This window comes from Algoriphagus sp. NBT04N3 (genome assembly GCF_019443765.1).
In the GTDB taxonomy this organism is placed as follows: Bacteria; Bacteroidota; Bacteroidia; order Cytophagales; family Cyclobacteriaceae; genus Algoriphagus; species Algoriphagus ornithinivorans.
Genome location: NZ_CP048415.1, coordinates 838187 through 895857, shown reverse-complemented (window position 1 = coordinate 895857; position 57671 = coordinate 838187). Strand labels below are relative to the sequence as shown.

Annotated in this window: 42 protein-coding genes and 1 pseudogene (2 of these 43 running past the window's edge); 3 read left to right on the top strand and 40 right to left on the bottom strand. The window is 36.3% G+C overall.

The window, feature by feature from the left end:
* On the bottom strand, window positions 1–6237 hold the 5' portion of the coding sequence (locus tag GYM62_RS03895) for a PKD domain-containing protein (protein WP_219958388.1). 2805 nt of this gene lie to the left of the window's left edge; 6237 of the gene's 9042 nt are visible here — the first part of the coding sequence; it begins with the start codon at window positions 6235–6237; its stop codon lies off the left edge, out of view.
* Between the two features lie 372 nt (window positions 6238–6609).
* On the opposite strand from GYM62_RS03895, the gene GYM62_RS03890 reads away from it, so the two are divergent.
* Both GYM62_RS03890 and GYM62_RS03885 read left to right on the top strand, forming a co-directional pair.
* A complete protein-coding gene (locus GYM62_RS03890) occupies window positions 6610–8052 on the top strand; it encodes an MBOAT family protein (RefSeq protein WP_219958387.1) in 1443 nt (480 codons plus the stop codon).
* Between the two features lies 1 nt (window position 8053).
* Window positions 8054–8965 (top strand): hypothetical protein, encoded by a 912-nt coding sequence (locus GYM62_RS03885; protein WP_219958386.1) that lies wholly within the window; start codon window positions 8054–8056, stop codon window positions 8963–8965.
* 102 nt (window positions 8966–9067) lie between these two features.
* Here the strand turns inward: GYM62_RS03885 and GYM62_RS03880 are convergent.
* From GYM62_RS03880 to GYM62_RS03735, 30 genes and pseudogenes are all read right to left on the bottom strand, one after another.
* Window positions 9068–10568 (bottom strand): annotated as a pseudogene (locus tag GYM62_RS03880) (IS66 family transposase).
* A gap of 191 nt (window positions 10569–10759) precedes the next feature.
* Complete coding sequence (tnpB, locus tag GYM62_RS03875) at window positions 10760–11104, bottom strand: IS66 family insertion sequence element accessory protein TnpB (protein ID WP_219958385.1); 345 nt, start codon at window positions 11102–11104, stop codon at window positions 10760–10762.
* Between the two features lies 1 nt (window position 11105).
* A complete protein-coding gene (locus GYM62_RS03870) occupies window positions 11106–11384 on the bottom strand; it encodes an IS66 family insertion sequence element accessory protein TnpB (protein WP_219958384.1) in 279 nt (92 codons plus the stop codon).
* Window positions 11385–11705: 321 nt separating this feature from the next.
* Window positions 11706–12890, bottom strand: a complete 1185-nt coding sequence (locus tag GYM62_RS03865) for an aminotransferase class I/II-fold pyridoxal phosphate-dependent enzyme (protein ID WP_219958383.1) — start codon at window positions 12888–12890, stop codon at window positions 11706–11708.
* Between the two features lies 1 nt (window position 12891).
* Window positions 12892–13497 (bottom strand): sugar transferase, encoded by a 606-nt coding sequence (locus tag GYM62_RS03860; RefSeq protein WP_304504260.1) that lies wholly within the window; start codon window positions 13495–13497, stop codon window positions 12892–12894.
* Window positions 13494–14738, bottom strand: coding sequence for a glycosyltransferase family 4 protein (locus GYM62_RS03855; protein WP_219958382.1), 1245 nt, complete (start codon window positions 14736–14738; stop codon window positions 13494–13496). The genes GYM62_RS03860 and GYM62_RS03855 overlap by 4 nt, the downstream gene beginning before the upstream one ends.
* On the bottom strand, window positions 14735–16642 hold the full coding sequence (locus tag GYM62_RS03850; protein ID WP_255590538.1) for an alginate lyase family protein: 1908 nt from the start codon (window positions 16640–16642) through the stop codon (window positions 14735–14737). The genes GYM62_RS03855 and GYM62_RS03850 overlap by 4 nt, the downstream gene beginning before the upstream one ends.
* Before the next feature lie 4 nt (window positions 16643–16646).
* Complete coding sequence (locus GYM62_RS03845) at window positions 16647–18788, bottom strand: bi-domain-containing oxidoreductase (RefSeq protein ID WP_219958381.1); 2142 nt, start codon at window positions 18786–18788, stop codon at window positions 16647–16649.
* Window positions 18785–20311, bottom strand: coding sequence for a Gfo/Idh/MocA family oxidoreductase (locus tag GYM62_RS03840; RefSeq protein ID WP_219958380.1), 1527 nt, complete (start codon window positions 20309–20311; stop codon window positions 18785–18787). Before GYM62_RS03840 ends, GYM62_RS03845 begins: the two co-directional genes overlap by 4 nt.
* Window positions 20311–21321: a glycosyltransferase gene (locus GYM62_RS03835; protein WP_219958379.1), complete on the bottom strand. Its 1011-nt coding sequence runs from the start codon at window positions 21319–21321 to the stop codon at window positions 20311–20313. The genes GYM62_RS03840 and GYM62_RS03835 overlap by 1 nt, the downstream gene beginning before the upstream one ends.
* Window positions 21321–22166, bottom strand: coding sequence for a glycosyltransferase (locus tag GYM62_RS03830; protein ID WP_219958378.1), 846 nt, complete (start codon window positions 22164–22166; stop codon window positions 21321–21323). The genes GYM62_RS03835 and GYM62_RS03830 overlap by 1 nt, the downstream gene beginning before the upstream one ends.
* A 193-nt stretch (window positions 22167–22359) precedes the next feature.
* Window positions 22360–23331 (bottom strand): glycosyltransferase family 1 protein, encoded by a 972-nt coding sequence (locus GYM62_RS03825; protein ID WP_219958377.1) that lies wholly within the window; start codon window positions 23329–23331, stop codon window positions 22360–22362.
* Window positions 23331–24368, bottom strand: a complete 1038-nt coding sequence (locus GYM62_RS03820) for a glycosyltransferase (protein ID WP_219958376.1) — start codon at window positions 24366–24368, stop codon at window positions 23331–23333. The genes GYM62_RS03825 and GYM62_RS03820 overlap by 1 nt, the downstream gene beginning before the upstream one ends.
* A complete protein-coding gene (locus GYM62_RS03815; protein WP_219958375.1) occupies window positions 24328–25425 on the bottom strand; it encodes a hypothetical protein in 1098 nt (365 codons plus the stop codon). The genes GYM62_RS03820 and GYM62_RS03815 overlap by 41 nt, the downstream gene beginning before the upstream one ends.
* 269 nt (window positions 25426–25694) lie before the next feature.
* Window positions 25695–27539, bottom strand: a complete 1845-nt coding sequence (asnB, locus tag GYM62_RS03810; RefSeq protein ID WP_219958374.1) for an asparagine synthase (glutamine-hydrolyzing) — start codon at window positions 27537–27539, stop codon at window positions 25695–25697.
* Window positions 27539–28714: a glycosyltransferase family 4 protein gene (locus tag GYM62_RS03805; protein ID WP_219958373.1), complete on the bottom strand. Its 1176-nt coding sequence runs from the start codon at window positions 28712–28714 to the stop codon at window positions 27539–27541. The genes asnB (GYM62_RS03810) and GYM62_RS03805 overlap by 1 nt, the downstream gene beginning before the upstream one ends.
* On the bottom strand, window positions 28711–29883 hold the full coding sequence (locus GYM62_RS03800) for a glycosyltransferase (RefSeq protein ID WP_219958372.1): 1173 nt from the start codon (window positions 29881–29883) through the stop codon (window positions 28711–28713). The genes GYM62_RS03805 and GYM62_RS03800 overlap by 4 nt, the downstream gene beginning before the upstream one ends.
* On the bottom strand, window positions 29884–30615 hold the full coding sequence (locus GYM62_RS03795) for a DUF563 domain-containing protein (RefSeq protein ID WP_219958371.1): 732 nt from the start codon (window positions 30613–30615) through the stop codon (window positions 29884–29886).
* A gap of 372 nt (window positions 30616–30987) precedes the next feature.
* Entirely contained in the window at window positions 30988–32952 is a 1965-nt protein-coding gene (gene asnB, locus GYM62_RS03790) for an asparagine synthase (glutamine-hydrolyzing) (protein ID WP_219958370.1), read from the bottom strand.
* Between the two features lie 2 nt (window positions 32953–32954).
* Entirely contained in the window at window positions 32955–34193 is a 1239-nt protein-coding gene (locus tag GYM62_RS03785; protein WP_219958369.1) for a hypothetical protein, read from the bottom strand.
* Window positions 34190–35359, bottom strand: coding sequence for a glycosyltransferase (locus tag GYM62_RS03780; protein WP_219958368.1), 1170 nt, complete (start codon window positions 35357–35359; stop codon window positions 34190–34192). The genes GYM62_RS03785 and GYM62_RS03780 overlap by 4 nt, the downstream gene beginning before the upstream one ends.
* A gap of 44 nt (window positions 35360–35403) precedes the next feature.
* Window positions 35404–37266, bottom strand: a complete 1863-nt coding sequence (gene asnB, locus GYM62_RS03775) for an asparagine synthase (glutamine-hydrolyzing) (RefSeq protein ID WP_219958367.1) — start codon at window positions 37264–37266, stop codon at window positions 35404–35406.
* A gap of 6 nt (window positions 37267–37272) precedes the next feature.
* On the bottom strand, window positions 37273–38220 hold the full coding sequence (locus GYM62_RS03770) for a glycosyltransferase family A protein (RefSeq protein WP_219958366.1): 948 nt from the start codon (window positions 38218–38220) through the stop codon (window positions 37273–37275).
* Window positions 38207–39472, bottom strand: a complete 1266-nt coding sequence (locus GYM62_RS03765) for an ABC transporter ATP-binding protein (protein ID WP_219958365.1) — start codon at window positions 39470–39472, stop codon at window positions 38207–38209. The genes GYM62_RS03770 and GYM62_RS03765 overlap by 14 nt, the downstream gene beginning before the upstream one ends.
* Window positions 39473–39503: 31 nt before the next feature.
* The gene (locus tag GYM62_RS03760; protein ID WP_219958364.1) at window positions 39504–40364 is read right to left on the bottom strand and encodes an ABC transporter permease; all 861 of its coding nucleotides are present in this window, start codon (window positions 40362–40364) and stop codon (window positions 39504–39506) included.
* Between the two features lie 41 nt (window positions 40365–40405).
* Window positions 40406–41350 carry a bifunctional 2-polyprenyl-6-hydroxyphenol methylase/3-demethylubiquinol 3-O-methyltransferase UbiG gene (locus GYM62_RS03755; RefSeq protein ID WP_219958363.1) on the bottom strand — a complete coding sequence of 315 codons (945 nt, stop codon included), beginning with the start codon at window positions 41348–41350 and terminating at the stop codon, window positions 40406–40408.
* Window positions 41351–41374: 24 nt separating this feature from the next.
* Window positions 41375–43723 (bottom strand): polysaccharide biosynthesis tyrosine autokinase, encoded by a 2349-nt coding sequence (locus GYM62_RS03750; protein WP_219958362.1) that lies wholly within the window; start codon window positions 43721–43723, stop codon window positions 41375–41377.
* 1 nt (window position 43724) lies between these two features.
* Window positions 43725–44552, bottom strand: coding sequence for a polysaccharide biosynthesis/export family protein (locus GYM62_RS03745; protein WP_219958361.1), 828 nt, complete (start codon window positions 44550–44552; stop codon window positions 43725–43727).
* A gap of 47 nt (window positions 44553–44599) precedes the next feature.
* Complete coding sequence (locus GYM62_RS03740; RefSeq protein WP_219958360.1) at window positions 44600–45895, bottom strand: nucleotide sugar dehydrogenase; 1296 nt, start codon at window positions 45893–45895, stop codon at window positions 44600–44602.
* Window positions 45896–46058: 163 nt separating this feature from the next.
* Window positions 46059–47777 (bottom strand): capsule assembly Wzi family protein, encoded by a 1719-nt coding sequence (locus tag GYM62_RS03735; protein WP_219958359.1) that lies wholly within the window; start codon window positions 47775–47777, stop codon window positions 46059–46061.
* Here GYM62_RS03735 and GYM62_RS03730 point away from each other — a divergent pair.
* Window positions 47776–49101, top strand: coding sequence for a right-handed parallel beta-helix repeat-containing protein (locus GYM62_RS03730; protein ID WP_219958358.1), 1326 nt, complete (start codon window positions 47776–47778; stop codon window positions 49099–49101). The genes GYM62_RS03735 and GYM62_RS03730 overlap by 2 nt on opposite strands.
* 61 nt (window positions 49102–49162) lie before the next feature.
* On the opposite strand, the gene GYM62_RS03725 is transcribed toward GYM62_RS03730, so the two are convergent.
* The 9 genes from GYM62_RS03725 to GYM62_RS03685 all read right to left on the bottom strand — a co-directional run.
* The gene (locus tag GYM62_RS03725; protein ID WP_219958357.1) at window positions 49163–49861 is read right to left on the bottom strand and encodes a WecB/TagA/CpsF family glycosyltransferase; all 699 of its coding nucleotides are present in this window, start codon (window positions 49859–49861) and stop codon (window positions 49163–49165) included.
* Entirely contained in the window at window positions 49854–50915 is a 1062-nt protein-coding gene (locus GYM62_RS03720) for a glycosyltransferase family 4 protein (RefSeq protein ID WP_219958356.1), read from the bottom strand. Before GYM62_RS03720 ends, GYM62_RS03725 begins: the two co-directional genes overlap by 8 nt.
* The gene (locus GYM62_RS03715) at window positions 50912–51919 is read right to left on the bottom strand and encodes an O-antigen ligase family protein (RefSeq protein WP_219958355.1); all 1008 of its coding nucleotides are present in this window, start codon (window positions 51917–51919) and stop codon (window positions 50912–50914) included. The genes GYM62_RS03720 and GYM62_RS03715 overlap by 4 nt, the downstream gene beginning before the upstream one ends.
* Window positions 51920–52148: 229 nt before the next feature.
* A complete protein-coding gene (locus tag GYM62_RS03710) occupies window positions 52149–53210 on the bottom strand; it encodes a hypothetical protein (protein WP_219958354.1) in 1062 nt (353 codons plus the stop codon).
* Entirely contained in the window at window positions 53203–54141 is a 939-nt protein-coding gene (locus GYM62_RS03705) for a glycosyltransferase (RefSeq protein ID WP_219958353.1), read from the bottom strand. Before GYM62_RS03705 ends, GYM62_RS03710 begins: the two co-directional genes overlap by 8 nt.
* Complete coding sequence (locus tag GYM62_RS03700) at window positions 54142–55005, bottom strand: glycosyltransferase family 2 protein (protein WP_219958352.1); 864 nt, start codon at window positions 55003–55005, stop codon at window positions 54142–54144.
* 4 nt (window positions 55006–55009) lie between these two features.
* Window positions 55010–56155, bottom strand: a complete 1146-nt coding sequence (locus GYM62_RS03695) for a TDP-N-acetylfucosamine:lipid II N-acetylfucosaminyltransferase (RefSeq protein ID WP_219958351.1) — start codon at window positions 56153–56155, stop codon at window positions 55010–55012.
* A gap of 6 nt (window positions 56156–56161) precedes the next feature.
* Entirely contained in the window at window positions 56162–56764 is a 603-nt protein-coding gene (locus GYM62_RS03690; RefSeq protein WP_219958350.1) for an acetyltransferase, read from the bottom strand.
* Window positions 56764–57671, bottom strand: partial view of a DegT/DnrJ/EryC1/StrS aminotransferase family protein gene (locus GYM62_RS03685; RefSeq protein ID WP_219958349.1) — the 3' portion only. 172 nt of this gene lie beyond the right edge of the window; 908 of the gene's 1080 nt are visible here — the last part of the coding sequence; its start codon lies off the right edge, out of view; the stop codon is at window positions 56764–56766. The genes GYM62_RS03690 and GYM62_RS03685 overlap by 1 nt, the downstream gene beginning before the upstream one ends.

Here is a 57671-nt window from a genome sequence, read left to right as displayed (position 1 = left end):
TTCATTACCAGAATTCAAAATAGCTCCAGTAGGTGAGTCCTTCCTCCACTCAATTTGATAATTACCCCAGCCACCAGAAATTTCTATATTAGAAATGCTACCATTAGATAAACCACAAGATGCACGCTGAACGATTACATCAGGACCTATCGAAATTGGACCATCAGGCCCCTCGACAATTATGTCCTCTAAGATAAATTCACATTCAAAATCTCCCGTTTTGTCTCTAACTGATACTGAATAATTGCCAGGAGATAGATTTTCAAAAAGTGGGTTATCCTGCCATGCCCCGCCATTAATAGAAAATTCCAGAGGAGGATTACCACCTTGGATATTTGTAATTAATATCTTTCCGTTGGCCTCTCCAAAACAAGTGACATCTGTTATTTCTGCTTCTGCGCTTATCGCCGGAGATACTTCTATAATGGCCTCTTCTGATATGGTACAGAATTCAGCGCCTGATAATTGGATATAATATTTATGTTCTCCTGCAGGTAGGTTAAAGACAGTCAGAGCTCCGCTCTGAGCATCGATTTGGTACATTACCCCTGAGCCGTTTGGATCGAAATTAGAGGATATTTGCTGGGTCAATGAAGAATTTGAATACCATCTAATTTCTGGAAGGTTTCCTGAAGCGGTAGTAATTTGAGGACTTAATACTGCAGAATTCCCCTCACAGATGAAATCTTCCAGTGATTCTAACTGTATCTCAGTACCCTCATTGTTAATCAGGGTAAACTCATCAGGAAGATCAATCAAACAGTTGTTGGAGTCCCTAATAGCTATGGAATAAGAACCAGGACTTAGGTTTGCCAAAGAAAACAAACCTTGGTTTTCACTAAAGGTAAATTCATTTATTGGCTTATTATTTATCTCCACAGAATATGGACCCACACCACCCTCAACAGTGAAAGTTAATGTACCATTGGAATCTCCACATGTTGGATCTTGGAAAGATCCCTTGGTGTAAATCAATTCCTCAGGTTGAGTAATTTCCAATTCTTGCTCGGAAAAACATCCAGTCTGTGAATTAGAAATCATGATAGTATAATTTCCGGCAGGAAAGGACTGAGATTCTAATTGACCTTGTGTAAGAGGGCTACCCCCATTTACCACATAGGTGAAATTAGGATCAGAGCCTGCGCTAACTTGAAATTTTCCTGTAGTCTCTCCAAAGCACAACACATTTGTAATTTCAAATTCAGGTGCAGGAAGACTGTTTACCTTGGCTTTAGCTTCTACCAATTCACCGGTACATTCAATTTTTAGGAAAAATGAATAATCCCCTATCGGTAAGCCACTGACAGTAAGCTCTAATGAATCACCAATAGAGTAATTTATATTTGAGTCATTTGGATCAGGCCCATCATTAATAAGAATTGTCCCTGCTGCATCCAAATACCAAGTTAAACCAGTAGGAGCCGCTCCGCTAACGGTCTGTACAGGAATTAATATCACATCCTCTCCTATACAAACTTCCTCTTCAGTAATAGCTATTTTTGGGTCAGGAAGTTCACTTAATTCAAAAGACTCCGACAGATTACAGCCTCCCTCATCGGTAATTGATAAATAATAAGTACCGGGAGCTAAATCAGTCAAGGATAAAACATTCGAAGCTATTGGAGCTGAATTAGGATCATTAAATCTCCATTCTATTGTATAGTTGCCATAGCCACCTATAATTTGAATGTTAGATATTTCTCCATTTTCTAAGTCACAACTAGAAGAAATAACTACAGGATCATCATTGATTTCTAAAGGAGAAGAAGGTCCTATAACTGTAAATGTTTCAGAAATAGAACAACCTTGGTTTGTTCTTACTTCCAAGGTATGTTCTCCAGCACTTACATTTTCAAAAATATTATTTGTTTGGAAGGCTCCTCCATCCAAACTGAACTCAAACTGGCCATTTCCACCAGTTGCATTAGCAGTGACTGATACTCCTTCTCCAAAGCAAATTTCTTGATCATAAACTAAATCAATCTCAAGAGGTGGGGTTACAACGATGGAAACAGGTTCAGGATCTATTGGACAAAAATCATCTCCTGTCACATCTACATAATAAGTGACGTTCGATCCGGATTTCAGTCCTGTTATAATTAAATTTTCTCCAACCAAAGAATAGGAAACTGTCGGATCATCACTGTCCGGACCATTGCTGATAAGTTGGTTTTTTTGCTCATCCTTATACCAGCTTACTGTTCTAGGCAATCCCTGAGAATTGATTTGGGGAATAATTTCTACCGTTTCACCTTCACAAGTTTCAATGTCTGATAAATTGATTTCCAGTGCAGCTTTATCATCATTGGCAATAACCGCATCAAATATATCGCTCAAACAGCCTGCTGTATCCATTGCCTGAATGACATAGCTTCCTGCTGCCAATCCAGTAAATTGGAAAGAGTCTGAAGTATTTAGCGTATCGATTTTATTTCCACCAACTATTAGAAAAACATCAAATGGGCCTTTACCACCTCTCACTGAACCACTTATTTCACCATTATCAGTCCCACAAGTGGATTCAGTCAAAACAACATTCTCAAACTCAACTTTTTCAGGTTGTAAAAGCTCAGCAGTTACATATTCAAAACATTGGGTAGCGGTATTTCGGACAAGAATAGTATAGGGGTTAGTTTGAAATGAAAGACCTGAAAAAGTACCCGTAGAATTAATTTCACCAGTTTCAGTTAAGGTATATTCATAGACCTCAGAAGCATCTGCAGCAGAAGATTTAGTAACCTGAATCACTCCGTCATCACCACCAAAACATGTGATATCAGTGGTAGATATATCAACTTTTGGAGTAGGGTTAACTATGATTATAAAAGGAGAATCTGGCTGGTCACATGCATTTTCAACCCTAACTGCAAATTCATGTCCTGCTGTGTTAGGGCTTAACCCCTTAAATGTAGCTGTTAAACCATCGTTGGAAATTTCAATTATTCCACCAGCAACAGACTGTCCATTAGTTAATGGGGTGAAATTCCCACCTGTATTTGTACCCCAAATGTAAGTAGGGTTAGCTACTGGGACTCCAGGATTAATAATTGAAATTTGTGCAATATGATCATCACCCTCACAAATAGTAGCATCTGACGGGAATCCAAATTCTGGATCTTGCTGCACTAATAGTGAAAAAGTCTGTGTGATCTCACAGCCTTGATTATCAGTAGCCTTTAATGAATATTGACCTCCCTCTAAGTTTGAAATCCCTACTTGTCCTCCTCCAAAATCGGAAATTGTCGGATTGGTATTTACAGTTCCGGCCGAAATATTGGTAAGCTCATAATTATAAAACGGGAAGGCAGTCAAAGGTGTTCCCCCTGTAATAACCCAGGAAATGCTGCCATTTGAAGGTTCACATTCAGGGTCATTTTCTTGAATTGAAGAAATGGAAATGGCTGTTGGTTGATTAATCAAAACATCAGTTATAGTCTGACAATTTGTTCCATTTTCATTTACTGTTCTGATGGTATATTCTCCCGCCTTGAACCCAAAATTTTCCAGTGAAGATTCAGAGTCAAATCGTGTTGTTCCAAAACTACTTCCATCATAAAGAGTACCATCTACATAATACACGTAGCCTGAAAGATGGTTTTCCACAAGTATAGAGCCTGTATTGGCATCAAAGCAATTTGCATCTGTAGTAGAGAAGGTCGCGGCTGGCAAAGGATAAACCTCGATATCTGTACTTGTAGTTAGACCAGTACACTCATCAACTAAATAAAAGGTATAGGTCCCTGGATCAAGTCCCGTAATGGAGAGACTAAAATCGATAGGATCGATTGTGTAAACCCCGTTATTAGTCAAAGGAGTGCCGTTTGGATCATTCAGGAACCATTGTAGTTGGGTACTTTCAACTGAACCTGTAACGGTGTTAGTAGGAATAATAAGGAAAGAATTGATTAAACCAGCGTTATCTTCATAGCAAAGGGGAGATGGGCTATTTACGGAGTAGATTGGCCTGGAAATTAAAGGAAGATCAGCAGTATTATCATATATACATTCCTCATAAAGAACATCTTGTGAGGCATGATCCCAGTTGATTATGGCTTGTAAACTTTGGGATGAGGAAACTAAAGCATCTGCGACTGAACTCGGTATGGTTGTAGTAAAAGTAACTTGATCACCTGGCATAATTGAAGCCAAACCAAAATCTGAGAGCGTATATTGACCAATAAAAACTCCATCCACATAAAAGGAGATAGGTGTATCAACAGGAATGGCGGCTGTTGCATCGCCAATCGCATCACTGGCGTTGGTGATCGTTACTTCAAATTCTATAGTTTGATCCGGAGAAGGACAGATATATCTACTGGATAGAATTTCAATCTCTGCATCCATTAAATTCACCCCAGTCGTCTGGCAACCCGCATCATTATAAAGTGTGGTTTGAACCAAGAAGTTATTAAATGGTAATTCATCCGCTTCCAAACAGCCAAATGCATTGAATTTTGGAAAATAGAATCCAGAAGCTTTTCCATGATTAGGTTGAGGAGTAGGGATCGTTAAGTCCTGATTCACATTGAAGCTAAAATAAGCGTACTGGTTCCACACCTTTCGGGCCGGAGCCCAAGGCTTGCTTAAGGACTTGTATACTACCATAGCGGCAGTTCTATCCAATGGATCAACTCCAAGTGCACGTTCCCTGTCTGTAACAATAATTTCTGCTTCCCCATCCAAATCCACATCAGCTACTATGGCACCTTCATTAGCTGTCGCAGAATAAGAAATGAAAGTTGATTGATTAGCTCCTGTTATTCCATCAATAATTCTAAGATTCGTTTCATCTCGGTATACAAGATCTTGTCTCCCATTTTGGTCAAAGTCAAACATGGTGATGTAAGTATGACCAGATTGATCATTTGTAGGGATAAATCCAGAAGCATTCCAAGTTCCTACAAAAGAATTACTTGCCGCATTATAGCTTAACATCCACAATCTCTGAGGAGTATTGAATCCTATATTTGGATTTTTATCGCCATTCACATCACCGATGAAAGCAAGACTGATCGCTATATCATTTGATGCTCCAGTCCCGTCCTGAATTACTCTCAAGGCTCCATTATTTGCCCTAATAGGCCCAGAACCTGTGGGTAAAGTCCAAACATACAGCTGCCTAGAATTGGGCATAAGACCATCTCTTGCTGTAGTCACCACTATGTCTAACTGTCCGTCTTTATCAATATCTGCAATGGATGTAAACCCATCTCTCATAAACTGCCCATTAATATTGGGGGCAAATACAGGAGTCATAGATTTTCCTGCGATATCTACATAATAGACAGTATTACCAGCAGCTAATTCGAGATTTCCACTATTATTCAAATCAGCAGCAACACTGACTGCTGTTGTTCCCGCATACAATTGATCGATTGGCCCTGGGCTTATTTGAGAAATACCTTGCCCCATATATTGTGTGGTATCAGAGGGATTTCTCAGCATACCACCATCTACTATGAACTCGCCTGTTCTGGCATTAAAAATTTCATTGTAGACATAAACTTCCGGTGTACCGTCCGCATTAAAATCCGCAACAGCAGGCGCCGCTCCCGACGGAAATTTATAACGCTGCAAAACTCCTGGATTTAATGCATCAATCACTAATTCTTTGGAGCTCCATGGGACATTTCTTCCATAGCTTTCATTAGAGGTCCAAGCCCTTGTAAAGCCGGCTCCATTATACCTAAAAGCCACTAATTTACTGGCATCAGAACCATTATCCGGATCCCATGAAGCAGCTACTATAATTAATGGACGTCCTCCATCTACTTTTGCAAGTACAAATTGCGAAGGTGCCTCAATGGAATAGTAGGGTGTTATGATTCTTCCGATTTGATTCAACACTTCATTTCCTGAAGCATCAGTCGCCATTTGATAAACTAATATATCTTTTGTTCTAGAGGTGATATATGGTCTTCCGTATCCGTCATCATCACCTCCAATGTTTTCTTGTTTTGCCGGAATTAATATTTCAGGATATCCATCACCAGTCACATCTCCTACCAGGGGCATCACCAAATCAATAGTTTCCGCTCCGGTCCTGGCAGCTTCTCTGATTGAGAAATTATTGACAAAGTCCGGGACAAAAACACATTCAAAAGCTGGGGGAAAATCTACTGGCGAGTTGGGAATCGTTTGGGTAGCTTGAGCAAACAGATTCTGAGTATTGACCAGAAATAGCCATACCACAGAAAAAAATCTTAAAAATATAGTGAACTGTACAGATTTTCTCATGAAACGCCCTTGAAACTCCTTTTCATAATCTTTTACCGATCTTTTCAATCATCATCCAAAAGACTATATCCTATTTTCCACCGTCAGGATTTTAATTACGAATGCAATTACGTAACCCGAACCGATTTCAATTATCAAATATAATACCATTAAAGCCATTAGTCTAAAAAACAAAGGGTAAATCCCGGATCAAATCAACTTTAGAAGTTTCTACTAAAACATTTGGAATAGATTCAAATGCTTGTTTGGAAAAATTTAGAAAAGAGGTATTTTTGCCCCTGATCTAGAAATCTCGTAGGATTACCGAACTTTCAAATTAACCAATATTCTTTGGCTTGATTCACTCTAAAGCCTCTGTATTCTCTACCCCTTATGCTTTTCAATTCTCTTGAATTTGCCGTCTTTTTACCCTTAGTTTTTTTCGTTTATTGGATCATTCTCAAAGACAAAACAAGAGCTCAAAATCTATTCATCGTTGCCGCTAGTTATTTTTTTTATGGATGGTGGGACTATAGGTTTTTATATTTAATCATTTTTAGCAGTTTGTGTGACTTTTACCTCAGTAAAATCATATATCAAGCCTCTTCTCAAAAACAGAAAAAAGCAGCTCTTTTAGTCAGTATTTTATTGAATCTTGGACTGTTATTCTTTTTTAAGTATTTCAATTTCTTTCTAGATTCTTTTGAGGATGCCTTTTCATTTTTTGGGAATCCTATCTCTGTAGATAGAATGACGATCATATTGCCCGTGGGAATCAGCTTCTATACTTTTCAAACATTGAGCTATACTATCGATGTCTATAGAAAAAAACTGGAGCCAACGAATAATCTGGTTTCATTCTTGGCCTTTGTGAGCTTTTTCCCACAATTAGTTGCAGGTCCCATTGAAAGAGCTAAGAACTTACTTCCTCAATTTGAAGTTAAAAGGGATTTTAATAGATATGAAGCCATTCTGGGTATTAGACAAATACTTTGGGGCTTGGTAAAAAAAATTGTCATAGCTGATACAAGTGCAGTTTTCGTAAATGAAATCTTTTCAAATCCAGGGTCTCACAATTCTTCAGCTTTAATTATAGGAGCAATATTATTTGCTTTTCAAATTTATGGAGACTTCTCAGGTTATTCTGACATCGCAATTGGAACAGCAAGGCTTTTTGGGTTTTCCTTGATGAAAAACTTTGCCTATCCATACTTTTCCAGAGATATCGCTGAATTTTGGAGGAGATGGCATATTTCTTTGTCTACTTGGTTTAGGGACTATTTATATATACCACTGGGAGGTAGTCAGGTAGGTCTTACTAAAAAGATAAGAAACATCTTGATCATCTTTATTGTCAGTGGTTTTTGGCACGGTGCAAATTGGACTTTTATATTTTGGGGATTATTGAATGCCCTCTATTTTATCCCCTTGGCACTAACTGAAAAAAACAGGAAACACTTAGAGATAATTGCAGAAAATAAACTATTTCCAAAACTATCTGATTTGGCAAAAATGATCTTTACCTTTTGCCTGACAACAGTGGCATGGATATTTTTTAGATCAGAATCAATTTCAGAAGCATTTGATTATTTATCAGGTATATTTCAGGGAGATATATTTTCAAGACCTTCTATCGCCGACTTTAACAGTGTGGTTAAATTACTGGGATGGATAGTTATCATCACTGCATTTGAATGGGTACATAAGTCCAAAGATTTCCCTCTTGAAAAACTTAGACTTCCCCGTTTGATCAGATGGAGTCTTTATTCTTTATTAATTTTGATGATAATCTCCTATTCAGGTCAACCACAGGAGTTTATTTATTTCCAATTCTAAAATGAGTCATTTCACTAAATATATCGGATTTTTCCTCCTGTTTTTCCTAGCTTTCTCGTTGATTGGTTTTACCTCCATCAATTTTCTAATTAATAAAAGGGGAAACTTTGATGCCAAAGAAAGCTACTCTACATACATTATGGGACATTCCCATGCTGAGTTTGCTTACAATGATACCTTAATCACTAACACCAAAAATTTTGCAAACTCAGCTGAACCTTACTTTTACACCTACTCTAAACTTAAAAAACTAGCCAGCCAAAATCAGGAATTGAAATATGTGCTTTTAGAGTTTTCAAACAACTCAGTGAGCAAAGCAATGGACGATTGGATTTGGGAGCAGCGATATCTCGATCACAGATTTACCTTTTATGCTCCTTTTTTAAATTTAGATCAAATTGCGATATTAATTTCCAATAACCCAATCATCAGTTTGGAGAATTTTTTCAAAAGCTTAGCTAATAATCTGTGGAAAATAATCAGAGATGATATTGACTATATCAAATACTTTGGGCAATACTCGGCATTAACCAGAGAGATGCCAGAAGAACCAAAGGTGGATTACATTTTAGAAGATCAAAGCGAGATTTCAGAAAAAAATCTGAAATATTTAGACAAGATTATTTCACTGTGCAAAACCCATAACATCAAATTAATTTTGATCAGAACTCCTCAACATGAGAGTTGCAGTGAGTTGGCAAATGAAAAGACTTTTCAAAATATTTATGAAACTGAGTATTCAAGCATTCCTTTTTTAGATCTTCAAAACTTCCCACTAGAAATCAAAGATTTTGCTGATGTCGAGCACCTGAATAAGAATGGAGCCATGAAAATTTCAACTTGGTTAAATGGCAAAATTCAAAATGGAGCAATTTATGCCCTTAATCCAGGGATTACGTCATATTTTCCTTAGTAAAGGGTAGAAATAAAAAAAGCTGACTCCAATAAAAAGTCAGCCTTAAGCCTTAAAGATTTTTTTGAAGCAAATATCGTATCCATCCGAGAAAATGCGTCTTTACTCTGTCTGATTTTTCACTAGTGACAGTTTGTAATTTTTCGGCAGGAGTTTTTCAATTTTTTGAATGTTGGTGTCCATGATATGGTCGAAGACGTACTTGAGCCACTGTTGTGGGTTGACTTCTTCGGTTTTACACATGGCAAAAAACGAGTAGATCATTGCTGATCGCTGTGCGGCGTCATGTGAGCCTGCGAACAGGTAGTTTTTCCGGCCCAAGGCTATCGGCCTGATTTTATTTTCTATGGCGTTGTTGTCGATTTCCAGCATTCCGTCCATCAGGTAGTTAGTCAGCTCTTCCCACCGCCTCATGGTATACGCCATGGCATTTCCGATGGCGCTTTTTGGAAGTGTCTGGGCATAGTTTTCGGTAAGCCATTTGGAGAAGGCATCCAATACGGGCAGTGCCTTATCCAGCCGGTAAGCCTTCCTGTCCTGTGGGCTTAGCCGGTTTTCCCTGCAGTGGGCCTCTACTTCATAGAGCTTTTTGATGAAGGTGAGTGCCAGCTCTGCCTTTAACTTGTCGTTTTGCTGTGCATCGAAAAATTCACGGCGCGCATGTGCCCAGCAGCAAAGCTGGGTCACTCCGTCCTGTCTTCCATATTGGCCATAGACGGCATAGCCATCGCTTTGGAGATAGCCTTTGAAGCCTTCCAACAGCTTTTTGGGTGCCTCCTTGCCACGTCCTTTTTGGTAATCAAACAAGACACTCCCGTCCATAGGGTTATGGTACACCCAATAATAGCCTAGGTGCGTTTCTTTCTTTTTGGTATGATCCAGCACTTTGATAGTGGTTTCGTCCGCCTGGAGGTATCCTTTCCCGCGGGTGTCTTTTACCAGCCAGTCGTAGAGGATTTCCAGCCGTTCGAGCCCCTGTCTCACCCAGCCGTCCAGTGTGGAAGCCGCGATGGGGATGTTTTCCCGTTTGAAGCGCTGCAGTTGCCGGTAGAGGGGCAGGTGGTCCACATATTTGTCTGTCAGGATGGAGGCCAGCAACCCTGTACCTGCCCTACTTTTGTCGATCAGGCGGGAAGGAAGCGGTGCGATGGTTATCGGGGACTTGCCTTCCTGGGCTTTGGATACATATTTATACCGGATGTAGCGGCGGATGATGAACTGGGCCGGCTTGTAATCAAGCTCCTCGGTGATTTCTTTGCCGATGCAGGTCATCTCCTCCAGGTTCCCCTCCGGATACAGCTCGATCTCTTCCACCGGAAGATGTTCGGGCAGTTTTGTCCTGCCCGGATGTGAAGAACCGGATTTCCTGCGGACATACTCCACCTTTTCGGTCAGCTGCTCTTCCTGCTGCTTCTGCTGCTCGGCAGTGGCTTCAAAAGGAAGGCTCAGCTGGTCGGGGGGATTCGAAACGTTCCCGCTTCTGGCCGAAGAGTGTACGTTGGAACTTGGCAATGATCCCTTCCAGCTTTTCGATACGCTGATCCCGCTCGCCCAACAGGGCGATGAGTTCGGCTTTGTTCAGCTGGTCCAGGGGTTTGTTCATGCACCGAAAATAACAGCCTGAGAGGAGCTGTCAAAGCATTAGTTTCCCACATGGCCTGTGGACAAGTAGGTACGCGGGATGATTTTTGTCTGAGAGTCAAAAATCTGCCTCCAGCATCCAAAAAGGGACTTTAAGAATCAAAAACCTGAACAGAAGTCGATAAAAAACATACAAAACCCTGAAAAAAATCATCAGGGTTTGGTGTATCTGGGAAGCTGGCGGGAATCCAGTACCTTGATACCTTCGACCATCAATACCAGGGAGCTCCAAGGAAGTTTACCGCCTTTCTCCATTCCCTCGGGCGGCTGAAAGATACCCTTTTCAAGACGTTTGTAATAGATCACCAATCCCCCGCCTTCCCAGTGGAGCAGTTTGACCAGCGTACGGCTGCGGTTCAGGAAGATGTATACTTCCCCGGACAGCGGATCCCGGTCCAGGCTATTGCGAACCAGGCCGCTCAGTCCGTCAAAACCTTTGCGCATGTCCACTGCCCCGCCGTAGAGGAAGAACCGGTGGGAAGACCCCAGCGTGAACATCTTACCAGTTGATCAGTTGGCGGATCTGGGAAAGGTCCTGTATGCCACGGACCGTCACTCCGTTGGGAAACACCACTTCCAGTCCAACGGACTGAACAGGGGCAGTTACTTCTGTAAATCCGCCAACAGGAATTGCTGAAGAAACATTGACTTTTCGGTACCAATAGGAAAAGGTGGGCAACTTGATGTTCTCACGCAGACAGAATTCCCGCTGGGTAAGGCCGCTAGAATTGAAAGAAGCTACTGCCGCTTCCATTTGTTGTTGACTTGCTCTTTTCATAGGTTTGTTTTTGATGCAAACCTACTGGGGCAAAACAACTCAGAAAATATGGGGTTGCTCGGGGGGATACCAAATATCGATTACTTCAATGTTGAATATTCTATTATCTGTTTTCTTGCCAAAGAAAGGAAATCTGGCTTAGCATTAGCACAAAGGATCAGAACCCGATTGCTTAGGTTCCCAATCGGTCAAACAATGAAAATATGACAAGGGGTAAGATTACGGATGATTAGATTCTATTAATTCAATCTATATTTTGATGAAGTTTTGATTCTACATCAAATCATCCAATAAATAATCATAAACTAACTACAAGTTATTTTAGTGACTTAGCATCAAAATATTATTTATCGCACTCTCAATTCTTTCTTTTTCTTCCAATGTAAGACTGGAGCCACTTGGAAGACATAAGCCATTTTGGAAAATATCAGAGGAAACATTCTCGCCTACGTAAGGAAATTCTTTAAAAACCGGTTGCATATGCATTGGTTTCCAAATTGGTCTTGATTCTATGTTTTCCTTTTCAAGAGCTAGCCTTAAAGCTTCTCTGTTTTTAGAATCAGTTTCCCCTTCAATTAAGATGGTTGAAAGCCATCTGTTTGAAAAATAACCTTCCGGTTCTTTCAAAAATGAAAACTGAGGGAATGATTTGAAAATTTTTTTATAAAACTCAAAATTCTCTCTTCTTGCATTTATTCTGTTTGAAAGTTGTTCTAATTGACCAATTCCGATAGCAGCTGAAACATTACTCAATCGGTAATTATAACCAATGGTCTGATGCTCATAATGGGGTGCGTCCTCCCTTGCCTGAGTGGATAAAAACTTTGCTTTATTCACCCAGTCCTGATTCTTGGAGGTTAGCGCTCCTCCCCCGCTGGTGGTAATAATTTTATTTCCATTGAAGGAAAATACTCCAATTTCACCCCATGATCCGCAATGTTTAGAGTGTAAGGTGCTTCCAAGTGCTTCTGCAGCATCTTCAATTATTGGAATTCCGTATTGATCCGCTATCCTTTTTAATTCAGGCATATTAGCAGGCATACCGTATAAATGAACAGGGATAATTGCTTTTGGAAGTTTGGCTTTTCCAGAAATTTTATTGCCTTCAGCCGATAAAAACTCGCCTTTCAAGCAATTATTAATTGCCTCTTCCAAATATTCCGGAGACATATTCCATGTTTCTTTTTCACTGTCCACAAAAACGGGAGTAGCGCCTTGATACCTGATTGGATTTGCAGAAGCAGCAAAAGTTAAAGACTGACAAATCACATAATCATCGCTGCTTACTCCTAAAAGAATTAAGGCTAAATGAATAGCTGCTGTACCAGATGAAAGAGCAACGCAGGGTTGGTTTTGAGAAAACTTAGTTAACTCTTCTTCAAATCTTGAAATATGTGGGCCCACAGGAGCAATCCAATTTAACTCAAAAGCTTCTTGAACATATTTAAATTCATTATCTCCCATATGGGGAGAAGAAAGCCAGATCTTGGGCTTATTTGATTCCATATTAATTTCCTTTGAATTTTTCTACGGTGACAGACTTGGATGAGGAAGCTCCTTCCCTTTGGAATACTTTCTGAACTGTCAACATTAGAATTTTTAAGTCCAATAAAAAACTGATGTGATCCACATAATAAACATCCAACTCAAATCTTTTCTGCCATTCTAAAAGATTTCTACCATTTACTTGAGAAAGCCCTGTAATGCCGGGCCTAACTTCATGTCTTCTAATTTGGGTGGGGGAATACAATTCTAAATATTCTGTCAACAACGGTCTAGGCCCAATAAGACTCATATTTCCAAGGAGAACATTAATTAATTGAGGTATTTCATCTAAAGAAGTTTGTCTTAAAATTTTCCCAAACTTCGTAGTTCTTTTATGATCCGGAAGTAAAATTCCAGATTTATCCTTTTTGTCATTCATGGTTTTAAACTTGATGACCTTAAAAAGCTTGCAGTCTTTACCTGGTCTGATTTGAAAAAAAAAGGGCTTGCCTTCGTTCAAAAAATAGAGCACCAGAGTTATTGTTAAGAAAACCGGAAAAAGAATAACTAAAGCGATGAATGAAATAAGTAAATCAAGCAGCCTTTTAAAACCCAACTTATAAATCATTGCTTTTCTAAAACCTTTTCTTTGATCAATTGAAGGTACTTGGAAGATAAAATTTCACGATCAAAATGCTCTTTAACAAAACTATATCCATTTTCCCCTTCACTTTCAGATCTCTTAGGGTTATTAATATAACTACTAATTACCTCATGATAATGGGCAGCATTTTCAGGCTCTACGTAAGAGCCCGCCTTTGCATCCTCAACAAGATCTTTACTAACTCCATCTATTGCCATGAGAACCGGTTTCTTACAAGACATGTAATCAAATGTCTTATTTGAATAAATGGTTTTGAATGTATCTGCTTTTTTCAAGATACTAGCTCCCATATCCGAAGCTAAAATGTATTGAAAAATCTCTTTTTTAGGAACAGGATCTAAAAAGATTACATTTTCAATTTTCCGATTTTGTTTTTCTTCAAGAAGGAAAGGTTTTCTCATACCCATTCCAATCATTACAAACAGCACTGGAGAATCTCTTAGTAGTTCTGCAACATCGAATATTTGTTCCAAATGATTCGCAACACCGTGGGCTCCTACGTAGGTAATAATAAATTTTTCTTCCCAGCCCATTTTATTTCTAAACTCACCTGCATTAAAAGTATTGAGGAGCTGATCAGAGATTCTAAAATCTGCCCCATTAGGAATAAAAATGATCTTTTCTGGATTTACATTCTTCTCCTCGATCAATTTCTTTCGAAATGCCGGTGTCAATACATTAATCAAATGAGCCTTTTTATAAATAAATCCTTCCAAAGAATAGGCTAGCTTGATCAAGTATTTGTTGGTCAAAACTTTAGTATCGATCGCAGATTCAGGCCATAGGTCCCGAACCTCAAAAATGAAAGGGATCCTTTTAAATCTACTGATCAAGTATCCACTTATTCCGATAAATAAAGGAGGAGAGGTGACCAAAATGAAATCATATTTCTCTTTACATAAAAATAAGCCGGCGTATGTAGATGAAAATGTAAAGGAAAAATACCCCCATAATCTTCCAATAAAACTTGAGTTGTATGACTCTGAGACATGGGTTCTTACAACCTTTATCCCACCCTGCATTTTCCTCCTGAAGAATTTTCCTTTATAATCTTTTCTCTTTTTAGTCCCATTATAATGCACCATGCCAGCCACAACTGTCACCTGATGTCCATCAGAAATCCAATTGGCTGCCATTTCATTAAATCGGGAGCCCCCTGGATCATCTTCTTCTAAAAAATACTGATGAATTAAGAGAATATTCATTCTGGACTATAAACTATTGTTGTTTGGATAAAATTTGAGTGGATTGGTAAGTAAAGTCTATGGATAGAGTGATATTCTCCATAGTATTCGCTGGAAAATCCTTGGTGTAAATCTGAAAGATTATCAGAAAGTTGAAAATCAGGGCTAGTTTTAATATTCAATTTACTAAAATCTTCAAAATTCCACACTTGAAATGCATTTATTTGAGCAGGAACATTTTGAATGGTATCAATTATCTCCCATTTATATTCTCCCTTAATTTTCACAACCTTTCTTAAGTGGGTGCAATTTCTGAAAAGAAATCTAAAAGCTGAAATTTTACCCTCAAAATCCCAAGAGTTCTCCTTTTCTTTTAAAGAGTGTCCTAAACATTGGGTCCAATAATACCAAATGAATCTACTTCCCTTCAACATCTGACTTTTTTTATCGATGGTGACAGTATTATGACCTATTGTTCCTTCAAAATTCTCTTTTAAATCAGGTGGACAATTATATCGGTAGGTCCCAGAATCCATCAGGATATTTTCACCTTTCACCCATATATCCAAATGCAAATTATCAGCTTGTTGAGGTCTATCCTTATGGCTTCCGCATCTGATAAAGGTCAAAGTATCTCCATCACGAATGATAAAAAAACCGCCAATCGGAAATGAATAAGAACCGTCTTGTCTTTGGACTGGAGGAAATTGGAAGGTTGGGCCCTTATACCCTCCTTCCCACCAAAACCAGTCATCTCTGTGACCATTTTTATAAAATGGCTTGCCAGTTAACAAAAGATGCAAAGCATTTAGTTGTGGCCTATAATCCCTGAAATTCTGATTAGTCAGCGGGAAAAAAAGAGCTCCGTCATTTGCCCCGTAATTAGGCAGAAAGCCAGTTTCTTCATCCTGGCTTAATAATAAAAATTTAAGTGAATCATAAGCCCTCTCAAATACTATCTTAGAAAATGGTTTGCCATGTATTTCACTTAATCTGATACCTAAAGTCAATAATTGGACTACCACCCTGTGGTAGTTCATACTGAATTGTAGAAAAGTACCATCTTGGTAAACCTGATACTCAATTTCTTCTTCAAACCATTTCCTTCCTTCCAAAGCCCATTTTTTAGTCTCTGGAATAAAAGGAAACAACCAGTTGCTCACTGCAAGAAAGAGCGTTTCTGTAATTGCGTGATTGTTTCTAACAGCAATTCGAGAAAAGTTGATATGGTTGTAAACATGATGTAAGGACCAATAAATTACTGTTTGAATTTTAACCCAAAATTCTTCGTCAAATTGTGGGGAGTATTTATAAAAGTTTAGTGCAAAACACCAATTAAATATTCTAAGTGAAATTTCCTGACTGCATCTCCAATTCGGGCCTGAATTGATGGGATTCTGGGAAATCCAACTACATATTTCATTCTTTACCCACAATGAATGGTCTTCTCCAGAGATTTGATCATGTCGAATCACTTCCAATAAGTAGGTGAACCTTGATTTTTCCCAGACATATTTGATATCACCTAATTCAGGATCGAGATCTGGTATCTCACTCCAGTGTAATTGGTTTGAGAACTTTTTTTTAGAAACGGGGTGAGTGATCCAGTCATAATTTGGCCCTAAATTATATTCTTGATGAAAAAAAAATCTAAAAATCCCTTCTTTCATCTTACTAATCCGGTCAGCAAGTTCAGGGTCATGAGCCAATTGTTGGTTAAACGAACTCCTGGATTCAAATAAAAAAGCAGGACTTTCCTTTTTCCAATTATCCCACGAAACAAATGAAATCAACTCTTTGCTTTGTGGATGCCTCTTTTTTAGAATTCCAGTCCTTTTTTCCAATTCATGAAAAACCCGGTATTTGATATACCGGGCCCCCATATTTTGAATAAACTGAAATGCTAATTGGATTTTTTGAAACATCTTTTTATTCCTCAACTTTTTGCCAGGTGCCTGACTTAAGGCTATTTACAGCTGCCAAGGCCGCCTTGGAAACATTGAAAATTTCATCAGATGGAATTGGCGTATTCCCGCCATTTTTGATAAAATCCAAGTAATTGGCAAATTGCTTTTTATGACCTTTGTCTAATTTAGTTTTAACATCTTTGAAATTTTTTATTCCAAAGCCTTTGGTGGTTCTAAAATTATCCATGATCACTGTTTTCTCATTCCAATATACTTCTAACCTTTCTTTGCTATAGGCTTTTGAACCATTTGAAAAATAATTAATCACAGAACTGCTACCATTTTGATGTTTGATAAGAATACTTGCATTATCCGTATTATCCTGAGGATTAATTCCCATTGAATTCATACAGACTTCCTTAATTAATGATCCAGTAAGAAACACGGCCAAGTCCAGATAATGACATGCTTCTCCAATAATTCTTCCGCCCCCAACTTTTAAATCATGAACCCACACATTAGAAGGAATAAAGCCCGCATTCATAGTGGCGATTAATTGTATAGGAGTTCCAGAATTACCCAAAGCATTTTTGATAGCCTGAATATGTGGAGAAAAGCGTCTATTAAATCCAACCATTAAGGAAGCATTTCTTTGATTATCAAATGCTGCTTTAACTTCAACTAGCTCTTGGGGGGTAATTGCAAGTGGTTTTTCGACAAAAACATGCTTTCCTTTTTTCAGTCCTTCTATTACCAGTTTTGCATGTGAGTTATGCCTTGTAGTAATTAATACCGTGTCAACTTCAGCATCTTCAAATATTGCGGAGTTATCAGTAGTGGAGTTTTCAATTCCATGTTTTTTAGCTAATTGAGTTCCTGTCAATCCACCTGAGGATGCTATATACTTGATTCTGGCATTAACTCCTTTCATAGCAGGAAGCATGGTCATTTTTGTAAAATTACCTGCCCCAATGATTCCTAGAATTGCATTTTTCCCTTCATATTTTGGTTGAGATAAGTTTAATACGCGATTATGAGGACTTGAAGAAGAATGCTTTCTTTCAGGGTAGACAAGGATACTAGCTATTGACTTGGATTGTCCAATATCCCCGTAAACTTTATCGAATTCTTCAAGTGGAACTCTTTCAGTGATTAAATCTTTCACTTTAAGCTTTCCAGTTTGAAGTGAAAATAAAATGGACTCAAAATTTCTTTTCTCTGTCCATCTCACAAAAGGAAGGGGGTAATCAATACCCTTTTGTTCATAATCTTCATCATATCTACCGGGGCCATATGAACAGCTTACTTGAAATGAGAGCTCTTTTTCATAAAAGTCTGCCCTACTTAAATCAAGGCCAATCACACCAACAAGAATTATTCTTCCTCGCTTCCTGGACATTTTTGCCGCTTGAGAAATGATATCATTCGATTTTGAAGAAGCTGTTATAATTACTCCATCAGCACCAATGTTGTCAGTTAACTGCATTACTGTTTGCACTGGATCACCAGATTGAATAGGGTTGATAGAAATGATCCCAAAAGATTTAGCAAGATTACATTTAGCTTCATCCACATCAATTCCTATAACACGACAACCATTCGCAACAAGCATCTGTGCAGTAAGTAGTCCAATAAGTCCTAACCCAGTGACTACGATTGTTTCCCCAAAAGTCGGATTACACAACCTAATACCTTGCAATCCTATTGAACCAATTACCGTGAATACGGCCTCTTCGCTACTAACTTCATTTGGGATTTTTGCCACCAAATTCTTAGGAACACAAACAACCTCAGCATGTGGACCATTGGAAACTACTCTATCTCCAACCTGAAACCCACTAACTCCCTCTCCTATTTCTTCTACAACTCCTACATTACAATAACCTAATGGTAATGGTTGTTCCAGCTTATTAAATACAGTCTCTAAAGTCGGTAATAGACCATCTGCCTTAATTTTGTCAAAGACCATTTTGACTTTATCAGGTTGTTGTCTAGCCTTTTGGATAATATTTGCCTTGCCAAATTCAACCAGCATTCGTTCTGTACCCAAAGAAACCAAAGAATGTGTAGTTCTGATTAAAAGTGTTCCTTTAGACACCATTGGTGAAGGTAGTTCTTCTAGGATCGTTTCGCCGGTTTTGAAGGACTGAATTATTTGTTTCATAGAATTGAATTGGAATTGGCTTGAGATTGGATTAAATCTTCCAACTCCAAACTTAATTTTGTTGATTTTAAAGTAATTAATTCATCACCTTTACCATTATTAGTAATAGCAAGGCCAATTTCACGATACATCTTTCTTAAATATGCCAGTTTATCAGTTCGATAGTTTCTGATTACCTCATTATTGGACTCACTCACATATATCATGGAGTCTTGGATGTAAGCTCTTTTGCCCGGTACAGTGAATTCAACGTATTCTCTCATACCTATTCTATTTGATCCTGTATCCGATAAAGAGATAAGACCAAAGGCCCCATTTGACAAAACAATCTGAATAGTCAATTCTTCAGAGTTTGGCTGAAATACTTTTAGATCAGTCCAATCAGGGTAATCGTTTATAAAGAGAAAATGATCTATCCAATGACATCCATTCGATATTATTCTGCTACCTGAAGAGGGCCAATTGTACCAATGATATGGATCAAGTGGTATTTCAAAGACTGTAGCCTTAAAATTAATAGGATCACCTAACTGAACCCCTAAATCTTCAAAAAGAAAATCATTGTAAACTTGATATCTTTTTTGAAAACATTGATAAAAAGGAGTTCCTGATTTCTTTACCGTTTCCAAAAAGTCATGATAATCCTCCCAAGTAGTTGCTGTTGGTTTTTCAATTACAGGAATCACCCCATTTTTCATGGCTTTAATAGCCAATTGGGCATGAGTATGATGAAACCCTGCAATAAGCCATACTGGAATATCAAAATCATCCTTTTCAGGATTGGGATTAGTAGAGATTTTTGAAACTCGAGGATTGATAAGAAGAGAAGAATCAATTTCGTGGACTTTTTCTAAAAAAATATAGGGTTTGAGGTAGGGTAAGGTAATAGTCCGGGCATAATTTCCGAAACCAAATAGCACGGCAGCTTTTCCTTTTTTTGTCACTGAAGGCTTTAAAACGCTCTTTTTATTTTCGGAAAAAATTTCATCAATTGGTCTAAAGGTTTGCTTTTTTATTAAATGTATAAGTCTAGAAATTTGGTCCTCTTTTGGATAAAGCTTGCTTTTCGAATCAATGGGGAGAATTTTAGAAAGTTCTTGAATCAATTCAGCATTGCTGTCATCCAAAGTAAGTGATGCCCAACCCCTTGGAGTAGTATCTTGTTCCTGAAAAGGAAATATCCACTTTGGCGAAACAGCCAAGTATGATTGGAATTTTTGAGCGGCCGGATGAAAAAACCAGACCTTTCCATTGTCAGTATTTCCAATTCCAGCCACCATCCATTTATCATTTCTTACTTTCTCCGAGTACGACCTTGAAAATGCCTTTCGTAAAACGTCTCCAAGTTTATACACCTTCACATAATTCTGAATTTTCTTAAACTTGGAACCAGAGTAGGAAATTCCAATATTGCCACTAGGGGCTAAAGCTAGGTATGCTAAGACCTCTACCCCAATTTCGTCGGGGCCTACGTTTGGTTTGGGAACCCCCTCAAAAATCACGTTTTGGAAACCTAATCTCATTATTTTAATAAATGAATTAAATCTTCTACTTTACTTGAAACTATTAATTTGGTCCTTGACACCTCTTCTTTTTGACTTTTCACTATCGCATCGGTAATTGACTGCACAGAATGTGGATCAAAAGTAAGTGACGGCCTTATTACTTCATGGACAAATGGAAGATCGGAAGCCAAAATAGGCATACCATACTGTGCAGCTTCAATTAGTCCTAATCCAAAACTTTCTAGAGAAGAAGGGAAAATTAAAAACCCTCCTTTTTGATATATTTCCTTAAGTTTTTCCTTACCGCACCATCCCATATTTTCAATCGCTATACCTTTTTTATTGAGATCCTCAATAGTTTGTATCAATTCAGGATATTGTTTGCTTACTGTAAGATGTAGCTTAATATTGGAGCAAGTTGAACTTGCAATAGCGAATGCATTGAGTAAATGATGGTGCATCTTATTGGGATGACCATCAGAAATATAGTAATATGAATATTTATCTCTTTTAATCTCTTGCTGTGGGATAATTTGAGTAGAGAAGAAAGGGAAAAGATCAACCGAATATGGGCTTATCCCCCAATATTTTGAAAGCCCTGATTTCATAAATTCAGTTTGAACCAACCATTTATCTGTATTTTTTTGACATAATCGAATGATCCAAGACTTTACCTTATATGCGAGTGCTGTTTTAAAAGGGAATTCGGGTCCTGTATAAAAAAGAACTGAATTATGGAAGTAAGTAAAAACCTTGGCATCCAGTCTAAGGGTCGGAGGCACATTTCCAAAACACAAAACCTTTTGAAGTTCACCACTGTGTTTTTTATAAAAATTATGTCTTTTTAAAAGACTGTTAGGCAAATAGGTTACTTTTTCTTTAGGAATGGAAGGATACTCTTCTTGTAATCTCAAGTCCAGTAAAAAGTATACATCAATTTCTCTTTTGATAATTTCCTCAATAAGATAGTCCAAGAGTACTTTACCTCCACTATTATTGATAAAAATTGCATCTAATAGGACTTTCATTAATTTATCGATAGGAAAGAATCAACAGCAGACTTAGGATTAACCTGTTTTGCAAGCTCAAAACTCCTTTTCCCCATATCTAATTTCTTTTCTAAAGGTAAAGAATAATAGTTTTTCAACTTTTCCGATAGTTCATTTACATTATTGGGATTAAAGGAAAAGCCATTTAGATTTTCATTTAAAAATACCGGCTTTGCACCAACCTTTGTTGAAAGTGCCAACGGCAAACCCATTGCCGCGAATTCGTGAACAACAACTCCAAAAGGTTCATGGATACTTGGAAGACAAAATAAATCGGAATTTAACCCATGGCTTATGAGCTTTTCTTGTGACTCAAATTGAAAAACTTCAATATTAGAATGCTGAATTTTCAGATTCATTGGGTCACCACTTCCCACTATCCTTAAAAATATATCTTTACTGAATTCCTTCGGTAATAATTCAAAAGCGTCAATAAGAAATTGAATATTTTTATTTGGAACTAGCCTACCTACAAATAAAATTCTCTTTTGGGTAAGTTGGCTTTGATTTTCAAACCAGATTGGGGAGCACGACAATAGGTTATGAATAATTTTATTTTTCTGAAAACCTATTTTCAATGCAAACTCTTCTTGTTTGGGACCTGGGACCCATATAAAGTCAAAATGTTTTCTATACATCCAATATCCTAACATTGACCTCAATTGGTCTTTGATAGTGCCCTCCCATTGGTTATCGCATCCTGTGATTGACAAAGTTTTTGGATACCTCTTCTTTAAAGAAGAATTAATTTTTAGATAAAAAGAATCCATCCTCCCTGAAGTCCAAATATGCGTTGGTTGAAAAGGAACCAATTCATCTTCCACTAAATCCCAAGTCAATTTACTTCTGGGAATCATTCGAATCTCCTCGGGCAATTTAAAAGTGAAAGGAGTAAGCCTGATTTGGTCCCAATAAACCAAAATCACTTGAGTACTTTCCCTTTGACTCATCTCCTCTATAAGCCCAAGAGTATAAGGCATTACCTCAGAATAAAGAATTAAAATTCTTTTTTGGAAATCAGACGGATTCATATACTTCCAAGTAAGCCTTCGCAATAGGTCCTACCTGATATAATTTGAGATTTTCTTTTCCTTTCAAAACCAATTCATTCCTTAACTTTTCATTTTCCACTATAGAAGTAATTGCATCCCTTATTTCGTCAACATCAAATGGATTAACTAAAAGCGCGCCATCTCCAGATGCTTCTGGCATGGCAGATACATTCCCAGTAATTACGGGTCTCCCAGCTGCTTGAGCTTCTAGTATGGGCATGCCAAAACCTTCATATTCCGATGCAAAAAACAGGATATCTGAATCTTTATAGGCTTGATTTAATCCTTTTTGATCTAAATCTGATCTCGCTTCAAATTTGATTTTAAAATCATTTAAAAGCTGAACGTGTTTTGAATTTACTAATCTATTGATTAGTAGAAGTTTAACATCCAGACCTTTAACAGCATGAATTAGACGTTCCAAATTCTTATTTGTTCCACTTCCAATCTGAAGGATAACAGGAGTATCATTTTGTGGAGGAGGGCTGTGAGTAATAAATGGAAGTACCGGATTTTTAATGACAGATATTTTGGATTCAGGAACACCTGCAAACTCAATGAGCTGATTTTTTGTGAATTCTGAAATGGCAGTTAAATGACAAGCATTTGAAAAAGGCAAGTCCATCCATAGCTTTTTATATATCAGCTTTTTCCATCCATGCAAAGAGCGAATATAATGGCCGAGATCATGTACTGTAATGATTGTATTCTTGGTTGGGAGCCCCAAAGCGAGGTAATTGACATCACCTGTTATATGATTTATAGATCCTTTATTCTTTTTTGCCCAAAGAATTGATTGTAAAATTCCAAAATTGTCAGGCTTTTTGAATACAGAAATATCTGTATACTTGGTTAATTCAGCTCTAATAGTATCAAAGAGCTGTTCAAAAGTATAATTACCAGCCCTGTTATCTCTATCAAAATGGTGTATTTGCATTATTTGAATTTGTTTCTAAAAAACTCAAGTAGTGTTTCTGCTCTACGATCTAATGAATGATCATCTAATGCACGCCGAAAGCCTGCTGATTTGATTGAATTTCTGAGATCATCCTGCATTAAAAAACGATTTATTTGGTCGACCAACTCCTCTTGAGTTTCGAAAAAACCGGCTTCAACATCCTCCTTATAAAATTGGAGAGATTGATGATTTCTTTCATGAAGCATGAATCCTCCACTTGCAGGAATATGAAATGTTCTAGAGGTAATTAAATCACCTGAAGATGAACCAGTTACTTTTTCAGATAGAAAGCCTAGATTTATTTTAGACCCATTAATAGCGGCAGCATAAAGATCTCCTAAAATTTGTCTCCCTTGGATGGCCGATTGAATGACTTTTGAAGTAGATTTATTCCATTGCTCACCCCATATTTTCAGATCAAGTTCAGGTATAGATTCTTTAATATGAGTTAATAGCTTTTCCTTTTTTGGAGAATAGGTTCCAATGAAAGAAACATCGCAAAAAAATTCCTCTGGAATTAGTTTAGAATCTATGGGTCGATGTATTTCGGGGTCAAATCCGTGAGGAACAAAAGTTGAATTTGAAATTCCCAACCGATCTTTTAGATCCTTTACTCCAAATGATTTGGTCGTAAAAACATGATCGTAAATTGGAAGAGATTTGGGTAACAAAGAGCCGTGTGCCATAAAACTTACATCCGGAAAAAAATTAATTAAAGGATTTCCATCCTTTTTAATTACTTCTATGGTACTTGGAAAAACAAAAGCGCCCTTATATACTAGGACTAAATCAGGTTTAAAAGTTTTGTATCGTTGGAGAATTTCCTGATTATACTCCTTTACAAATATAGAACGGGCTAGTTTCGAAAGAAACTTAGGAATGAAAGATCTGGACTCTAAAGGGATGTAGTAGAATTCATCTACTACCTCAATTAAAGCTCCTTTTCTGGCTAGAGCCTTAAATAGTCCTCCGGCATTACTTCCTCTCCAAATTGGACCTACGCAGAGTAACTTCATTTCTTTTTTTGAAAACCATACTGATAAACCAAAGAATCAGATAAAGAGCTAAAAATGTAACCAGAATTTGTAAATCGGCTCCGAGACCTAAAAAAGCAGTTAATATTAAATAGACTGCAAAATATGTACCCAGAAGATTAAATCTACTTTTATAAAAACCTACAGACCCCCATAATAACTTTAATAGAATTCCTGTGATAACACTTCCAATTGCAAGACCTATCCATCCAAAGTCTAAAAACAGTTGACCTGGAATTGTCATATTAACTGAATTATTGAACCAATCCTCAGTTTCAACCGCAGCTCCAATTTGAAGAGCAAACCAAACTCCCAATGCAATGGTAGGCTTTTCAGGCCATATAAATCTTGGAATAAAGGCAACAAGTAATGGGGCTAAAGTGGCACCTTCATAATAACCATTATCTACTGCTAGTCCACAAACGGCTGAAATTTGAGCGATATTAGAGCTTCTATCAAAGGCACTTAAATTGCCATCGGGTTCATCAAAAACTTCGAATTCATCGTCTAAAGCCGTATTTAGTTGAGTAATTCGGTCCAGACCCACACCAATTTGTGATCTTTTTTCTCCAAACAGTTCGAAAAAACTATAGAAGAGCACAACAACCAGAAATATAGGAATAAGCTTTACACTAAAAAGTTTTTGAAAGCTTCTGGCCCCTAAAAAATACCCGATCAAAAACACCAAGACTGGTATCAACATTTCGACTCTTAAGTATGCAAATAGCAACGCGTTAAAAGTAACTGCTATCATACAAATGATTGCCTTGACGAAAATAGATGTCTTCTGATACTTTCCTGCCAATCTTGAGAGAATAAATACCCCAACAATTGGAAAAAACTCGATAATCGTTTGAATACTTCCCGGAAAATAGAAGAACAACCAAAATCCCTTAAGAGCAAAAATAACTGTTAAGTAAAATATCCAATTAATCAATTGCTGATTTAGGTTAAGCTTAAGATAAATCTCAGGGAACTTAGCATTTCTAAATAACTCATACCCAAGTCCTAAAAATTGAGTTCCTAAAGCAAAAACCAATGAAGCAACAGGGAAAAGAGCGGGTTCGGAATAATCAAAGTTCAATAACTCATCTCCATTTTGAAATCTATATATGATGCTCAGGTTAGAAAGGGCGACAATGATCAATCCCAAATAGTAAAAGTGGATTAACTCATACCTTTTATCTCCGTTAGTTTTAGAAACTAACTCCCACGAAACAAAAGTCAAGAGAGTTAAACTACATCCATATTGTGGAAACCAGAAATAAGCAAAAATATGGATCGCTACCCAAATAAAGTGCTTTAAAATCATTCCGAGGGGAATTTCACTCCAATTAACTTTTTGGTCATCAAAATGGAGTAGGTTCTGTAAACTCTTAACAGCTTTTCAACTGGGACTTGACTTTGTTTGATTTCTTCTAGATCCTTCAGTAGCTTAGATTTCATATCCGAAGGTAATTCATTCTTAAATTTCTCAGAAATTTTGTAGAAGTCATGAATCAATATTTTTTGAAGTGGGGTATGAAAACCAATTTTATCTTTTCTTCTTCTAATTGACTCGGGTAAATATTCCTGGCATGCGTCCCTGAGTAAAAATTTTCTTTCCCCGTTTTTAAGAAACTCCTCAGGCTTTATACTCAAGAGAAAATCAATTAATCTATGGTCCAAAAAAGGTGTTCTCCCTTCTACCCCTTCGTTCATAGCATTTCTATCGTCATAATGAAGAAGATGAGGTAAGTGAATTTTGAAAAGAGACTCTTTGAAAAGCTCATTAAAATTTACCTGGGAAGCTGGTGATATAATTTTTTTGCCTTCTTTCCATTTATTTGAAATAAATTCCTCCCTCTGTATTCTGCTGGATTTTTTCATTTTTTGTTCTAAGGAGGGAAACAAGAATGCCAAGCAAAACTTTATCCAATCTTTTTGAGTCCAGCTTAGATTGCGTAAGTTATTTAAAAACCTTTTTAATTGAACTCGTTTTAATTGAGCAGCTAAAATCCCTCCAATCGCATGATCATACCCTGCAAAAAGCTCATCGGCTCCTTGCCCGCCCAATATAACTTTTACTCCAGCCTTTTTTGCGGCTTTCATCAGTAGGCTGTGGGCACTAATACTCGGATCTCCGAAAGGTTCTTCTTGAATTAATAGACTTTCTTCCAAAAGGTTATCGTAGGAAATTTTTGACAGGTCTACATAATGAACCGTAATCCTTGAAGGGTCAAATAATTTCAAAACATCTTCAACATATTTTGATTCGTCCTTAAGATCTCCTGGAATTTGTGCAGTAAAAATATGGATATGACCTTGGGTATGCTTTGCCAAAATTCCTGCAATAATGGAGGAGTCAACACCGCCGGATAAGGTAATTCCAATAGGCACATCAGACAAAGTCTGAGATAATACTGCCTGAATGACTAAGGACTTAAGCTCTCTTTTTTCTGATTCACCAAATTTTTTATCCCTTCTTGGACTGTTAGGAATATCCCAATATTTAGTGGCTTCGATTTTTTCTTGTTCGGGAGTGATAAATGCATAACTAGCTACTGGAAACTGAGAAATTTCTTGGTAAAATGACTCTTCTTCCAAATGCCCGTAATTTCCACTCGAGAGATATTCTGTTACAGCCGTGGTATTAAATGTGAAGGATTCCTGGAACTTGGCGAATAGCTTAATTTCAGAACCAAAATAAATTCCTTCTCCTAAGACTTGATAATAAAGAGGCTTTTGACCAAATCTATCCCTACTTATAAATAGCCTCTGCAATTCATGATCCCAAATTAACATTGCCCACATCCCAACCATTTCTGAAAGCATTTTTTCGCCGATGAGTTCAAAAAGCTCTAAAATTGTCTCAGTATCTGAGTGGCCTCTAAATTTAAAATTTGGTAAAAATAAACTTCTTAATTCGAGATGATTATAGATCTCCCCATTAAATGCTATGCTAAACCTACCACTTTTTGAAGTCATAGGTTGATCGCCTGCCTCTGAAAGATCTAAAATAGATAATCTTGTATGTCCAAGCCACATTTTCCCCAAACTAGCTTCTGATTGTCTATCAGGCCCTCGATGCTCAATCAGGGATAAATCTAAATTCCGTGATAGGCTGTTAAGCTCATTGGCTTGATTTACAAGAATTCCAGCGATACCGCACATTAATGAGTTATTTTATATTTTAAAAGCCTACATAAGGCCAATAAATCAGATGATAGTCCTGCTCTACTTTCCAAAGGAATATTTTCAATTTGGGGAGAAAGGTTTGACACAAAATGCTTGTAAGATTTCCAACAAGACTCTATACTGAAGAACTCCTCTGCCAATGTATTAGCCAATTTTGGAATAGAAGTATGATATGATTGTCTTAAACTTTCAAAAGCAAGCTTCGCCTTATCAATATCTCCAATAGGGTATAATGCAATTAAACTATGGGACCTTTCATCATTTTCTAAATCTTCAACTCCACTGACTTGAGAGCTTAATATTTGGCAACCAGCGGCTAAGGCTTCCATTACTGCTACTGACATTCCTTCAAAATTGGAAGTCTGAATCAGAATCTTTGCCTCTACCAAAAGTTGATTAACTTCTTCCTTGGGAATCCAATCCAAAAATTCGATGGAATCATTCAGCCTGAGATTAGAAAATTCTTCTCTCAAGCTTTCCATATCGACTCCATTACCAATGATAGATAACTTCCAGTCAGGGTTATCATTTAATATTTCGCGAAAGATCTTCGGAAGATCAGATACTCGTTTTTGTTTCTCTTCAATTCTCCCAACAAAAACCAGCTTATTTTCCTTTTCAGGAAATGACCTATTTTTAGAAATTTGAATACCGCATGGAATTACCAGGTGAGGCTTATCGAAAGAGACCGAATTTTTTATTCTATTGGAAACTGATACAAATCCTGCTACCTCCTGATGATAGTTTTCCGCCAATCTGTAATAATGCTCATCATCACTGTGAAGAACACCAATAAAAACGTATAAATGAGATAACTCAGCACATGCCCTCCATACGGCCTCGTCATCTGAAGGGATTAAAATAGAGCCTTCAGGAAGATTTCTGAGAATTAGATTTTTATAAAAAGAAACCCTTTTCTGAAAAGTGCCCAATTCAAATCTAAAATCCACCTCCTCAGAAACAACTCCGATGTTATTTTTTAGAATTTGTGAAATTGGAAGCTTGCCAGAAGCTGATATGAAAGGAGTTTTTGGATTGGGCACCAGGAAATTAATAGACTCTCCTAAGGTTCTGGCATGTTTAAAAAAATCCATCATCCAAGAAGTAACCCCACCTCTATGATACGGATGAGAAATAAGACCCCAATTCATAAATTAAGAATGGTCTCGAATTGATTTCCTACACTTTGAACTTTATAGTCTTCTAAAAAAGAAGGGGTTGGAGTAAATAGTCTTGAAATAATATCCTCTTTCCCTTTAATCTCCTTTGACCACTTCAAGTCTATGTACTTTTTGGCAAATTCCTTTCCAAATTCTCTTTCAAATCCACCAGCATCCTCCCCAAGGATTAGAATAGGCTTGTCAAAACGACAATATTCATAAAATTTAGACGGTATACCTTTCCGTTCACTTACTTCCCAGGATAAAAGGCAAAGAATATCGGTAGTTGAAATTTCCTTCATTAACTGCTCTTTGTCCAACCAACCCAGATATTTAACCGGAACTAGAACAGAAAGTCGACCTTCCAACTCCAGATAGGTATCTTCATTTCCAGCAAACTTGAATTCAATCTCCAATTTTGGCACGTGGGTAATTGCCCATGATAAGAAAACAAGCAACGCTCCGACATTTTGAAAGTTGAAATCAATAGACCCATAATAGAAAATAACTAATTTATGTTTATCAGTTTGATCTTCAAGGGAAATTCTATTTTCAATTGCATGTGGAATATGTGAGACTTTATTGAAAAATTGGCGTAACTCCTCTGCCCACTCTTGACTAACGCAGGTAATTTGAGGGTTTATTTTAGAGATTTTTCTATAAAAATGGTTTAATGGTTTTCTTCCAGCCTCAGATTGATACCCTTCATAAATCGGATCTTGAAAATCAAAAACCAAAGGTATGGGCTTTTGCTTGGCTAATAAATAACCCAGATATAAAGGGCCCCGAGGAGTATAAAAGCTAATGATTGAATGGTATTTAATCTTTTTTTCTTCTAATCGATTTTGGGCCTTTTTCGCCCATGCAGAAGAAAAGTCACCTTTGTAATATGCATAATAAATGGTCCTGAATTTTTGTAGGAACCTATTTTCAAGCACAGGTTTAAATTTAAATTGAATGCCTTCCAACCTCAAAATACCTCTTCCGATTTCTTTCTCTTCACTTACATTCAAATTGGCAGAAAATATCACGGTTACATGATAGCCAATTGAGGCAAAGTATTCTGCAATATACCTGGGCCTTTTAACTAGAGCAGTGGTTTGTTTGGAATGAAACCCTTCATACTCATAGCAAATCATCAAAATTGATTTTTGATCCATTTAAAAATCTCTAAGAAGATTTGAAAGTTCTTGGGGATCCAAAATAAAGTTGGTTTGAAAATCAAGATTTTTTCCAAATATCATTCTATGTTCAAAGCCGAATTTTTTACAAATATTCTTATAATGTTCAGGTTGAAAATCCAACCCAGGTGCAATTTCTAAAACCTTAAGGTTCCCACCTTTTTTGAAAATGGTATTGACTAAACCTGCTCCATGAATTCCAGCAACGTGAGAAGCAGATGAAAACAAATTTGCCTGCTCTAAAAGTCCCATTTCATTGCAATCAACCACCTCAAAACCAAAGTCTTTTAAAATGGGCATTATTTCATTAATATTTCTTATGGTTCTTCCTGAAAATGAATTTCTTGTAATAAATATTTTTTTATCATCAACCAATTTAGCTGAAGGTCTGATTTGATCGATTACTTGATCTAAAGAACAGGAAAGAATATCCTCTTTTAATAAATAGAGCTTTTTGACGAATAAATATTCTTTAGAAGATTGAACTATGATTTCTCTATTATTTGGGAATATTTTAGAAAAAAAGTCTTTGGCGAAACGGTTTTTATGGTAGTGATCAGGTAAAATTATAGGAATTTCTCCTTTCGGATCAAAAGCATCTAAGGCATTAAGTTGTGTCAAACCATCCATGAAAAAATGGTAATAATTCTGCCAGCCAAAACGGAAACTAGCTCCTTTTTCTATTACCCTAGTGTTGCTTTTTTTATTCAAATACTTCAAGGTCCTTGGTCTCCTTTTCATTTGATCCCAAGGGTCTTCAGAATAAGGAAAAGAGTATTTAAAAATTTTGAGTGGAGAAGGAATTACCCATCCAAAATCAGGATCTAACCAAACATTCTCCCCTTTAAATCGATAAGAAGAAAAATTATCCTTTAAAAAAGATAAGCCACCTTTAGTTAAGCCAGACGATTCAAGATTTGGATAGAAAAAATCTAGATTGGTCAGATTGGTCTCAAATTTCTCCTTAGAAATCGAATTGCTTTCTAAGGTCATTTCCCAAAGCTTATTGTCAAAATAAGGCGTAATTACTTTTGCCTGAAGTCTATCCCAAAAATTTATATGCTGCTCCATATATCTATGAAGTTAGGTTGTGTGAACTAATTTCCCAACCTTCATTTGATTGTACCAGAGTTTAAAATTTAATATTCTCCAAGCGTCGTATTCAAAAGGTATTTGTGAGGCTTGCAAAGATTTAAAATATTTAAATACTTCTTCTTTTTTGAAAAAAGTTTCATCCAAATCATCAACATCCTTCCTAACCAAATCCTCAAACCAATCTTTCCCTTCATTTTTCAACCAATACTCCTCATTTGAAACGAAGCCCATTTTATCTTTTCTATCCAGAATTTCATCCGGCACAGTACCTCTTAATGCAGCTCTGAGAATTGTTTTTCTTTCTCCTTTTAGATAGATAAATTCCTCAGGGAGACTCAGGCAAAATTCGATAAGTCTGTAATCCATGAATGGAGTTCTACTTTCCACTGAAAACGCCATACTATTTCTGTCTTCATAGCGAAGCAATGCAGGTAAGGGAGCGATCTGTATTTGGTTAGTCAAGCTTTCTCGCAAGGTCTCAGCATTCCATGAAAAATCAGATCTATTTTCATGATTTAGCCAAGATTGCTTGGGACCATATTTAAATTGAAGCTTAGAAGGTAGAAGATTATTAATGGACCTAGGTAGGATATTTAAAAGACCACTGATTAAAAATCCTTTGGGGAGACTTCCATATTGTTTTTTGTATGCATTGGACTCAGTTAAAATTTTATCCAGTTTAAAGTTTTTCCAAAGCCCTGAATAAAGAAATAAATCATTGCCACCATATCCAGCTAATTGTTCATCTGCCCCTTGACCATCTATCATTACAATTAATCCAGCTTTTTTCGCACCTTCAAAAACTTTCCATTGAGCAAATTGAGATGTACTTCCGAAAGGATAATCCATATGCCAAACAAGTGACTCCAATTCCTCTTTCAACATTTCAAAATCTGGAAAAACTTGGTGACTTTTTGCCTTTACTTTCTCATTTACAATTTGAGCATATTTCGTTTCATCAAATTCAGGGATTTGACTTGAAGAGGTAACAGTTTGAAGTGTTAAATCTGAATCTGGGTTTTCTTTAAGGACTTCATCCATCAAACAGACAACAGCACTGCTATCAAGCCCACCACTGAGAGCGCTTCCAACAGGCACATCCGATCTAAGTCTAAGTTTAACGGCATCTTTCAAAAGCTCTTTAAATTTGAATTTTGCCTCCTCAAAAGAACCTTCAAAATTTTTAATTTTTAATTTATACCACTGTTTTTTGATAAGACTTCCTGAATCCAAATCGTAACAAAATATATGGCCTGGCATAACCTGCTTGATTTGAGTTTCAAAAGTTTCTTCTGAATGGTCTATAAATCCAAACCTTAGATATTCATAAGCTATTTTTTCTTCCAATTCAAACTTATACTCTGGCAATACTCTTAACTGTTTTATTTCAGAGGCAAAGGAGAGATAAGTTGGGTTTTGAGTATAATAAAGTGGCTTTACTCCAAATCTATCTCTTACTGCATATATTTTTTGAGATAGGGAATCAAATATTAAAAATGCAAACATGCCATTAAAATATGAAAGACAGTCTTCCCCCCATTCCTCCCATGCTTGCAAGATTACTTCTGTGTCAGATTGAGTTCGAAAAATCCTTCCAACAGCTTTCAGTCTTTCTCTGATTTCTATATAATTATAAATCTCACCATTGTAACATATAGTAAGATTGTTAAAAACCATTGGCTGATGTCCTTGTGGACTAAGGTCAAGAATTGAAAGACGCCTATGACCAAAGGCCAACCTAAATTCCTCATTTTCCTTTAAAATATCCAGGCTATGCAATGATTTGGAATCCTCGGAAGTATCTTCATCTGCTAATAATCTTAGTCCACCCTCTTTCGACCACAACATATAGCCGGAATCATCAGGCCCTCTGTGTCTAATAATTTGAGTAGCGTGCTTTAGAGGAATTGGTACAGATTGACTTTTGAATACGAGCCCAAATATTCCACACATATTTATTGATTTAATAAAATTTGATAGTGATGCCTGTGCGTTGGGATATGATTTTCCCAGAGCAATCTTTCAGCAGAGCTTAAGGCACTTTTAGACCTTTTTTCCCAAGACTCAGTTTGCAAATAATTTAAAACAAAAGCAGCTGCTTCTTCCAAACTTAATTTTTCAAAATCCAACTCAATTAAGCCTGGATATTCTGATGCAGGAAGTCCTCCTAGACCTTTTTGAATTAAGACTGGAACACCGGCGGCTAAGTATTCCCCTATTTTTACCGGTTGCGCTACTCTATTAACCAAACTGGATCTTCTGATCATTAAACCAAGATCCAAATTTTTAAGGCATTCATGAACTTCCTTTTGGGAAACAGAAATTAATCTTACTCTTTTTGAATCCCAATGATATTGACGAATCATTTCCGCCATTTTTTCTTTTTCATGTGTTACAATCAAAAAATTAACCCTTGAGTCCTTACTCATCAAAACATCCATAAAAGGAAATACCAACTCAGGAAGATTTTGATAGCTTGCAGTACCACCTAGATAACCTATTTGATACTCTGATGATTCTGATTTCGCTACTCCAATTGGGAGACCATTCCTTTTATAATTTGATATAGCACAAGGAACAACCCATTTTGGCCCTTCAAATTCTGAAAGTGATGAAACTGCATCTCCTAACTTTGAGTTGACTGTTGATAATCCGTCAGCAAATTTTAGGTTTTCCTTCATTCGATCCAATAAAATTTTCGCTGAAGGATTGGAAGCAAGTTCTTCTAATGAATTAACCTCAATTTGTTGATTCAATAAAAACTCAGCAGGCCAAAGTCCTCGGATATCAGCGACTAATTTGTCTTTATTAAAGAACTTTTTCAACCAAATAAATCTAGAAATCAAATCCTCACCCCTAAAATGAAAAATAACGGGTTTCATGCCTAAATTTCTTCTGTAAAAATATATAAGGTGGGATTGAGGAAAATTAGCTATTCTATCCACTCCGCCAATAACCCTAATTTTAAGTTTGGGGTAGGAATTTCGAAGCTCATTTAAGTAGGTTTTAAATGCTGAATCCCAGTAAGATCTGAAAGGAACAACAATCCAAACTTCTACACTGAGAGGGGCATTATCTGATTTTAATTCTACCTGAACTTTCGCTTGTTCAAATAATTGGGTACGCACCAATGGTGTGTTGTATTCTTGGTATGCCAGCACATGGACTAGATGATATTGGATATAATCACTCATACCAAAAATTTGATTAGGTTTTGAGCATTCTGAAGATAGCTGCCTACATTATCTTGAACACATATTCTAGAATCAGCAACGTTCGAAATCTCCTGAATTTGTTTTTCAATGGCTTCTAATAAACTATTTGTATCCTTAGGCGGAACCAATTTAACTGAATTAGAATATTCAAAAATTTCTTTATGTCCTCCGACATCTGTTAGTACCATTGGCAAATTTGAGGCAGCAGCTTCTAATGCAACATTTGCTAAACCTTCATTATAAGATGGTAAAACAAATAAATCACAAGCTTGATAGATTTTTGGGAGCTGATTGTGATGAATTTGCCCCAAATGAATTATTTTTTCTTCAATACCTCTTTTTAGAGCCTCGGATTTCAAATCAATCTTATCAGGGAAATTTCGGTCAACTGTTACAGCTACAAGCTTTACGTTTTGAAATTTACTCACTAGTAATTTCAACACATCCAATAATTCTAACCAACCTTTTAATACAACAGGAGTTGCTACACACAAAAGATGTATTTCATCTTTATGCCATCCAAATTCAGACTTTATTTTAACTTTCTTCTCAAGAGAAACAGGTTTAAATTTTTCTAAGTCAACTCCATTGTAGATTACTTCAACATTTTTCTTTGCTGAAGAAGAAACTAAAGCCTGCGCATCATCTGCAAGTCTCTGACTATTTGCAAAAAGACGATCTGCTCCCTCATAAACACGTCTTAAATGAGAAAATAGAATTGGATTATTTTGAGGCCACTCGTGAATATCATCTCCTCTACAAAAAGATGCCAGAGGAATAGACAATTTTTCCTTCACCAAAAGACCAATAAAAGAAGTTTCAGTCCAGAAATGAGAAATTATCCAATCTGTATCTTTAAGAGATGAATTACTTTTAACGTATTTAACTATTGCCTTAGCTTCTCTTTCATATGGATCTTCTTTAAAAATTCTATTAGGCATTTTTACTAAAACAGGCACTGAATGGATTGGTACTCCCTCTACTTCCGAAAAGTAATCTAACTTCAAGTCATATCCCTCTTTCCAATAAGGATGAAACTTATGAAGACCTCTTGGAGGAAACCAATTATGAGTCAGTAGAACTGAACATTGATGTCCTAAATTCTGTAAAGCTTTAACCTGCTGATGAATAAACACTCCATTCATTGGCGCAGATTTTCTAGGATAGTTTGGAGTGAGGATTAAAAAATTCAAATTCTTCTAAAGTAATCTGACAATGCAACCAAGCCAAAAGCCTGAGAAGGAATAAACTCTCCATTCTCAACTTGTCTCAAGTATTCAATTAATTTATCCTGGTTCAGGAATTCCAAGGACCGCAAAAAGCTGATTTCATTTTTAAATCTTTCCTTTGTCATTTTGTCTTCTCTAAGCATTTTTTTCAAAGGAGAATTGAATCCGGTTTTTTCTCTTTCACCAAGCTGAGTTCCTAGGTATTTATTAACTAGAGATCGCAGTGGAGTCTTTCCAAAAGCCTCACTCCTTTTATTTGGAGAGGCAATTTGCATAGCAAACTCAACTACCCTATGATCTAAAAACGGAACTCTTCCTTCAATACCCTGATGCATAGTCATTCTATCTGCTTTAACAAGCATTTCATCTACAAGGCTGGTTTTAATATCGGTATATAGCATTTGATTAATCAAATCTTCCTGATCGTAGGAGTTCCAGATTTTTTCAAACCTATTTAGATAGCGATGCTGATCTACATCTTTTAAAATAGAAGAGTCTAAAAATGGATTATCAAAAGACCCATATTTTAAAGTTAACCGTTCGGCATACTTAACATATTTTGGACGATTCAAATCCTCTACTGCAAGCTTCAATGATTTTTTTGAAGTAACAGCGTAGGCTGCCTGAAACAGTAGTTTTCTAATGCTTAATGGGAAACTTTTGAATTGGGGTGGTTCAGGAAACGGAGAATGCCTGTCATAACCAGCAAAAAGTTCGTCAGCACCATCTCCAGACAATACAACTTTCACTACAGGCTTTGCCATTGAGGCTATTCTTGACAATGATAAGGCACTCGAGACACCGAAAGGTTGATCTATGCAACCGAAGTGTTCCTCCAGATTTTGAAAAAAATCTGTTTCAATGTTAAATTGATGAGGACTACTTTTTATTTTTCTTGAAGTTTCCTCAGCTATTTTACTTTCATCTTCAGGTTCCCCCTGAAAGGCCGCTGTAAATGTAGGAATACCGTTTTGAGCCAACGCAGAATAATAAGAAATCAATGATGAATCAATCCCCGCAGATAAAAATGATCCAACTTTAACATCAGCTACTAAATGCTCACTAACTACTTGTTTAAGCAATTCGTCAGTAGCTTCAAGAACTTCATTTCCATTTTTGAAATTTGTATTAATCTCAGTTGGAAGTTGCCAAAAAGACTTCTCTGGAGACAAATTACCATTAGTGAATTCTAAATAACAACCTGGAGATAATGCATTTACCTCCTTATATAATGTGAAAGGTTCAGGAATATAACCTAAATTAAAATAATCATACAATGATGTATAATCCAGCTTTGAAGAAGCTAGCTGACTTGTAATTAAAGGCTTGACCTCCGAAGAAAAAGAGAATGCGAGACTATTTGAAGTATAATATAATGGCTTAATCCCTATCCTATCTCTTGCGATCATCAGCTTGGACCTTTCTTGATCCCAAATCGCCAAGGCAAACATTCCGACTAGACTATTGAGGGTTTTTACCATGTCTCCATCAAACTTCTCGTATAGATGCAGGATCACCTCACAATCTGAAAAGGAGCTGAATTGATGCCCTTCTGAAATTAATCTTTCCCTAAGTTCTTTATAATTATAGATTTCACCATTGCATATTAATACCAATGATTTATTTTCATTATAGAGAGGTTGTGTTCCATTCTCCGACAAATCTATGATTGACAATCTATTATGAACCAGGCAAATTGGACCATCAATATAAAATCCATTACCATCAGGCCCTCTATGATTTAACGCCTTGGTAAGATGTTTTTGAGTTTTTGAAGAATCTAGCTGAGGAGAGTATTTATAAAAACCAGATATTCCGCACATTGGGTTTTATTTTTTAGATCTTGGTTTTATCGCCTTTGATAAAAATAAAAGAGTAGAGTTTTTTAAACGGATGATTAGATGATGAAAAGCTGGTTTTTTTTCTCCTCTTTTGATCAATCTTGCTATTCCACTTAAAAAATCTAAAATCCCGTAATTTTCAAGGGAAATCTTCATTTTATAATTGAGCTCTTCATAAAAGAGGTGATTTCTAATTTTACCTAGCTGCATCGTGTTAAACTCTCCACAAGATTTGGCTTCTTGATAAAAATTGCACATTTGGTCAACGTAATACACCAATTTTCTTTGGGACATTAGTGAACTTGGAAGATACCTATAAAAAGTAAGCGCTGCCGAGATGTAAGTCCAAGGACCTAATTTATTAGCAATTCTACACCAAAGAAAAAAATCTTCTACCCCGTTCAAATTCGTATTAAATCCCCCCATTTCCTTAATAACATTCTTACTTACCACCACAGTAGAAGTGCCTATGGGATTACCTTGGATCAAAAAATCAAAATCATGAGGTATTGAATCTTTAATTTTAATGATTGAATTAGGAATTTCATCACCAAATTTTGTGTATGAATGATGGATAGCAAATGCATTGGGATTTAGGCTTATATGGTGATTAATAATTTCTAACTTATTCGGTTCGAAATAATCATCACAATCCAGAAAAGCTATCCACTCTCCCGAAGCTTTGTTTATGGCTAAATTTCTAGAAGAGGAAACGCCTGTTTTTATTGATTTTTCTTTTTGGAAGAACTCTCCTTTTAAATCTAGCTTTTTCTTAAGCGAAAGAGCATATTCAAAAGAACCATCCTTGCTGTTATCATCAACAAAAATAATTTCGTAATCCTCAAATGTTTGTTCTTTTATGGAGGTAAAACATTCCCGAAGAAATTCCTTCCCGTTGTAGCAAGGAATAATAATTGAGAATTTAGGCCCCTTCATATGTACAATCAATATTCAAGTCTATTCGAATAGTACCGGGAGGTGAATTAAATAAACTCCCAAGCAAGGTGTGAGTATTTTCTACTTCAAATACACATAATTCATTTATTGTTAAAAGGGAATATTGGCGATTATGGCCAAAAATTAACTTAAATGAATAATATCCGGCATTCAAAAGTTGTCCAGGTATTTTTCCCCTAAGGATATATGATCCTTTTCTAGAATCCCCTTTTGGCGCAAATTCAAAAGCCTGATGAAAAACTATACTCCCATCCATCATCTTTAATTCGAGAGTGACATCCTGAGTTCTTTGAGAAATCAGATTTTCAAAATAAATCTCAAAATGAATAGCTGTATCGCAAGTAATGGTAGGGTTTTGATCAGAGTTCTCTGGAAAAAGTTTGAAATCTTGCAAAATAACTGAGTCACTTATTACAGGGAATGTCACTTTCATATCACTTGAACTCAAATTGCTTTGATATGAATTGATGATTTCTGCAACCTTTCCAGACTGGGTTAATCTACCATTTTGAAGAAGAATCCCAGTGGAACAAAGCTCTTGTACGGCTGTAAGATTATGACTTACAAAAAGAACTGTTCTACCAGACTTAGATAAATCTCCCATCTTGCCAAGGCATTTTCGTTGGAACTCTATGTCACCTACTGCCAAAACTTCATCCACAATCAAAATCTCAGATTCTAAATGAGCTGCGACAGCAAATGCTAACCTAACATACATTCCTGAAGAATATCGCTTGACTGGAGTATCCACATATTTGGCAACTCCTGAAAATTCAACAATTTCATCAAACTTCTTTTTGATTTCTTGCTTTTTCATTCCCAAAATTGCGCCGTTCAAGAAGATATTTTCTCTTCCTGTCAATTCAGGATGAAAGCCAGTACCAACTTCAAGAAGAGAGGCTATTCTACCTTTCACATCCACATACCCACTGGAAGGTAAAGTCACTCGACTTAATATTTTTAACAAAGTACTTTTTCCAGCTCCGTTTCTTCCTATTATCCCCAGAACATCCCCTTCGTTCACCTCAAAGGAAATGTCATTAAGAGCCCATGCATACCCTTTGGTATCTTTACTTGTTCTATCATTCTCTGCACCAATGATTGAAAATGGATCCCCCTTGCCACGAGCTTTGGATATCCAACGCTGTAAATCATGGGACAAGGTTCCGGTTCCAATTTCTCCTAATTTATAGAGTTTGGAAATGTTGTCCGCTAGTATAACAGGTCTCACGTAATCTTTAATTTAAGATGAAAATACAGTCTTAAACTGTATCAATGAATGATTTTTCTATTTTATTAAAAATCAATGCGCCTAAAGTCAAAAGCAAAGCAGTGAATGCAGCACTATAGGAAAGCCATACCCAGGAAAATATTCCTGAGCCTAAAAAAGCAAATTTAAAGGCTTCTAAAATACTTGTTAATGGGTTGAACCAAAGAATTTGTTGGTATTCAGGTGAAAGTGAGCTCATTGGGTAGATAACTGGGGAGGCAAACATTAATAACTGAACCCCAAAGGTTATTAAAAATGTCAAATCTCTGTATTTGGTTGTTAGTGCACTACTAATCAAACCAAAACCTAAACCTACTCCACCCATCATTGCCAAAAGCACAGGGACAAATAAAATGTGTAGATTAGGATGAACATCCGCACCTCTTACTAGAAAAATAGTAAGGACTGCTAAGAATAAGCCAAACTGAATACCAAACTTTAAAAGGTTACTAATTACTTTACTCAAAGGAAGAATCAATCTCGGAAAATAGACCTTTCCAAAAATCGGAGCATTTTCTGTGAAGGTTTTGGAAGTTTGAGTGAGTAGCTCATTGAAATAATTCCAAATAGTAATCCCTGAGAGATAAAAAAGAATTTGGGGTACTCCATCTGTGCTTATCCCAGCAAGATTACCAAATACAAACATAAAGGTGATTGTGGTAAGTATAGGTTGAATAAAAAACCACAAAGGACCTAATATGGTCTGCTTGTAAACAGTTACTATATCGCGTTTAACGAATAGCATTAATAAATCTCTGTAATTCCAGACTTCTTTAAGTCCCAATCGAAAAAGGGACTCCGAAGGTTGAATTCGAAAGTCCCAATCTAGCTCTTTATTTGTACGTTCAGACATTATAATTATATGACAAAAGATTAATCGCGATAAGGATAATCTTATTTGTTCTCATGATAATTCATCCAAGAATCCCCAGAGAATGGTTGTAAAAAATAATTTTCAAGTTCTTGAGAATTATTACCCTTGATAGCCCTTATGTGAAGCTCGGTGGATGAGTTGGTTCTAACAATGGAAGTAAAGCCTTTTTTCTCCAATAGGCCTTTTACATATTCAAAATCTAGGCGTCGGTTTAATAATGGAGAGTAAATATCATGCATTTGGTGAACTCTCTCTGGATTTCCATTACCTTTTTCTATTAGAAATGATTTTTTCTCATCCCAAGATGAAAGAGAGTTGTAATATACTCTGTCTTTAAAAAGATTAAGATCAGCATTAAAATCCAACGATTCTCTGCCATATAGATAAAGATATATCAACCCACCTTCTTTTACTTGGTTTGAAATCTCATCAAAGGATTTAGTAAAACTTTTACAATGATGTACTACTCCCCATGACCAGACTAAGTCAAATTTTTGCTGGTCCCGTAAAGATTCACCCAGAGTCTCTAAAGGAGATTGAATAAATCTAGATTCCGGATTAAGTCCTATAATGGCTTCTTTGGTTCTTTCTAAGGCTGATTGGTTGATATCAACGGCTGTAACATTAGCACCTAGCTTGGTCAATCCGTAGGACCATCTTCCTCCTCCACAGCCAGCATCCAAGACTTTCTTGTCTTTAAACCATTCTTTTTTAACCAGAATTTCCTCCTCGCAAATAATCCTTTCAACCTCACTTTTGAACCAAGGATCGCTGAGCATATACTCTCCCTTAGATAACTTATCCCATTGAAATGAAAAAGATTCTTCTGTTTGAGAGCTGGTTAAATCCAAAGAGTTATCTACATTATGAACCAACTTATAAAGAAGCTTATATAAAGCATCAACTTCCTTTTTATCAGCCCTGGTTTTAAGAAATTTAATTTTCTCTTTTAAGTTTAAAAACATGGTAAAAATTAAAAATTTGAGAATCTACTTTTTGTCGTCTTCGTAATACCCGTATCCATATCCATAGGTATATCCATAACCATAGGTTACTTTTTTCCCATCAACTCCATTAAATACACCGTAGATATTTTTGATTCCGTTTTTCCCCTTGAGACCATTTAAAGCTTCAACAAAGGAACGCTGGGAAAAATTCTGACGGAATACAAACAAAGTCAAATCTACGTGAGCCAAAAGATCGAGGGTTTCACTGACTAGCCCAACCGGAGGTGTATCAAGTATGATTACATCATATTGATTTTTCAATTCGTCGAGTAAATTCGAGAAATGTTCAGTAAAAAGTAATTCGGCAGGATTTGGAGGAGTTGGTCCAGAAACTAAAATATCCAAATTATCAAACTGAGTCTTTTTGATGATCTTATTAATATCTTTTTCTTGCTGACTTAAATAAGTAGATAGACCAACATCATTTTTCAACTTAAAATCTTCAAATATTTTTGGTTTACGCATATCACATCCAACCAAAATAGTCTTTTTACCTGTCAAAGAGTAGACTGATGCCAGGTTCATCGAACAGAATGTCTTTCCTTCTCCAGAAATAGTCGATGTCACCATTAAGGTTATCTGTTTATCCGCTGGTAATATAAACTTTATATTAGCCCTTAAGGACCTGAAACCTTCCGCAATACCTGATTTACCTTGATCAAATACAACGAGATTACTTTTCTTTTTATTAAATAAGATAGTTGAAAGAACGGGAACTTTTAGTTTGTTTTCCAAATAGGAAGAATCTTCAATCTTCGTCCTGAACACTTCTCTACCTAACACAAATCCTACAGGAACAAACAATCCCAATAAGATGGACATTAAGATGGTTCGCGCGAATTGAGGCTTAATTTGCTGAATTGTTGATGCTGGCTCAATAATTTTATTATCTGCTTTATTGGAAGCTTTAGTTATTGCTGCTTCGGCTCTTCTCTGCATCAAAAATGTATAAAGCCCTTCTGTAATGTCAAATTGTCTTCTAAACCTAATTAAATTCTGTTCAGTCTCAGGAAGATTTCTAAAGGATGCCTCAATACTGGCAATCCTACTCTCCAAATCCTCGATTAAAAATCTAGAATTGGTGTCCACATTAGTGAGTGCTTCTCTTATTGAAGCGTTTAGCTCTTTAATTTTTCTTTCTACCTCGATCACTATAGGTGACTCAGGGGTATTAGTTGCAAGTAATTCTGATTTCCTGTTCTGCAGAACAATCAAATTAGTGATCAAGGTATTTAAGATTGGATCCTCTATGCCCAGACCAGAAGGAACTACAATATCCCTGTAGTTTTCTCCAACAAGATAATCCCTCAACTTACCATAATAAGACCTTTTGAATTTCTCTTGTCTCAACTGTGTTTCATATTCCATCAGCTGTTCATAGACCAAAGAGCTTTCGCTTTCCAAATCGTAAATTTTATTGCTTGATCTAAAAGTCTGTAATTGGCTTTCGAATAATTTGAGAGAATCCGCTACTCCAGCTACCTGAGAATCAATAAAGTCTACTGTACTTGAAGATATTTCATTCTTCTCTCTCAATTCGATGTCAAGATAATTTTGCATCAAGGTATTGAGATAAATCTCACCTTTTACAGGATTTGTTGTCTCCAAAGAGAGGTCTAAAATAGATGCATTTCTATCAAGTCTTTTTATTTGAAGTCGACCAGAATACTCCCAAACCAAAGAGTTAATGTCTCTTAATTTTATAAAAATCTCTCCAGATTCCTCGATACCGGTTTTTTCAATTTTAAATTTAAAATTGTTAGTTTCTACCCATTCTCCAAACTTGAAAGTTTCAGGGTCTGGGATTATTGAAAGAGGGAAAACATTACCATCTGGAAGGATTTTTCTGTAATCATCATCTTCGAATGATACAGTATAATTTTCTTGATTATTCCAGGAAATTTTGATTAGCGAATTAATTATTTGAGGCGCCTTCCAATCAACTTCCACTAAAACTGGAATATTTTTATATACTTCATTATATATATAAGTTCCAGATTGATAGTATTCAACCTCAAAATCTAACTTTTGTAATGTTGTTCTTGCAATAGGTTTAGACTTAATTATGATTACCTCATTTTGAAGTCCAATATTTCCTGAATTCAGGATACTTGGAGAATCAAACAATGCAAGCCCAGATTCTTTTTCTTTTACGAAGAAAAGACTGGAAACCTTAAATACAGGGGTAGTTAATTTGGTTAGGAAATAACCTCCAACTGAAAAAAGAAAGACCGACAAAAAAATATAAGGCCAAATTCTTAAAATTTTAGGAATTATAGCCTTTAAATCAAGGTAATTGCTTTCCTTCAAATCGAACTCTTCTTCTTGCATTTTAATTTCTAGTCAGGGTGATAATGAGAGCTATTGTCGAAATAGCAGTAGTCAAAAATGTCAATGTTTGCAACACGTTGGAGCCAGTTCCTATTTCTCTCACCTTGAGTGGCTCAGCGTAAAGAACATCATTGGGTTTAATAAAATAAAACTCTGAATTCAGAATATTTCTATCGTTTAAATTTAACCTATGTACTTTAGACCCTTCTGGATACTGTCTGATTAAAACAATTTCATCTCTCTTTGCTAAAATATTAAGGTCTCCTGCTGTTGCAATTGCTTCAAAAATAGTTGCTCTATTTTGTAAAATTGCCTGTTTGCCTGGATTATTGAATTCTCCTAGTGCAGAAAACCTGATACCTCCTAACCTCACTCTCACGAAGAAATTACCCGCAGTTACAAACTTACTAAGTTTCTCCTCGATCTGAATTTTAGCCTCTTTCAGGTCTTTTCCCAGCAGATTGATTTCACCAATAAGAGGAAGCTCAACCACTCCATATTCATCTAGAGAATATCCATTGATAAAGAATATATCACCTCCATTTTGTCCACCCATCATTCCTGCATTGACATTGTCAGATCCTGAGATTTGAAGTAGCCTATTCAAATTTTCATCAGTTGTCGTCATTTGAATATCTACAATGTCATTGGGCTGAAGCTTATATTCTACTGCGTTGTATACAAAGTTTTCTGTTGTACTGACTAGGGCATCAGAACCTCCCAAATCTTGAAGGTAAATTACTTTTTTATTGGAAACGCATGAGGACAGAAGAAGAATGGATATGAAAATTCCACCAAATAATTTACTGCATCGACTGCTAAAATTCATATGAAGTTTGGATTTATTCCGTTCAAAATTAAAAACATTTTACTCTCTCACAATCTAGCATCTATGAAATCTTTATTTAAAATACCTTTCACATCATAAACCACCTGGTTGGACGATTTTTGAATTGGGAGATTTGTAAACTCCTTATGGGCGACTGCCAGAATTATCGCTGAATAATTATTCAAATCTAAACCATTTTCTTTGGATAATATATCTATTCCATATTCGTGTCTTACCTCGGTAGGATTGGCCCATGGGTCATATACATCTACCTCCATATCGAAAGATCGCAGTTCTCTGTAGATATCAATCACTCTGGTATTTCTAACATCAGGACAGTCCTCCTTAAACGTGAATCCCAAAATTAAAACCTTGGAATCAATCACTCTTAGATCTTTTCTCATCATCAATTTGATGACTTCCGTAGCTACATGCTTACCCATACTGTCATTAAGTCGCCTTCCAGCAAGAATGATTTCAGGGTGATAACCAACTTCTTGGGCCTTTTGTGCAAGATAGAAAGGATCAACACCTATACAATGTCCTCCCACTAAACCTGGTCTGAATTTAAGGAAATTCCATTTAGTCCCAGCTGCTTCCAATACTTCTTGAGTATCTATTCCCAACAAATTGAAAATTTTTGAAAGCTCATTTACAAAAGCAATATTGATATCTCTTTGAGAGTTCTCTATGACCTTGGCTGCCTCAGCAACTTTGATACTTGAAGCTTTATGTGTTCCAGCCGTAATTACCTCTCGGTAAAGTTGATCTACATATTCCGCGATTTCCGGTGTACTTCCTGATGTAACTTTTAAAATTTTTGAAACAGTATGCTCTTTGTCTCCAGGGTTAATTCTTTCTGGAGAATAGCCTGCAAAAAAGTCTTCATTAAATTTTAATCCTGATATTTTCTCCAAAACCGGAACGCATTCATCTTCTGTAACCCCTGGGTAAACTGTAGACTCATAAATTACCACATCACCCTTTTTAAGGAATTTGGCAATATTTTCAGAGGCCTTCAACATTGGTGTCAATACAGGCCTGTTGTGTCTATCGGTTGGGGTAGGAACAGTCACAATGTAAACATTGCAGTGAGCTAAAAAGTCTGAAGTAAAAGTAGGAAGAAGGCCTCTAGAATCGTTGGAATTAACCAAAACGGATTTTAATAATTCATCCTCAACCTCTAGAGTAAAATCTTTTCCAGATTTCAACTCGTTAACCCTTTTTTGATCAATATCGAATCCTACAACCGGAAACTTTTTAGCAAATTCAACTGCTAGAGGAAGCCCTACATAGCCCAGTCCTATTATGGCAATTTTAGATTCTTGAATTGGAGTTAGCATTTTATGATATTTTAATAATTTTCACAGCTTCGCCCTCTCAGTCACAAAGACTTAGCATTATTTTTTTTACAGGAGAGGAAATACTCTTCTAAAATGAGTACCAAAATTACTCACATTGTTATTAGATAAAAATATTTGAAGATTTTTCAGCACTTTATTCGTTTTAGAATTGGTATTGAAAATGAAATTGAAGAAAAGCACCTAATTGGTTAGAATTTTCAGGGAAATCTCTTCTGCTATTCTCCCCGCTTTTCCATTGGTAATTGTACGCATTAATCAATTGAGCTTTCCCGCTAAAGGTTAAGTTATTCCACTGTTGATCCCAAAGTAATGCAACACTGTAATCTATCCATGGTCTTACTTCTGGGGTTGTCCTAAATGCTCTGCTATAAAAATCTTGATGATTGACCAGTCTTTCTAAAAGAATCCCCTTCTTACTTAAACCTTTAACTTTAGCTATCTCAAAAGATTGAACATTGGAGCCTACCCCTGGGCCGGTTCCCAGAGCCTCACCATAGTTAGAAAAACCCCTAGCCTGTCCGTGAGTATGCCAAGTATACCCTCCACCAAATCCAGCGTACCTTATTGTTCTATTAATGGACTCTTGCTGATGAAGGATTTCAGATCTTATGGAAATAAATTCCTCTGTTCCTGGAATCGGAAAAAGCTTTTGGAAACCTAATAAAAAGGCTCTTGCATGTTCTGGATTTAAAATGGCTTCTCGCCAGTTGAAAGCGTGGTCCCTGCGTCCATACTCAAAATACATCTCTGCAGAAGCCTTGAAAGACTTAAACCTCCCAAAAAAAGTAACTTGTTGATCTCTTCCTTCGCTGTCTCTATCAAATCCATAAACCGTCTTTTGAAATGGCTCAATAACAGGCATATAGTCCATAAAGCTATTGCCCATTTGTCTTGAATATTGTTGATGAGTTCTGGCAAAACCAACTGAAATACCTTTCAACCATTTGGGTTGGTAACTAATTAATAGAGCATTCAAATATTTATAATCTCCCGTAAATCGATTAAAATACCTTTGATTTAAATTTGGCAATTGGGATGGGAAATAACCGGAATCCTCCAGTCTACCAATTAATAACTCACCTTCGAACTCACCCAAGAACGTTTTAGCTGGCCTTCTACTTCTCAATGTCAGGTGAGGAAAACTTCTGGCATTATTGCTAAATGTCAAAGAAGAGAATTGTCCCGGTCCCCAAAAAATATTTTCTGTGGAGATCCCCGTTTCTAAAAAACCCAATTGAATTGTAAACTTAGACTGTCCCCACCAAAGAAAGCTGATAGCCTGGTCACCAAATCTTTCAGGATAATCTCCAAAGCTCCAGTAAAAAAAACGTGCTCTGTTAACCGCATCAGAAAAATCTCCAGAATATCCTTGAAAAGCCCTATTCTGCAAGTAAACGAACTCTGGTGCAAGCTGAAGTCTGAAAATAAACCACTTGGCCGATAGACCAGTACTGGTATAGCTTGAAATGCCCACGTTAGGAAGTAATGGACCGTTTCCCCAACCGTAAGTCCGCTTAGAATTAAATGATATAGATTGACGTAAAGGAAGTAAGGAAAAATAATTTTGAGACTTTCTTGATTCAGTATTGGAAAAACTAGTATTTCCCCCTTTCCATACTTCCAGAAACTGCTTTCTGCCTAGATCTACCGGTCGCAGGTTCATAGAGAAATTATGCGCATTTTCTTCTAAGAGTTGACTCCTTCTAAAGTATTCTTCAATTACTGGATTTGAGGCAACAATGGTTTGAGAGTACCCTTCAATCCAAAAAAAATAGAAGAAGAAGAATAAGCCTAGGCCTTTAAAAAGTAGGTTCAGATTTAAATAAGTATTTTTAATAAATTTCATTTCTATACTACACATGAAAAAAATCTTTACTCTTCTTTTTTTAACCAACATCTTTTTCAACTCTCATCTCTACAGTCAAAGAATAGTTGACACAAGAAACTTAGGATTGGATACCACAGGAAATTCAGATGTGAGCTCTACTCTTAATAATATTATTGACAGTCTCTCATCAGCTGGAGGAGGTACAATTTTAATTCCTTCAGGTAAATTTCTTTTAGAAAATGCCATTATCCTTCAATCATTCATTCATCTAAAAGGAGTTTCAGAAAGTGAAACAATATTTTTTAGAAAAAAAGACTCCAAAAATTGGACAGACCCAAAAATCCAAGCACTAATTACAACCAATCCTTCAGTGAAAAATGAGGGGATTTCTGTGGAGAGAATATGCATAAATGGCAATTTTGAAAAAGGCCAGCTTTCAGCCAAAGGAGGTATATGCCTTCGAAATTGCATCAAATCAAGTATTAAAGATGTAACTACAGAAAATACCTGGCATGGTGTCGCATTTTATGATTCTAAAGAACAAAACACTGAAAACAGTATTGAAAATGTGAGCGTTTTCCGAGCCCAGGGATTTACCTCGAAAGATAATGCAGGAAGACCAAGGGGAATTTTGGTAATAGGTTCGGGCATATCGGTGAAAAACTCGAAAAGCTCTCAATCTGGAACAGGGTTTTATGCAGAAGGTGAAAATATAACGCTAATTAAAAACTTTGCTGAGTATTGGTTTGAGGATAACGGGTTTTATTTAATTGTAAATAACCTGAAAGTCAAAGACTGCAGCGCATTAGGAGGTGAATCTCCTAATACAGGTTTCGGAAGTGGTTTTGCAATCGCATACAAACAAGGAGCTTTGATAGAAAATTGCATCGCTGAAAATTGTAGTAATTATGGCTTTAGGATTCATGTTCCTCAATCCAATACTAAATTGATCAATAACCAAGCTATAGGGTGTGGTAATGGTTTTGGGATTGAAACTGCATCACATCCATACCCTGAGGTCTCGGAAAATTTATTGTTTCAAAAAAACATTGCTAGAAATAGTGGACTTCATGGTTTTCTTTTCAGGCAAATGAAGAATGTTCGAGTTCTGAATAACTCAGCTATTAATGGCAATCAAAGGGGAGTAACTCTCTCCACTCGAGGAGCTATTGCCATTAAAGAATACGTCTCAGATAGTCGGTTCAGGGGAAACTTGTGTTTGGATAATCAATTGAAAACTACCCAAATATTCGGCCTCTATAATTATTCTGTTGACCTGATTAATTCAGAGAATAAAAAGGCTAAAAATATTAAAATCAAACATCAATCAACCTCAGGAATGGATATCATTCAATAATTTTAATTCTTCTGATCCTCTCTATCCATAAATATTTAGCACTGAATACTGGTGAATCTATTTAATATTTTTTGAGAATCATGTTTTTTACAAAACCGACTAGCTTTAATTGTCTCTTCAACCTTTTAGGCTCTGTCACTAATCTGTAAAACCATTCCAGTTTCAGGTCAATCAAAAATTGAGGTGCCCTTTTCGTCTTTCCCGAATAAATGTCAAAACTCCCTCCTAAACCGATATAAATGGCCGGATGAATCTCAGAAAGTCTCATCATCAACCTTTCTTGAGCTGGTGAGCCCATAGCCACAAAAACATAATCGGGCTTTTTTATTTGAATATCATGGAATAGGTCCTCCATTTCATGAGGCTTTATATACCCATTTCGATAACCCGCTAAATTAATTCCGGGATATTCTTCATTTAATTTATCAACGGTAGACTGAATTATCTCTTCTCTGGCTCCAATAAAGTAAAATGATTTTTTCAGATAATGTTTTTCTACAAATTCTAACCAAAGCTCGACTCCCGGAATTTTAGCCACATTTTTGATTCCTTTTTGACCTAAAGCCCAAACTGCCCCTACTCCATCTGGATATCCAATATTTTTATTGATAACATCTTTCAGTTCTTGATCAGCATTCTTGATTTTTTCTGCGTTTACAGCTACTAAAATCTCATTCTTACCTTGAACATAATTTATTAAGGAAGCTTTATCCGGAAAGCCGAATATCCGTATGCCGTTTACATATCTAAATTCAGGCATAAAAAAGTTCTCTGAGCCATTGTCTGAGCCTTCCATTAACTTCCTCTGAATAGTATTGCTTGGCTGTAACAATTGCGTTTCTGGATAATTCTTCTCTGGATACATTTTCCAAACCATAAAACTCTAAAATTTTCTCCTTTAAGTCCTTAACGTTTCCTGACTCAAAGATGATACCGTTCGACCCATTTTTTAAATAAGATTCCATACCTCCCATTGCAGTTCCTATCACAGGTAAACCGCAGGCCATGGCTTCAATCCCAACTAAACCAAGGCTTTCTTCTAGCTGAGAAGGGAAAACCAATGCGTCCCAGTTTCCAAAAATGGCTCTTAATTGATTTTGAGGCACATTTCCAAGAAATTTAACTCTATCTTGAATCCCTAAGTTCACACAGAGCGTTAATAAATCATTTTTCAAAATTCCTGGCCCACAAATTTCAAGATTTAATTTAACTGTAGGCAATTCAGAAAATGCATGAATTAAAGTTTCTACTCCTTTTCCGGGATCCAGCCGCCCGACATATCCCAAAGTACCTTTGTTGCTCTCTTGAAAATTAATCGGATAAAAAAATTCTTTTTTCACTCCGCCCGAAGGAGAAACTTTTATACTCTCCCTATTTACTCCCAGTCTTTCTATCTTCTGTCTGAAAAAATCAGAAGGAATAATTATAAGATCTGCATGTCGAATCAACGATAAATTCCATTTTCTGAGGATTCTATATAATGGAGATGAAGCAGTAATATCAGTACCATGAGCATTCAAAACAATTTTTTTGGAAGATGAATTTAACCAAAAATGAAGAGGTATTAATGAATGTTGAAGAAAGTGGACATAGACTAGGTCAAATTCACCTTTATTTAATTTATAAATACATTCAATGAAGAATTTAACGTAGGCCAACAGCAAAGAGAAGCCATTTTTCTTACCCTGAATGATTGTTTTGTCGCTTATCTGAACATCCTCATCTTGAATTCCTTCTTCGAAATTTTTTACAAAAACCCCAAAATTGGGACTTACGCCTGAAGGATACATATTGGAAATCAAATAAATTTTCAACTATTCCAATATTTGAATCCAAGACTATTCAACATTCCAAGGCTTATTCCCAGCATGGCAGAATTAAATATATGCCCAGCCATAAATGAAACAAAAAGTAAAACGAGATTAATTGCCCAGATTGGAGATTTATTCTGTTTTTGATTTAGACTTTTTAAAGTGGCCCAAACAAATATTCCCAAAACAAGAGAAAGTCCAAGGAATCCATTCATAAATAGCAAATCAAAAAAATCAATTTCGATCGTATGCGGATTCCCATGGTATATACCCATCAACTTTAAAAACTCCTGATTCCCAACTCCAAATAAATAGTCCCAAAAAGAATACATTGAGGTATAAAAGGTCATTGCTCCTTGAACCATTTGATTTCTTCCAGATAAAATAAACGTCAAGAGATCTAGTTTATCATAAAAGAATGTAATCCTGTCTATCAGGCCCGTAGCTTGAATTCCCCAATAGATAATCCCAACTAAACCAATTACCAGAAGGGGAAGAGAGAGCAAACCCAAAAACCTCCCTAATGACATTCTTTTTGTGAAAAACTTTGGAACTTCAATGAGTCCAACAATTAAGATAATACCCAAAATTGCAGTCTTCGACGTATTCAATACGCCCAAAACCAACAATAAAAGGAAAAATAAAAATCTGGTGATTCCATTTAAACTCTTGGTTAAATACCAACAGACTCCTGAAAAAAGCAGGAAAATACCAGCCACTTCATTCCCAGCGAAAAAGAAGCCTCTCCCTCCTATTCCTTGCCCTTCAGGACTGTCATATTGACTATAACCAACTCCCAGCACTCCTAAAAAGATATTGAAAGCAATTAATATGAAATTAAACCACGCAAAACTCTTCCAATATGCTTTTAATTTCTCAGGACCAAGATCAAGATTTGAAAAGAATAAGAATGAAACAGGAAATAGAATCAGTTTAAGGTTATATCCAAAATTCCCAACAAATGTTGATGTGTCGCCTGAAAGCAAAGACTTAAATAATAGCGGCATTAAAAAAAATAGGATTAAGCCAAATGCTGCCAAAAATGCAAGGGGCCTCGTCCCTAATAAAAATAGAAGCATTCCGGCTAATAGCCCTATTTTGTATAATTGGGAAATACTAATCCCAATTTCTATCCTCATTAGCAAACCATTGAAACAGTCTACCAACAAATAGGTGAAGGTCATAAAAAGAAGAATGCCCTGAAGTAGGGCAAATACTGTCTGAAAGCTCTGACTTTTATTTAGCGCTGTCAAATTGACTTTTGAAATACGCGAGGAGAATTCTCACGAAAGCAATTATAACTCCCAAGAAAACTGATAATGCTAATATTAATGGGATATTTGGTTTGGATACTTGGTAAGAAACAACAGGCGGATTAATGATGGTAAGTTGTGGAATATCTTCCTGAACTTTGATTTTCGCTTGGTCGAGCTGAATAGCTAAATTGTTGTAAAGATTGCTGGCCAGGTTATATTCCGCTAGTAGTCTTTCCTCCTGAGCTCTTGCAGTAGAGAAGTTCAAATTTTGATTTCTATCTCTAAAGTTTGAAAGATTTTTTTGGGTGTCGTAAAATTTCGATTGTGCTTCAAAGAATCTCTCTTGAATAAACTCCAAATTTTGCTTGGCCTTTTCTGTTTTATACTCTGTTACATATTCAGATAGAAGTTCAAAAACATGCGCAGATACTTGAGCCGATACTTCAGGAGAAACCGTTTGGGTTTCTATGGAAATGGATCCGTTTTTGGGATCCTCAGTGAGTAGTATCAACTTTCTATATTCATTAAACATTGGAATCAATTCTCTTTGAGCAAAAACAAGAGAATCTTTAATTTCAGAGTCCAAATTTATTTGTGGAGGCTCTTCTCCAAACAAAACATTTGGTAAACCGATGGTGTATTTTTTGATTAAAGAAGGTATAGAAGGCCTTCTATTTTCCTCCACAAACAAACCTAATTTCTGTTTTTGCCCTTCAATTTCGATTGATTTCTTACTCAATCTCCACAAAAAAGGATAACTGTAAATAATTTCCTGATACAGCTGTGGAGATATATTGCCAGTTTCCTGACTATTAAAATCTCCCAAGTTTAAGCCAGACAACCCTCCCAATTGTCTCATGATGCCACCTGAAGAAGAATTATTTTGAGCTACAAATTTCAAGGTGGAACTATAATGATTTCTAGTCAAAAGAATGACTACCAAACCAAACCCTAGCATGATTAATAAGGATGTTAGCAACCTCTTTTTCTGCTTTGCGAAAAATCGGAATAATTCACCGATATCTACAGACTCATTAGCCATGGAATCTTTGGTTTTTCATTAAATATGATTTAAAAATACCTCTAAGTAAATTATTTCTAAGAAGTATTTGCACAATTTTGGTTTTCAAATCGGTTTCAGGAAAAAGGTATTTCAAATTCCTTTTTTCAAATTTTCCACTAATAATTGATTTAGAAATAGATGAAAACTGATATTTATTGGCAAACTTTTTCCAAAGAATAGTTAATTCTGGGTCTTGCACTTTTTCTAAAATCAAATTTACTGTTGAAAAAATATGCCCCGGAAAACTAACTTTAAATTCTTTAGATATCATGTTTGAACTATCAGCCCTATAGGAAGCAGAAAGATCATTGATAAAATGAATCCCCTTTTGAAGCCTAATTAACTGAATCCATAGAGCAACATCCTCCCCATGCGCCGGCAGTGATTCCGGAAAGCCACCTACTTGGTTAAATAACTTTTTATGAACCACGATTGCTGAAGTCCAAAATGGAGGAGAATTTTGAAGAGTTAATTCCAAAACTCTCTTTTCAGAGAAGAAAATTCTCTTTTCATTTATAGAGGTGGCTAAGGTAGATGAACTAAAAGTATTGCTTTTTAAAACTTTCCAAGAACTTGAAAAAAAATTTATATTCGGTTGTTTTGAAATTACCTCCAAAATATTCTGCAGGTGAAATTTTTCCCAAAGATCATCCGCATCCAAAAAAGCAAGCCAGTCATTTTTTGCCTGGGCAACACCAACATTCCTGGCAGCTCCAGGGCCAATTTGATTGGTTTGTATTAGCTTGATTCTAGGGTCATTGAAGGAATGAATAACAGAAAGAGAATTATCCGTAGAACCATTTTCTATCAGAATTAACTCGAAATCCTGATAGTCCTGGGACAAAACCGATTCTATTGTTTCTTTAAGCTCCTTTTCTTTGTTGAAAACAGGACAGATTACACTAAACATTTATTCTCGGCGAGCAGATTTTTTCCCTAAATGAAGGCTGATCATTTCCTTTACACCCACCCACTCCAAGTACCATCTAGCCTGAAAAAGACTTACTTTTTCCGTAAAAGATAAACCGGAAAATTTAAAAATCGTGATTGGAGGTCTTAATATCCATATGGTAAAACCCAGTTTTCTCACTAAGGAAAAACCTTCGAAGAAACTATAATACATCCCTCCGGCTGTTCTCTTTTTTTTATTGATTAAAGCCTGAAAATCTCTTCTTGATGGGTGTAATACAAGAGCTTTTTCTCCATAAGCTATGCTATGGCCTGCATCAGTCGCCCTTTTTGTCCATTCATAATCACCGCCTGACATTAGGTTTTCGTCAAAATTTCCTACTTGGTCAAAAACTGACCTCTTAACAAAAAGATTAGCCGTGATACTTTGCTTATTTACTAATACATTTCTGTCTTGACGAAATGAAAACCTACTTTCAAACAAAAAAGCCTTGTGATCTCCTCCCACCGGCTTAAAAAACTTCATTTTCCCACCAACCAAATCATACCCATTTTCCAGAAGAGCTATTCCCTCATTCAACCAATTTTTATCTGGAATGCAATCAGAATCCGTAAAAGCTATGAATTTACCTTTTGCTTTGCTGAGACCTAAATTTCTGGCAGCATAAGAACCCGGTTTTCCTTCCGTGAAAATTTTCACATTGGACTCAACAAAAAATTTTTCAGGAATTTCAGATTTCGGATCGTTATTGACAACGATAACCTCAAAACTATTGGCTGGAAAGTTTTGCTGATTTATGGCTTCTAGGCAACTAGAAAGTAAATGCCATTCCCTAAAAGTTGGAATAATTATAGAGACTTTCAATTACTTAAAATGCTTGAATTAATTTGACAAGATTTTGAGTCTTAACTAGATAGTTTTCTTTTTTAGATTTCCTTCTCATTAATTCTCGGTTATGAATTTGAATATCACGAGGAAGTGTATTTGAAAAATCAGTTTCTAATCTAAAATCCTCCAAATCAAATAAAACAAATCCCATTTGTCTTAATTCGAATAATAATGGATTCTTGGGGTGAAGATAAACTTTCAGACCTAATGCAAGGCACATATATATATTGCCCAATGCTTGCTGACGGATACTCCCTATTAAGGCAAACCCACAGGTTTTCATCGTATCCAAATAATCACCAAAAGGGATAAAATCCTCCATAGGGAAAAATTGTTCCCCGAAAAGTTCTTTTCCTTTTACTTTAATAGAGCTTTTATATTTTTTTGGAAAACCATAACTAAGAGGAACATATATCTTTTGATCATCTAAAGATTTTTCACGAATCAATTCAAAAAGATCTAAGTGATTATTGGTAATTGCAGCTGAGTTCCCTACCAAAAAATTATTTCCTCTTACGAAATCCTTTCCCAAATTCGAAAATATTGAATCCCCTAGTTCATAATTCCAATCAATATATTTTGCTCTAAAGCGTGGATGCATTTTTTTAATCCTCTTGTATTCATATTCGAGAACTGGAGCAAAATAATCAACCCTTGAAAAAACTTTGATTTTCTTTCTGGATTTCCAGTAATTCCAAACAGGAAGAATTTCGTGAAACTTAAGCTTGGACCTGGTAATTAAAGGCTGGGTAGAGTACCAAAACTCTTTGGTTTTTTGCCCAAGAAAGCTAAGCATGAAAAAATCAAGTAAAGGATAGTAATCATATCCCCATCCAAACCAGATTACCTTTAAATTTTCTGGTAAAACTTCTAGAACTTTCTCCTCAGTATCAGAAATTCCATGAAAAATTGCTGCTTTAAATTTGGAAATAAAAGCTTGATTTTGGACTAATTCATTGATTTGATCCAAGGTACCTGTTTGAACCAATTCACTAGAAATAAATCTTAGATCTGAACTCTCGGAAAGTACCAAATATACATTTTCACCTGGAATTACTTCTTCAAAACACTTTATCGCAAAATCTAAAAATTTGTTATCTCTAGAGATATGAAGGATTTTTGCCATGGTATTTTATTTGGCTGGAACACCTTTAACTACTACGCCGGGTGGGACATCCCGACTAACAACAGAACCTGCTCCGATTACAGCCTTCTTCCCAATTTTAATGTTAGGAAGAATAACTGCACCTGCACCAATCCTTACAAAATCTCCTACAGTAACTTGGCCTAAAATCATTGCTCCGGGGCCAATTTCAACAAAATCCCCTATCACGGAGTCATGATGAATATGTGCTCTGGTGTTGACTAAAGTGCCAAGACCTATCCTGGTTTTTGGACCTACGAAAGAAAATGCCATCGCATCAAATTTACCAACAGCGGTTTTGCTTATTTGACTACTTTCAGCATGTAATGGTTTAAAATATCCACCAAGTTTCTGAAACATTTCAAAAAAATGAAATCTGGTATTCGGTGAGCCAACACCTAATGAAAAATTACAGGATTTTTCAAAAAAAAGTTTTACTTCTTTATGGTCATGGATAACTCGATGCGTTTCATTTACCATCGATAAATTAAAGTTCAACTCATCTAAAAAGACAAATTCTTCATTGGGAAGAAGTTTTTCCCACTCATCTAATATTTCGAGAGCATGCCCTCCTGCACCAGCGATTAACATTAAAAAGATTTAAATGCTTTAATCATAATTCTAGAAATCAAGTCTTGTTCTTCTTTTGTTAATTCGTGATAAAGAGGAAGACATAGGATTCGAGAAGAAATATCATCAGATATGGGAGTATTTCCAGAGACATAATCTAGTTTGGAAAGGCTTGGATAAAAATATCTACGAGGAAAAATCTGATGGTTTTCCAAGATTTTCTTTACATGCAAGGTTAGTTCTTTTGACTCGAGTATCACTGGAAAATAGGCATAATTAAAGCCTTCAGCATCTTGAAGCTTTACATATTTCAACGGAAGCGAATGCAAAGCTTTATGGTAATATTGAGTTTGTTGTTTTCTCCTGTCTAAAATCTGTTTAATAAATTTCAAATTGACCAATCCCATTGCGGCGTGGAATTCAGAATTTTTCCCGTTAATCCCTATTCCGTTAAAGTTTTCAGGGCCATCATGTCCGAAATTTCTCAGAAAAACCATTTGATCGGCAACGTTTTTATCCTTCGTGAATACTGCCCCCCCTTCTACTGTGTGGAATAGTTTAGTGGCATGAAAGCTAGTAACACTAATATCACCATACTCGAAAACCGATTTTCCTTTGTACTGAGTCGCAAAGCAGTGGGCGGCGTCATAAATAATCTTTAAACCATGTTTTGAAGCAATAGCTTGGATAGCATCAATATCACATGGGTTGCCGAAGCAATGAGTAGCTAAAATGGCTGTTGTTTTAGAAGTGATTGCACTTTCTATTTTTCGAGGATCAATATTCAGAGTCTCGGGATGAATATCTACATATACCGGAGTACAGCCTTCCCATACCAAACTACTTGTTGTAGCTACATATGAAAAAGGTGTTGTAATAACTTCTCCCTTCAGGGATAAAGCTTTAATGGCCATCTGAAGTGCAATTG

Excerpts from the sequence above, each read along its gene's own strand:
- GYM62_RS03890 (WP_219958387.1), top strand. The coding sequence starts at position 6,610 with ATGCTTTTCAATTCTCTTGAATTTGCCGTCTTTTTACCCTTAGTTTTT.
- GYM62_RS03885 (WP_219958386.1), top strand. The coding sequence starts at position 8,054 with ATGAGTCATTTCACTAAATATATCGGATTTTTCCTCCTGTTTTTCCTA.
- tnpB (WP_219958385.1), bottom strand. The coding sequence starts at position 11,104 with ATGTTCACGCTGGGGTCTTCCCACCGGTTCTTCCTCTACGGCGGGGCA.
- GYM62_RS03870 (WP_219958384.1), bottom strand. The coding sequence starts at position 11,384 with ATGAAAAGAGCAAGTCAACAACAAATGGAAGCGGCAGTAGCTTCTTTC.
- GYM62_RS03865 (WP_219958383.1), bottom strand. The coding sequence starts at position 12,890 with ATGGAATCAAATAAGCCCAAGATCTGGCTTTCTTCTCCCCATATGGGA.
- GYM62_RS03860 (WP_304504260.1), bottom strand. The coding sequence starts at position 13,497 with ATGATTTATAAGTTGGGTTTTAAAAGGCTGCTTGATTTACTTATTTCA.
- GYM62_RS03855 (WP_219958382.1), bottom strand. The coding sequence starts at position 14,738 with ATGAATATTCTCTTAATTCATCAGTATTTTTTAGAAGAAGATGATCCA.
- GYM62_RS03850 (WP_255590538.1), bottom strand. The coding sequence starts at position 16,642 with ATGTTTCAAAAAATCCAATTAGCATTTCAGTTTATTCAAAATATGGGG.
- GYM62_RS03845 (WP_219958381.1), bottom strand. The coding sequence starts at position 18,788 with ATGAAACAAATAATTCAGTCCTTCAAAACCGGCGAAACGATCCTAGAA.
- GYM62_RS03840 (WP_219958380.1), bottom strand. The coding sequence starts at position 20,311 with ATGAGATTAGGTTTCCAAAACGTGATTTTTGAGGGGGTTCCCAAACCA.
- GYM62_RS03835 (WP_219958379.1), bottom strand. The coding sequence starts at position 21,321 with ATGAAAGTCCTATTAGATGCAATTTTTATCAATAATAGTGGAGGTAAA.
- GYM62_RS03825 (WP_219958377.1), bottom strand. The coding sequence starts at position 23,331 with ATGCAAATACACCATTTTGATAGAGATAACAGGGCTGGTAATTATACT.
- GYM62_RS03820 (WP_219958376.1), bottom strand. The coding sequence starts at position 24,368 with ATGAAGTTACTCTGCGTAGGTCCAATTTGGAGAGGAAGTAATGCCGGA.
- asnB (WP_219958374.1), bottom strand. The coding sequence starts at position 27,539 with ATGTGCGGTATCGCTGGAATTCTTGTAAATCAAGCCAATGAGCTTAAC.
- GYM62_RS03805 (WP_219958373.1), bottom strand. The coding sequence starts at position 28,714 with ATGAATTGGGGTCTTATTTCTCATCCGTATCATAGAGGTGGGGTTACT.
- GYM62_RS03800 (WP_219958372.1), bottom strand. The coding sequence starts at position 29,883 with ATGGATCAAAAATCAATTTTGATGATTTGCTATGAGTATGAAGGGTTT.
- asnB (WP_219958370.1), bottom strand. The coding sequence starts at position 32,952 with ATGTGTGGAATATTTGGGCTCGTATTCAAAAGTCAATCTGTACCAATT.
- GYM62_RS03785 (WP_219958369.1), bottom strand. The coding sequence starts at position 34,193 with ATGAGTGATTATATCCAATATCATCTAGTCCATGTGCTGGCATACCAA.
- GYM62_RS03780 (WP_219958368.1), bottom strand. The coding sequence starts at position 35,359 with ATGAATGGAGTGTTTATTCATCAGCAGGTTAAAGCTTTACAGAATTTA.
- asnB (WP_219958367.1), bottom strand. The coding sequence starts at position 37,266 with ATGTGCGGAATATCTGGTTTTTATAAATACTCTCCTCAGCTAGATTCT.
- GYM62_RS03770 (WP_219958366.1), bottom strand. The coding sequence starts at position 38,220 with ATGAAGGGGCCTAAATTCTCAATTATTATTCCTTGCTACAACGGGAAG.
- GYM62_RS03760 (WP_219958364.1), bottom strand. The coding sequence starts at position 40,364 with ATGTCTGAACGTACAAATAAAGAGCTAGATTGGGACTTTCGAATTCAA.
- GYM62_RS03755 (WP_219958363.1), bottom strand. The coding sequence starts at position 41,350 with ATGTTTTTAAACTTAAAAGAGAAAATTAAATTTCTTAAAACCAGGGCT.
- GYM62_RS03750 (WP_219958362.1), bottom strand. The coding sequence starts at position 43,723 with ATGCAAGAAGAAGAGTTCGATTTGAAGGAAAGCAATTACCTTGATTTA.
- GYM62_RS03745 (WP_219958361.1), bottom strand. The coding sequence starts at position 44,552 with ATGAATTTTAGCAGTCGATGCAGTAAATTATTTGGTGGAATTTTCATA.
- GYM62_RS03740 (WP_219958360.1), bottom strand. The coding sequence starts at position 45,895 with ATGCTAACTCCAATTCAAGAATCTAAAATTGCCATAATAGGACTGGGC.
- GYM62_RS03730 (WP_219958358.1), top strand. The coding sequence starts at position 47,776 with ATGAAAAAAATCTTTACTCTTCTTTTTTTAACCAACATCTTTTTCAAC.
- GYM62_RS03735 (WP_219958359.1), bottom strand. The coding sequence starts at position 47,777 with ATGTGTAGTATAGAAATGAAATTTATTAAAAATACTTATTTAAATCTG.
- GYM62_RS03725 (WP_219958357.1), bottom strand. The coding sequence starts at position 49,861 with ATGCCTGAATTTAGATATGTAAACGGCATACGGATATTCGGCTTTCCG.
- GYM62_RS03715 (WP_219958355.1), bottom strand. The coding sequence starts at position 51,919 with ATGCCGCTATTATTTAAGTCTTTGCTTTCAGGCGACACATCAACATTT.
- GYM62_RS03710 (WP_219958354.1), bottom strand. The coding sequence starts at position 53,210 with ATGGCTAATGAGTCTGTAGATATCGGTGAATTATTCCGATTTTTCGCA.
- GYM62_RS03705 (WP_219958353.1), bottom strand. The coding sequence starts at position 54,141 with ATGTTTAGTGTAATCTGTCCTGTTTTCAACAAAGAAAAGGAGCTTAAA.
- GYM62_RS03695 (WP_219958351.1), bottom strand. The coding sequence starts at position 56,155 with ATGGCAAAAATCCTTCATATCTCTAGAGATAACAAATTTTTAGATTTT.
- GYM62_RS03690 (WP_219958350.1), bottom strand. The coding sequence starts at position 56,764 with ATGTTAATCGCTGGTGCAGGAGGGCATGCTCTCGAAATATTAGATGAG.